The organism is Aestuariivirga sp. (assembly GCF_046093005.1).
Lineage (GTDB): Bacteria > Pseudomonadota > Alphaproteobacteria > Rhizobiales > Aestuariivirgaceae > Aestuariivirga.
In genome coordinates this window covers 1-46,028 of sequence record NZ_JBJTER010000087.1, presented here as the reverse complement: position 1 = coordinate 46,028, position 46,028 = coordinate 1, and the positions used below count along the sequence as shown (strand labels likewise).

The 46,028-nt window shown below is 65.8% G+C and carries 44 protein-coding genes and 1 tRNA gene; 20 read left to right on the top strand and 25 right to left on the bottom strand.

What is annotated here, in order from left to right; all coding sequences use genetic code 11:
• Positions 1 to 392, top strand: a 392-nt coding sequence (locus tag ACKOED_RS07365; RefSeq protein ID WP_408915939.1) for a hypothetical protein, incomplete at its 5' end; no start/stop codon positions are given.
• On the top strand, positions 385 to 1,503 hold the full coding sequence (locus ACKOED_RS07360) for a hypothetical protein (protein WP_408915938.1): 1,119 nt from the start codon (positions 385 to 387) through the stop codon (positions 1,501 to 1,503). The genes ACKOED_RS07365 and ACKOED_RS07360, both read left to right, overlap by 8 nt.
• 77 nt (positions 1,504 to 1,580) lie before the next feature.
• Here the strand turns inward: ACKOED_RS07360 and ACKOED_RS07355 are convergent.
• Positions 1,581 to 1,657, bottom strand: a tRNA-Asp gene (locus ACKOED_RS07355).
• A gap of 72 nt (positions 1,658 to 1,729) precedes the next feature.
• Positions 1,730 to 2,698: a small ribosomal subunit Rsm22 family protein gene (locus ACKOED_RS07350; RefSeq protein ID WP_408915937.1), complete on the bottom strand. Its 969-nt coding sequence runs from the start codon at positions 2,696 to 2,698 to the stop codon at positions 1,730 to 1,732.
• A gap of 94 nt (positions 2,699 to 2,792) precedes the next feature.
• Between ACKOED_RS07350 and sbmA the strand changes: the two genes are divergently transcribed.
• Together sbmA and ACKOED_RS07340 are read left to right on the top strand one after the other, a co-directional pair.
• Positions 2,793 to 4,049: a peptide antibiotic transporter SbmA gene (sbmA, locus tag ACKOED_RS07345; protein WP_408915936.1), complete on the top strand. Its 1,257-nt coding sequence runs from the start codon at positions 2,793 to 2,795 to the stop codon at positions 4,047 to 4,049.
• A 74-nt stretch (positions 4,050 to 4,123) separates the two neighbouring features.
• Entirely contained in the window at positions 4,124 to 4,912 is a 789-nt protein-coding gene (locus ACKOED_RS07340) for a MipA/OmpV family protein (RefSeq protein ID WP_408915935.1), read from the top strand.
• On the opposite strand, the gene ACKOED_RS07335 is transcribed toward ACKOED_RS07340, so the two are convergent.
• The gene (locus ACKOED_RS07335) at positions 4,882 to 5,592 is read right to left on the bottom strand and encodes a DUF502 domain-containing protein (protein ID WP_408915934.1); all 711 of its coding nucleotides are present in this window, start codon (positions 5,590 to 5,592) and stop codon (positions 4,882 to 4,884) included. The genes ACKOED_RS07340 and ACKOED_RS07335 overlap by 31 nt on opposite strands.
• A gap of 31 nt (positions 5,593 to 5,623) precedes the next feature.
• On the opposite strand from ACKOED_RS07335, the gene ACKOED_RS07330 reads away from it, so the two are divergent.
• Complete coding sequence (locus ACKOED_RS07330; protein WP_408915933.1) at positions 5,624 to 6,061, top strand: YbaN family protein; 438 nt, start codon at positions 5,624 to 5,626, stop codon at positions 6,059 to 6,061.
• On the opposite strand, the gene ACKOED_RS07325 is transcribed toward ACKOED_RS07330, so the two are convergent.
• The 4 genes from ACKOED_RS07325 to ACKOED_RS07310 all read right to left on the bottom strand — a co-directional run bounded on the left by ACKOED_RS07325 (position 6,058) and on the right by ACKOED_RS07310 (position 13,118).
• Entirely contained in the window at positions 6,058 to 6,963 is a 906-nt protein-coding gene (locus tag ACKOED_RS07325) for a tetratricopeptide repeat protein (protein ID WP_408915940.1), read from the bottom strand. The genes ACKOED_RS07330 and ACKOED_RS07325 overlap by 4 nt on opposite strands.
• Positions 6,964 to 7,178: 215 nt before the next feature.
• Positions 7,179 to 9,125, bottom strand: a complete 1,947-nt coding sequence (locus tag ACKOED_RS07320; RefSeq protein WP_408915932.1) for an FAD-dependent oxidoreductase — start codon at positions 9,123 to 9,125, stop codon at positions 7,179 to 7,181.
• Between the two features lie 189 nt (positions 9,126 to 9,314).
• Complete coding sequence (gene recA / locus ACKOED_RS07315) at positions 9,315 to 10,382, bottom strand: recombinase RecA (protein WP_408915931.1); 1,068 nt, start codon at positions 10,380 to 10,382, stop codon at positions 9,315 to 9,317.
• Between the two features lie 231 nt (positions 10,383 to 10,613).
• Entirely contained in the window at positions 10,614 to 13,118 is a 2,505-nt protein-coding gene (locus ACKOED_RS07310; protein ID WP_408915930.1) for an ATP-binding protein, read from the bottom strand.
• 141 nt (positions 13,119 to 13,259) lie between these two features.
• Between ACKOED_RS07310 and ACKOED_RS07305 the strand changes: the two genes are divergently transcribed.
• Entirely contained in the window at positions 13,260 to 13,649 is a 390-nt protein-coding gene (locus tag ACKOED_RS07305; RefSeq protein ID WP_408915929.1) for a flagellar biosynthetic protein FliO, read from the top strand.
• 56 nt (positions 13,650 to 13,705) lie between these two features.
• Here ACKOED_RS07305 and ACKOED_RS07300 read toward each other — a convergent pair whose 3' ends face one another.
• Positions 13,706 to 14,167, bottom strand: a complete 462-nt coding sequence (locus tag ACKOED_RS07300) for a DUF2852 domain-containing protein (protein ID WP_408915928.1) — start codon at positions 14,165 to 14,167, stop codon at positions 13,706 to 13,708.
• A 137-nt stretch (positions 14,168 to 14,304) separates the two neighbouring features.
• Between ACKOED_RS07300 and ACKOED_RS07295 the strand changes: the two genes are divergently transcribed.
• The 7 genes from ACKOED_RS07295 (at position 14,305) to ACKOED_RS07265 (ending at position 20,658) form a co-directional block, all read left to right on the top strand.
• Entirely contained in the window at positions 14,305 to 15,510 is a 1,206-nt protein-coding gene (locus ACKOED_RS07295; protein ID WP_408915927.1) for a pyrophosphate--fructose-6-phosphate 1-phosphotransferase, read from the top strand.
• Positions 15,507 to 15,929, top strand: coding sequence for a c-type cytochrome (locus ACKOED_RS07290; protein WP_408915926.1), 423 nt, complete (start codon positions 15,507 to 15,509; stop codon positions 15,927 to 15,929). The genes ACKOED_RS07295 and ACKOED_RS07290 overlap by 4 nt, the downstream gene beginning before the upstream one ends.
• Positions 15,926 to 16,672, top strand: a complete 747-nt coding sequence (locus ACKOED_RS07285) for an N-acetylmuramidase domain-containing protein (protein ID WP_408915925.1) — start codon at positions 15,926 to 15,928, stop codon at positions 16,670 to 16,672. The genes ACKOED_RS07290 and ACKOED_RS07285 overlap by 4 nt, the downstream gene beginning before the upstream one ends.
• A 195-nt stretch (positions 16,673 to 16,867) precedes the next feature.
• Entirely contained in the window at positions 16,868 to 17,563 is a 696-nt protein-coding gene (gene modB / locus ACKOED_RS07280) for a molybdate ABC transporter permease subunit (RefSeq protein WP_408915924.1), read from the top strand.
• Positions 17,560 to 18,654 (top strand): molybdenum ABC transporter ATP-binding protein, encoded by a 1,095-nt coding sequence (gene modC, locus ACKOED_RS07275; protein WP_408915923.1) that lies wholly within the window; start codon positions 17,560 to 17,562, stop codon positions 18,652 to 18,654. The genes modB and modC overlap by 4 nt, the downstream gene beginning before the upstream one ends.
• Before the next feature lie 228 nt (positions 18,655 to 18,882).
• The gene (locus ACKOED_RS07270; protein WP_408915922.1) at positions 18,883 to 20,145 is read left to right on the top strand and encodes an APC family permease; all 1,263 of its coding nucleotides are present in this window, start codon (positions 18,883 to 18,885) and stop codon (positions 20,143 to 20,145) included.
• A gap of 69 nt (positions 20,146 to 20,214) precedes the next feature.
• Positions 20,215 to 20,658, top strand: coding sequence for an Lrp/AsnC family transcriptional regulator (locus ACKOED_RS07265; RefSeq protein WP_408915921.1), 444 nt, complete (start codon positions 20,215 to 20,217; stop codon positions 20,656 to 20,658).
• Positions 20,659 to 20,737: 79 nt separating this feature from the next.
• Here the strand turns inward: ACKOED_RS07265 and ACKOED_RS07260 are convergent, their stop codons facing one another.
• Entirely contained in the window at positions 20,738 to 20,863 is a 126-nt protein-coding gene (locus tag ACKOED_RS07260; protein WP_408915920.1) for a hypothetical protein, read from the bottom strand.
• Positions 20,864 to 20,886: 23 nt separating this feature from the next.
• Positions 20,887 to 21,504: a 30S ribosomal protein S4 gene (gene rpsD / locus ACKOED_RS07255; protein ID WP_408915919.1), complete on the bottom strand. Its 618-nt coding sequence runs from the start codon at positions 21,502 to 21,504 to the stop codon at positions 20,887 to 20,889.
• 213 nt (positions 21,505 to 21,717) lie between these two features.
• Here rpsD and ACKOED_RS07250 point away from each other — a divergent pair, with 213 nt between their 5' ends.
• Positions 21,718 to 22,548 carry a carbohydrate ABC transporter permease gene (locus ACKOED_RS07250; protein WP_408915918.1) on the top strand — a complete coding sequence of 277 codons (831 nt, stop codon included), beginning with the start codon at positions 21,718 to 21,720 and terminating at the stop codon, positions 22,546 to 22,548.
• A 40-nt stretch (positions 22,549 to 22,588) separates the two neighbouring features.
• Here ACKOED_RS07250 and ACKOED_RS07245 read toward each other — a convergent pair whose 3' ends face one another.
• Genes ACKOED_RS07245 through ACKOED_RS07220 form a run of 6 tightly spaced genes read right to left on the bottom strand, consistent with a single transcriptional unit; the run spans position 22,589 to position 27,881 of the window.
• A complete protein-coding gene (locus ACKOED_RS07245) occupies positions 22,589 to 23,287 on the bottom strand; it encodes an ATP12 family chaperone protein (RefSeq protein ID WP_408915917.1) in 699 nt (232 codons plus the stop codon).
• Between the two features lies 1 nt (position 23,288).
• Entirely contained in the window at positions 23,289 to 24,275 is a 987-nt protein-coding gene (locus tag ACKOED_RS07240; protein ID WP_408915916.1) for an RluA family pseudouridine synthase, read from the bottom strand.
• Positions 24,272 to 24,652, bottom strand: a complete 381-nt coding sequence (crcB, locus tag ACKOED_RS07235; protein WP_408915915.1) for a fluoride efflux transporter CrcB — start codon at positions 24,650 to 24,652, stop codon at positions 24,272 to 24,274. Before crcB ends, ACKOED_RS07240 begins: the two co-directional genes overlap by 4 nt.
• Positions 24,652 to 25,659: a magnesium/cobalt transporter CorA gene (corA, locus tag ACKOED_RS07230; protein ID WP_408915914.1), complete on the bottom strand. Its 1,008-nt coding sequence runs from the start codon at positions 25,657 to 25,659 to the stop codon at positions 24,652 to 24,654. The genes crcB and corA overlap by 1 nt, the downstream gene beginning before the upstream one ends.
• Positions 25,660 to 25,669: 10 nt before the next feature.
• The gene (gene tdh, locus ACKOED_RS07225; protein ID WP_408915913.1) at positions 25,670 to 26,695 is read right to left on the bottom strand and encodes an L-threonine 3-dehydrogenase; all 1,026 of its coding nucleotides are present in this window, start codon (positions 26,693 to 26,695) and stop codon (positions 25,670 to 25,672) included.
• Position 26,696: 1 nt separating this feature from the next.
• Positions 26,697 to 27,881, bottom strand: a complete 1,185-nt coding sequence (locus tag ACKOED_RS07220) for a glycine C-acetyltransferase (RefSeq protein ID WP_408915912.1) — start codon at positions 27,879 to 27,881, stop codon at positions 26,697 to 26,699.
• An 81-nt stretch (positions 27,882 to 27,962) separates the two neighbouring features.
• On the opposite strand from ACKOED_RS07220, the gene trmFO reads away from it, so the two are divergent.
• Positions 27,963 to 29,369, top strand: a complete 1,407-nt coding sequence (gene trmFO, locus ACKOED_RS07215) for a methylenetetrahydrofolate--tRNA-(uracil(54)-C(5))-methyltransferase (FADH(2)-oxidizing) TrmFO (RefSeq protein WP_408915911.1) — start codon at positions 27,963 to 27,965, stop codon at positions 29,367 to 29,369.
• A 53-nt stretch (positions 29,370 to 29,422) separates the two neighbouring features.
• Here the strand turns inward: trmFO and ACKOED_RS07210 are convergent, their stop codons facing one another.
• Genes ACKOED_RS07210 through yajC form a run of 5 tightly spaced genes read right to left on the bottom strand, consistent with a single transcriptional unit; the run spans position 29,423 to position 33,431 of the window.
• Complete coding sequence (locus tag ACKOED_RS07210) at positions 29,423 to 30,166, bottom strand: phytoene/squalene synthase family protein (protein ID WP_408915910.1); 744 nt, start codon at positions 30,164 to 30,166, stop codon at positions 29,423 to 29,425.
• Positions 30,163 to 30,534 (bottom strand): Mth938-like domain-containing protein, encoded by a 372-nt coding sequence (locus ACKOED_RS07205; protein ID WP_408915909.1) that lies wholly within the window; start codon positions 30,532 to 30,534, stop codon positions 30,163 to 30,165. The genes ACKOED_RS07210 and ACKOED_RS07205 overlap by 4 nt, the downstream gene beginning before the upstream one ends.
• On the bottom strand, positions 30,531 to 31,472 hold the full coding sequence (gene secF, locus ACKOED_RS07200; RefSeq protein ID WP_408915908.1) for a protein translocase subunit SecF: 942 nt from the start codon (positions 31,470 to 31,472) through the stop codon (positions 30,531 to 30,533). The genes ACKOED_RS07205 and secF overlap by 4 nt, the downstream gene beginning before the upstream one ends.
• 15 nt (positions 31,473 to 31,487) lie before the next feature.
• On the bottom strand, positions 31,488 to 33,089 hold the full coding sequence (gene secD, locus ACKOED_RS07195; RefSeq protein ID WP_408915907.1) for a protein translocase subunit SecD: 1,602 nt from the start codon (positions 33,087 to 33,089) through the stop codon (positions 31,488 to 31,490).
• 6 nt (positions 33,090 to 33,095) lie between these two features.
• Positions 33,096 to 33,431 (bottom strand): preprotein translocase subunit YajC, encoded by a 336-nt coding sequence (gene yajC, locus ACKOED_RS07190; RefSeq protein WP_408915906.1) that lies wholly within the window; start codon positions 33,429 to 33,431, stop codon positions 33,096 to 33,098.
• A 110-nt stretch (positions 33,432 to 33,541) separates the two neighbouring features.
• Between yajC and ACKOED_RS07185 the strand changes: the two genes are divergently transcribed.
• Positions 33,542 to 34,405 (top strand): ATP-binding protein, encoded by an 864-nt coding sequence (locus tag ACKOED_RS07185; RefSeq protein WP_408915905.1) that lies wholly within the window; start codon positions 33,542 to 33,544, stop codon positions 34,403 to 34,405.
• On the opposite strand, the gene ACKOED_RS07180 is transcribed toward ACKOED_RS07185, so the two are convergent.
• Positions 34,402 to 36,390, bottom strand: coding sequence for a hydantoinase/oxoprolinase family protein (locus ACKOED_RS07180; RefSeq protein ID WP_408915904.1), 1,989 nt, complete (start codon positions 36,388 to 36,390; stop codon positions 34,402 to 34,404). The genes ACKOED_RS07185 and ACKOED_RS07180 overlap by 4 nt on opposite strands.
• A 13-nt stretch (positions 36,391 to 36,403) precedes the next feature.
• Entirely contained in the window at positions 36,404 to 38,692 is a 2,289-nt protein-coding gene (locus tag ACKOED_RS07175; RefSeq protein WP_408915903.1) for an NADP-dependent malic enzyme, read from the bottom strand.
• A gap of 29 nt (positions 38,693 to 38,721) precedes the next feature.
• On the opposite strand from ACKOED_RS07175, the gene ACKOED_RS07170 reads away from it, so the two are divergent.
• Positions 38,722 to 39,432 carry a hypothetical protein gene (locus ACKOED_RS07170; protein WP_408915902.1) on the top strand — a complete coding sequence of 237 codons (711 nt, stop codon included), beginning with the start codon at positions 38,722 to 38,724 and terminating at the stop codon, positions 39,430 to 39,432.
• Between the two features lie 60 nt (positions 39,433 to 39,492).
• A complete protein-coding gene (locus ACKOED_RS07165; RefSeq protein WP_408915901.1) occupies positions 39,493 to 40,149 on the top strand; it encodes a response regulator in 657 nt (218 codons plus the stop codon).
• Here the strand turns inward: ACKOED_RS07165 and ACKOED_RS07160 are convergent.
• The gene (locus tag ACKOED_RS07160; RefSeq protein WP_408915900.1) at positions 40,128 to 40,415 is read right to left on the bottom strand and encodes a chorismate mutase; all 288 of its coding nucleotides are present in this window, start codon (positions 40,413 to 40,415) and stop codon (positions 40,128 to 40,130) included. The genes ACKOED_RS07165 and ACKOED_RS07160 overlap by 22 nt on opposite strands.
• 32 nt (positions 40,416 to 40,447) lie before the next feature.
• On the bottom strand, positions 40,448 to 42,634 hold the full coding sequence (locus tag ACKOED_RS07155; protein ID WP_408915899.1) for a ComEC/Rec2 family competence protein: 2,187 nt from the start codon (positions 42,632 to 42,634) through the stop codon (positions 40,448 to 40,450).
• A 96-nt stretch (positions 42,635 to 42,730) separates the two neighbouring features.
• On the opposite strand from ACKOED_RS07155, the gene gltX reads away from it, so the two are divergent.
• Complete coding sequence (gene gltX, locus ACKOED_RS07150; protein ID WP_408915898.1) at positions 42,731 to 44,152, top strand: glutamate--tRNA ligase; 1,422 nt, start codon at positions 42,731 to 42,733, stop codon at positions 44,150 to 44,152.
• Positions 44,153 to 44,287: 135 nt separating this feature from the next.
• Positions 44,288 to 45,583: a citrate synthase gene (gene gltA / locus ACKOED_RS07145; protein ID WP_408915897.1), complete on the top strand. Its 1,296-nt coding sequence runs from the start codon at positions 44,288 to 44,290 to the stop codon at positions 45,581 to 45,583.
• Positions 45,584 to 46,028 lie beyond the last annotated feature (445 nt).

Genomic DNA, 46,028 nt, shown 5'->3' with positions numbered 1-46,028 from the left:
GTGAGACGCCAGCCCGGCGCTCACATAGAGACCCTGGAAACATCGAGGCGCTCGGACCATCAACTGGACAAGTCTCTGACCGCGCGCGCACGCAAGCAGGAAGCATTGGTCTGATGTCGATCCGCTTTCATGTCGAGCCTCGAGATGTACCGGCCAATGCCGCAGCTCGGCGTCTGGGACTGACTGAAGAGGAATTCGCAAGACGGCTTCCGCTCCTCCTTGCCCGGGGCTTTCCCCAGGCTGACCAGACCACAGGCCACTTTGATCTGGACGCGATAGACGAGTGGCGGAAACGTCGGCATCCGAGGCTTTTCTTGACTGCGTCGGAGCAAGCACGCGATGCTCGCGCTATCGTCAAGGAGCGGCTCTCAGAGCTTATTCGTAATGGCTGAAGTAAAGATCCCCTACTACCGCGTGAAGCACGGACGCGGCTATTGGCAGCCAACCCCTGCTATGCAGAAACATGGATTCGCGCCCCGTTCCCTCGGAACTGATTGCCCAAAGGCATGGGCAGAAGCACACCGACTTTACGAGGACTGGCAGCGTCATAGAAAGGGTCTACCCGCCACTCACGAGCGTCGAGGCTGGCCGCTTGGTTCTATAGGCCATGCCTTCGATAGGTATCGAAGGACTGATGCATGGCAAGCGAAGGCCGAAGCCACTAGGAAGAAAGACTGGGAATGGAGTTGGCGCTTCATCGAGCCGATCTTTGGAGACGTTGCGCCATCGACTGTGCAAGTCGAGGACATCGAGCAACTGTATAGCCATGTGAAGTCTACAAAAGGACTCCACACTGCCCATCGGATGATCAAGACGTGGCGGGCTCTCTGGAAGGTGATGGCAGCGATGCAGTATTGTGGGGCCGACCAAGACCCCTCGCGGATCCTGCGCAACACCGCGCCAAAAGGGCGGCGAGAGATATGGCAACCGGGTGAAGTGGCTCGAATGGGGAAAGCGGCCTGGCGGAGCGGCTACCGCGGCTTGGCGGCCATTATCGCGATCGCTTGGGATACTCAGTTTTCGCCGGTCGATGTCCGCACGCTCAGAGCAAGCCAGCGCCATCAGGACGCACGTGGGAGCTACTTCGTCGCCAAGCGAGGCAAGACAGGCCAAGAGGTGATTGGAACGCTCACAAGGCGTTCCGAGCGTGTCCTCGAGGTGTATCTGTTATCGATGGGCATGAGCCCTTTGGGTGAGGCGCCGATCTTCCGTAACAGGTCCGGCCAGCCATACACGGCTGATACCCTGGGGGATGACTTCCGGGATGTGCGCGAGATCGTCTTCCCCGGGGACTCGCGGGTGCTACTCGACATCCGGCGCACAGGCGCGGTCGAGGCATTGGCCGGCGAGGCCGACCCTGCGGCGATGGCCGCGAAGATGGGCAACACAATCCACCAGAACCGGCAGCTTGCCGAGACCTATCTGCCTCGGAAGGCGGCAACGGTCAGGCTGGTGGACGAGGCCAGGAGGCGCGGTCGGCAGAGGCTGCGCGACAACGAATAAGGAACGAAAAGTTGGAAACCATCGGTCGCGAAGTTGGAAATGCTAATCTGCGGTTTTCGCCAAGTCTTTGAAAAGACTGGCGCGAGTGACGGGGCTCGAACCCGCGACCTTCGGCGTGACAGGCCGACGCTCTAACCAACTGAGCTACACCCGCAATTCAGCGATGCGGGTGATAGAGTAGCCCCTCCCCCCTGTCAAGCTGGGCTTCGGCGGCCAACGCCCGTCACTATTCATGCTGCGGCGGAACGAACAGATCGCCCCAGCCGCGTTTCCTTGCCTGTCTGTAATCCGCCGTGTCTCGTCTGGCAATGTGGCGGTCCACGATGCGGCCGTCATCGCACAGCTTGAAGTCAATTCCCGGCTTCGCCTGCCTGGGCGGCGCGACGATGCGCCCCCCGCCGGTGGGTTCGCCCGCCCGCGCCATGATCAGATAGGCGAACGGCTCATCCTCGAACGGAACGGTGGCCGCCTTGGCATGCATATGCGCGCGGCTGCGCGGCAGCCGGACGCGGAAATGGCACCAGTCGCTCCCCGAAACCGGGCAGGCGCGGTCATGGGGGCACGGCGCCACCGGCACCGCGCCCCAGCCCAGCAGCGCGTCTCGCGCCGCGCGGATGCGCGCGAAGCCTTGCGGCGTTCCCGGCTCCACCAGCACCAGCATCGCCCGGCTGGCGCTCCACAGGCCGCGCACGGCCTCCGCGATGCGGGCCAGCGGCAATTCGGCCAGGGCATAGGCGGCGATGGTGAGATCGGCTGAGACGCCTTCGGGCAGGCGCCCGATGTCGCCCATCAGGCGCCGCGCCGCCGCCAGCGCCGGAGGCCCGGCCTGGCCCAGCGCCGCCGCGAGGCTCAACATGCCGGGGTCATGATCAAGAAGCGTGATCTGCCCGAGCCGGGGCCACATGGCCGTCACCGCCCAGGAAGCTGTTCCAGGCCCGGACCCGGCATCGAGCAGGCTCGCGGGGCTGAAACCCGGCCGCCGCGCCTGAAGTTCTTCCAGCGCGCGCCCCACCGCCGCGAAAGTCGCGGGAAGCCGGGCCACCAGATAGGAGGCGGAATCGACAGCTTGCGTCGCGCCGCCGGCGCGGTAGGTGGCCGACAAGGCAGCAGCGGACCGGCGCCGGCTGCCGCCCGCGCCGTTATCTGACTCAAGCCGCGCGGCGATCGCCGCCTGCAACTCCGGCGGAAGCATCATGGGAATGAAGGGAAGTTCATTTGCCTGCGCGCGCTTTCAAACGTAAAGCATGGAAATGTCACAGGATTGAAGAGTCCGTCAAGAAAGGCGCGCCATGTTCGCTTCGTTCTTTCCCTCGCCGCGGCAGTTTTTTGGATCGGCGGCGCTATGGGCGCTCGCGGTGGTGCTGTTCTGGTTTCTGGTCGCCCGCGACGGCGGCGGCATGCTGGGTCTCGCCAATCCGCCGGAAGGAACGCCGCCGATCATCGGGGTGTCGCGCTTCTTCTCCGCGCCGTTCCTGTGGTTCTATCTTTATTTTGGCGGCGCGGTGGCGATCTTTGCTGGCGTCTGGCGCTGGCTGGACCCGCACCCCTATTTCAACTGGTCGGTCCTGGGCTCGGCGCTCATCATTTTCGTGCTGTATTTCATGGTCGAGGTCAGCGTGACCATCAATGACTGGTACGGCACCTATTTCGATCTGATCCAGCGGGCCCTCGATCCCTCAACCAAGGGCCAGGTGCCGGCCGCCGATCTTTACACGGGGCTCGCCCAGATCACCTCGGTGCTGCTCACCTACATCACCGTGGCGGTGCTCAATGCCTTTTTCACGAGCCATTATGTGTTCCGCTGGCGCACCGCGATGAACAGCTTCTACACCGCGCGCTGGAATGAATTGCGCGGCATCGAAGGCGCCGCCCAGCGCGTTCAGGAAGATACCATGCGCTTTGCCCGCATGTTCGAAGATCTGGGCACCAGCCTGATCAGCGCCATCATGACGCTCATCGCGTTCCTGCCCATCCTGGCAGCCCTGTCAGGCAAGATTCCGGAAATCCCCATCCTCGGCAGCATTCCTTATTCGCTGGTCTGGGTCTCCTTGCTGTGGTCGCTGTTCGGCACCGGGCTTCTGGCGCTGGTCGGCATCCGGCTTCCGGGGCTCGAGTTCCGCAACCAGCGCGTTGAGGCCGCCTACCGCAAGGAGTTGGTCTATGGCGAGGACGACCCCACCCGCGCCGCCCCCCGCACCCTCAAGGAGCTTTTCGAAGGTGTGCGGCACAACTATTTCCGGCTCTATTTCAATTATCTCTATTTCAACGTGGTGCGCTATGGCTACCTGCAGGCTGATCTGCTGCTTCCCTTCTTCGTGCTGATACCCGCCATTGCCGCCGGCGCCATCACCTTTGGCATCTTCCAGCAGGTGCGCGCCTCCTTCGGCGAGGTACGCGATGCGATGCAGTATCTCGTGAAGTCATGGCCTTCGATCGTCGAGTTCCTGTCGATCTACAAGCGCCTGCGCGCCTTCGAGGCGACGCTGGCGGGCCAGCCGCTCCCCGATCTTGACCGGCGCTATCTCGAACGCGGCCAGACGGCCTGAACCGGTGCAGTGCAATGTCATGGTGACGCAAGCTTCCGGCTCTGTTATAAGCATCTCAATTCTGGAATGAGATCATGATGAATCGTTTGGGTTTTTCCTTTGTAGCTGCGGTTCTGGCGCTCACCGCGGGCTCTGCCGCGGCCGAGGAGCAGAAGAGCGAACGCCAGTATGTGATCGACCTGGGGGCCGGCCTGATGGCCCAGCCCCGCTATCCGGGGTCGGACGAAACGATCTTGGTGCCCTACCCGCTGATCGCCGTGGGCCGGTTTTATGTTCCCGGCATCGGCGATGCCGGCGGCAGCGACAGCACGCGCCGGCTTTCGGTCTATCCGTCGTTCAATTTCATTGGCAAGCGCGAGGCCTCCGATTCGGACGAACTCGAAGGCATGGAGGACGTCGACTGGTCTCTGGAAGTGGGCCTTGGCGTCGCCTACCGCTACAACTGGCTGCGGGGCTTCGTGGAGTTGCGCCAAGGCTTCAATGGCTATTCTGGCCAGGTGGCCGACTTCGGCCTCGACGTCATCGCGACGCCCACCGAAGACCTCACCCTCACCCTGGGCCCGCGCGCCGGCTGGGGCTCTGACGACTACATGAAAACCTATTTCGGTATCTCCGCGGCCGAAGCCGCCGAAAGCCCGATCTACGACAAGTCCTATGACGCCGGCGCCGGGTTCAACACCGCAGGCCTTGCGGCGACGGCGAATTACAAGCTGACCGACACCGTCACGCTGCGCATGCTGGGCGGATGGAACCGGCTGATCGGAGACGCCGGCGACAGTCCCATCGTCGAGGAAGGCAGCGAAAACCAGTTCTACGGCGGCGCCGGCCTCACCTACCGCTTCGAATTCGACGTGTTCGACTGAATGGCGGCGCCGGCCTCGCGCTCCGGCGGCAGCGGCCGCTCCGGAAACACCAGCCCCATCGAGATCACCAGCTTCAGCCCGTCTTCGACGCTGATGTCGAGGATTTTCACCTCCTCGCACGGCGCGAAAAACACATAGCCCGACGTCGGGTTGGGCGTCGTCGACACATAGACGGCATACATCGCCTGCCCCGGCGGCAGGCCGATCTCGCCGCTGTCCACCTCGCGCGACACGAACGCCACGGACCAGGCGCCGCGCCGCGGCCATTCAACCAGGCACACATGGCGGAACGAGGCGCCCTTCTGGGCGAACAGCGTCTCGAAAATCTGTTTCGACCCCTTGTAGATCGAGCGCACCACCGGCATGGCGAAGAGCGTCTTATCCCAGATGGCGATCATGGTGCGGCCGGCGAGATTGGCGGCCATCGCGCCGATCGCCGTGATGGCGATCAGCGCGAAGATCAGGCCGAACCCCGGCAGCCTGACGGGCAGATAGGTGTCCGGGTTGTAGGCGGCGGGCAGAAACGGCTTGATCCAGGCATCGAACAGGGTGACGAACCAATAGGTGGCCCACACGGTGATGGCGATCGGCGCGGTAATCACCAGCCCGGTGAAGAAATAGGCCCGGAGCTTCCCCCAGAAGGAAGCGTGCGCCTTGATTTCGACATCGGCGTTGTTCACGTGGGAAAAGCCCGGACAGGATGGAACGGTTTTGGACGCACCCAATAGACATGAAGCGGAGGGCCTCCGCAAGCCGGAGGCATCGGGCGTCCTATTCGCGCTCAGGCGGCCGCTGCTGCTCGGCACGGGCTGGCTGTGCGTGGGCCTGGGCGTTGTCGGCATCGTCATGCCGCTGTTTCCGACGACGCCGTTTCTGCTGGTGGCCCTGTGGGCGTTTTCGAAATCCTCGCCGGAACTGGCTGAAAGAATCCGCCAGCACCGGCTCGCTGGCCCCTATGTGCGCGACTGGGAGGAAGACGGGGTTATCCCGCCGGGCGCCAAGATCCTCGCCGTCACCATGATGGCGGCCATGCTCGGCTATCTGCACTTCGGCTCCGGCGCGCCCGGCTGGGTGGTAATCGCGGCGGGGCTGGTTGTGGCGGCGGTCGCGGTCTACATCCTGTCGAGGCCCAACTCGCGGCGAAGTTAATCCCCCGCCTGGCGGCTGGCTGTCACCGGATACTGATCGTCCCACACCTTGGCGCGGGCCTCGGCCTCGATGCGCTCGTCTTCCCCGACATTGCTTTCGAGCTGCAGCGCGCGGTCGAAGATTTCCGGATTTTCCTCGGGCCGCGCCGAATTGCGCGCCAGAATATACCACATCACGGCACGGGTGCGGTCGGCGCGCACCACCGTGCCTTCCCAATAGAGCTCGCCCAGATACGCCTCGGCCGGCGCATAGCGCTTGCGGGCCGCCGCCATCAGCCATTTCAGGCCCTGCTGCGGATTGCGTTTCATGCCCTCGCCCTTGATGTTCATGACGCCCAGCGCATATTGCGCCGCGGGGTGGCCATAGGCGGTGGCGACCTTGAGATAGGCCTGGGCGGCGGCATCCGGGTTGGGCGTGATCCCGGCATTGACCGCGCCGGTGCGCTGGTAGTCCGCCAGACGCACCATCGCGTCCACCGTGATGCGCAGGCGCTTGTCGCTCGATTCCTCCGGGTCGTAATGCTCGGCGACCCGCGTGTAATAGCTGTAGGCCATGGCATCGTCGCGCGGCACGCCAAGGCCCTGGCGGTACATGTGCCCGAGATACCAGTCAGCGACGATGTCGCCCTCGTCGGAGGCGGCGCGGAACAGCTTGGCGGCGCGGCCGTAATTGCCGTTACGGTAGGCGCGCTTGGCTTTCTTGAGATCGTCGCTCCAGAACGGAATCGAAATTTCGGGAAGCTTCAGCTCGGGAGCGGCCGGCAGATATGAATAGAAGCCGGCAAGCGGTCCGCCGGAGTCCTCCTGCGCCACGGCCGGACTGAGCAGCAGGCAAAGCGCCGCGGCGGCCAGCACCGGCATGCCCCGCACGCTGCCGCGATTGGCTTGCGCTGATCCTGTCATCACGGCGGATCAGCTCCCGTAAGCCTGCCGCGCGGACGCGCGGCGCCGGCGGATGATGGAGAAACACTTATACCTGGCCACCCAAGAACTCGTTCCAAACACGCGATGGCGAAGGGCTATTGGTCAAATTGGGCGGATAAAAGGATAGGATTTGGGCGGAATTGGACGAATGCAGAAATCCTTCCGCTGTTGCAGCGGCGCAACAATCGGGTGGTTCAAACCGCCCACCCCGCCAGCATGCCCTCGTAAACCGCTTCCTCGGCGGTGCGCGGGCTCAGCGCGTCGCCGGCCAGCCGGCCGGGGATGCCCAGCGCTTCAAGTTCCGCGGCAAGCGCGTCGTCCTGCAGATTCGGGGCGTTAAGAACCAGCGTATCGACGTCCTCCATGGCGACCGGCGCGCGCGACGGGGTGTGGATGAAATAAATGGTCTTCCCGTCGCCGCCATACAGCCTGAGCCAGGGATGCACCTCGACGCCCAGCCGGTGCAACCGGGCCACGGTCTCGAAACGAATGTAGGTCTGAATGTTGGCGGCGGCGCAGTGATGGTTGACGGCCAGCCGCACATGAGCGCCCTCGGCGGCGAGTTTCTCGGCGATGCCCGCGCCCACCCAGTCGCCCATCCAGTCATAGACCACCACCCGCGCGCCGGCCGTGGCGCGGCCCGCCAGAAGGTCCGCGGCATGAACCATCTGCTCAGGCTGGCCTTCAAAGGGCGGCAGCTGCGGCCTTGAACCGGTGGCGATGATGACCTCGTCTGGCCGTTCAGCCTCCAGCAGGGCGCGGGTCACCGTGCTGCGCCGGTGGATGACGGCGCCATGGCGCAGCGCCTCGGCGGTGAGATTGGTAACGATGCCGCCGAATTCGGCGCGGGTGGGCAACAGCTGGGCGAGGCGCGCCTGGCCGCCGGTCTGGGCCTCACGCTCGTGGAGGTGCACCTCGTGCCCGCGCTCCGCCGCAACGGCTGCGGCCTTGAGCCCGGCTGGCCCTCCCCCCGCCACCAGAATGCGGCGGCGGCGCTGCGTCCGTGGCTTGTGCTCATAGGCCAGTTCGCGGCCGGTTTCCGGGTACTGGATGCAGGAGATCGAGAGACCAAGCTGGAAATGGCCGATGCAGGCCTGGTTGCAGCCGATGCAGGCCCGGATATCATCGAGGCGCCCGGCCTGGGCCTTGTTGGGCATCTCAGGGTCAGCGATCATGGCGCGGGTCATGCCGCAGAGGTCGGCGGCGCCGGAGGCCAGCACCTGCTCGGCAATCTGCGGCTGGTTGATGCGGCCCGCCACGAGCACGGCAGCGCCGGTGGCCTGTTTCACCTTCTGGGCGAAGGGCGCCACATAGCCATGGGCATTGGCCATCGACGGCACGATATGGGTGGCGCCCGAGGCGGTGGCCGACGTTCCGGCGATCACATTGAGGTAATCGAGCTCCGGCGCCAGCGCCCGGGCAATCGCCACCGACTCGTCTTCGATGAGCCCGTCCTCATCATGCTCATCGCCGGACATCCGCATGCCGACGATAAAGTCCCCATGCACACGGGCGCGGATTGCGCCGATCGCCTCCCGGGTGAAGCGCAGCCGGTTCTCCAGCGGTCCGCCATAGTGATCCTGGCGCCGGTTGACGCGCGGGTTCATGAATTGCGCCGGCAGATAGCCATGGCTCGCCACGATCTCCACGCCATCCGCCCCGGCCTCGGCCATCCGGCGGGCCGCCTCACCGAAACCGGTCACGATTTCGCCGATCAGCTGCTCTGGCATCGCCCGCGGAATGACCTTGAACCGTTCAGAGGGCGCGTGTGACGGCGCGAAGGCCGGCTGCACCACGCCATCGGGCCGCCCGAGCAACTCCCGCCCGGGGTGGAAAAGCTGCACGAAAACCCGTGCGCCGTGCTCATGAATTACCTCAATCAAGCGCGCGAAAGGCTTGATACACTTATCGGAAGTGCCCATCAGCAACGCTTCGGTGTAGCGCGCGGTTTCATGAACGCCCACCACCTGAATGATGATGAGACCCGCCCCGCCACGCGCCCGCGCCCGCTGGTAAGCGATCAGCGCGTCGGACGGCAGGCCGCCCTCGGGCAGGTAGGTGTCATGCCCCGTCGAAAAGATACGGTTGCGGAGTTCGGTGGATTTGATGCGGAATGGCGAAAACAGATGGCGAAACAGCATGATGGGAGTTTAGCCGTTTTCGCGTCAGCAAAAAAGGGCAGAGACCCCGCCGCGCCCCTCCCGCCAAACGCAGCAACGCCCCCCGGGGGTAGCGGAGGGCGGAGCCTGCCAAGCGGTGTGGGGCGACACCGTGAGCAGCCGGTTCCCCTGGGCGAGGGGCTCCGGCATTTCGATGACGAATTGCCGGGCTCAGTCCTCGCCGCCGTCGTCCTTCTCGGCGCCATTGCTCAGGGCCGCGGCGAGAATTCCGGCGTTGGAGCGGATCGTCTGTTCGATGGCATTGGCAACGTCGGGGTTCTGGCGCAGGAAGGTCTTGGCGTTCTCGCGGCCCTGGCCGATGCGCTCGCCGTTATGGGAGAACCAAGAGCCGGATTTCTCCACCACCCCGGCCGTCACACCGAGGTCGATCAGCTCGCCGACCTTGGAAATGCCCTCGCCATACCTGATGTCGAACTCCACCTGCTTGAATGGCGGGGCCACCTTGTTCTTCACGACCTTGACACGGGTCTGGTTGCCCACCACCTCGTCGCGGTCCTTGATGGCGCCGATGCGGCGGATGTCGAGACGCACCGAGGCGTAGAACTTCAGCGCATTGCCACCGGTGGTGGTTTCGGGCGAACCAAACATCACGCCGATCTTCATGCGGATCTGGTTGATGAAGATCACCATGCAATTGGTCTTGGAAATCGAGGCGGTCAGCTTGCGCAAGGCCTGACTCATCAGGCGGGCCTGAAGCCCCGGGAGCTGATCGCCCATCTCGCCTTCAAGCTCGGCGCGCGGCGTCAGCGCCGCCACCGAATCGATCACCAGCACCTCAACAGCGCCCGAGCGCACCAGCGTGTCAGCGATTTCCAGCGCCTGCTCGCCGGTGTCGGGCTGCGAAATCAGCAGATCATCGACCTTGACGCCGAGTTTGCGCGCATAGACCGGGTCAAGCGCATGCTCCGCGTCGATGAAGGCGCAGATGCCGCCGCGCTTCTGGGCTTCGGCGATGGTCTGCAAAGCCAGCGTGGTCTTGCCGGAGGATTCCGGCCCATAAATTTCAACGATGCGGCCCTTGGGCAGGCCGCCAATGCCAAGCGCGACGTCGAGCCCAAGCGAGCCTGTCGAGATCGCCTCAATCTCCAGCGCCGTCGAGGCGCCGAGCTTCATGATCGACCCCTTGCCGAACGCCCGCTCGATCTGGCTCAGGGCCGCGTCCAGCGCCTTACTCTTGTCCATGGATGCCTCAATGACCCGAAGATTTGCCTGTGCCATCGCTTTACTCCCTCATGTTCAATGGGTCTATCGGGGCCACTCCGGCCACCAACTCCTGCGTTGTTCGAACTATGTTCTATTTCTGTTCGAAAGGCAAGGAGAATTTTTATTCACATTAAAACAGATATTTACAAGTATAACATCGAAACGGACGCGGAACAAACCGGAACTTCTCCTTCCACGCCAGCGGCCCCACGCCGGAGGCCGCTGCCGCCGAATCGGGTTCCAGTCTCAGCTTTCCATGGCCTCCTTCACCTTTTCCACCAGCTGTTTCAGCGAGAAGGGCTTCGGCATGAAGCTGAAGCCGGTCTGGCCCTCGAGGTCCTGCTCGAACTGCTCGCCGGGATAGCCGGACACGAACACGAATTTGGTGGCGATGCCGCGCTTCCTCAGTTCACGGAGCAATGTTGGCCCGTCCATCTCCGGCATCACCACGTCGGAGATGATCAGGTCGAAGCCCTTGGCGTCGGCGTCGATTTTCTCGATCGCCGCCTCGCCGGAATTGGCCTCAACAACGGTATAACCTCGCGAGGCCAGCGCGCGCAGCGCGAAGGCCCTGACCGCGTCCTCGTCCTCGACCAGCAGGATGCGTTCCTTGCCGGTATAGTCGCGCTTCGGCGGCTCGGCCGGCTTCTCCTCCACCGGCGCCTCGCCCGCCCGCTGCGGATAGTAGCGCGGCAGATAGATGCGGAACACCGTGCCCTTGCCCACCTCGCTGTCGCAGAAGATGAACCCGCCGGTCTGCTTGACGATGCCGTAAACGGTGGAGAGCCCAAGCCCCGTCCCCTTGCCGACGTCCTTTGTTGAGAAGAACGGCTCCCAGATCTTGTCGCGGATCTCCTTCGGAATGCCGGTGCCGGTATCCTCGACCTCGCAGACCACATATTCGCCGGGCGGCATCAGCGATGGCATGACCGCGCGCGAGGCGTCCACGCCGAGATTGTAGGTTCTCACCGTCAGCGTGCCGCCGTTCGGCATCGCGTCGCGGGCGTTGACCGCGAGATTGATGATCACCTGCTCGAACTGGTGGATGTCCACCATCACCAAACCGAGGTCGCGCTCATGCGCGATCTTGAGGCCGACCTTTTCGCCCAGCACCCGGCCCAGCAGGTTGCCGAGGTCGGAAAGCGCCTCGGTCAGGGCATGCACCTTGGGCTGCAGGGTCTGCTTGCGCGAGAAGGCCAGAAGCTGGCGCACCAGATTGGCGGCGCGGTTGGCGTTCTGCTTGATGTTCATCACATCGGCAAAGGCCGGGTCGGTGGGCCGCATCTTAGCCAGCAGCAGATCAGCGAAGCCGATGATCGGGGTCAGCACGTTGTTGAAGTCATGCGCGATGCCGGAGGCGAGCTGGCCCACCGCCATCAGCTTCTGGCTTTGCGCCAGCTGCACCGCAAGCGATTTGTTTTCCGTCTTGTCCACCGCGAACACCACCGCCGCGTGATCGTCCTCCGAAAGCCGCGTGAAGGTGAACAGCACGCTGCGCGGATTGCCGCCTTCGAGGGTGGCCTCGAACTGGCGCTGGCTTGCTTCCCCGGCGAGGGCGGCGGCCAGCGCCTGGGTCAGCGCTTCGCGCTCCGGGGCCGCCACCGCCGCGGCGATCATGGCGCCGCGCCGGAGCTTCGGCGAAAGGTCGATGAAGGCCGTATTGGCGGTGCGGATCGTCCCGTCCTTGTCAATTTCGGCGATGCCGATCGGCGCGTTGTTGACGAAGCGCGCCAGGCGCGGCGCGGACGTCTCGGCTCCGGCAAGCTGGCGCGGCACCACGATGGTGCGGGCCGGCGAGGCCCGCCCCTCGGCGTCGAAATCGACGTGGTGGATGATCTGCGCCGGAAACAGCTTCCCGGTGCCGGGGTTGCGGAGATCGATGCCGAAGCTCTCGGTTGCCGCGCCCCGTGGCTTCGGCGCGACGCCGGAGACAAGCCGCGCCGCGGCCGGCCCCAGCAGCCTGTCAAGGGTGAGGCGGGCCCCCTCGAGATCGCTCAAGTCCATGCCCAGCCATTGCGCCAGCGTGGCGTTGACGTAATCGACGCGGCCATCGGCGAGCGTGGAGAAAAACCCCACCGGCGCGTTGTCGAGATAGGTGATGATGAATTGCAGGCGCGCGAATGACTGTTCCTGGCGCGCCCGCTCGCCGCTGATATCCTCCAGCTCCCAAAGCCGCAGCGTGCGGTGGCCTACCTGCATCGGCGCCGCCGACAGCCTGATCCACACCGGCCGGACGGGATCGGCGCAGGGGGCGGCCGAGCCTTCGGCCACGCGCAGTTCGCGGGTTTCGCGGCGGCCCGCCGCCACCGCCTGGGCGAGTTGGTAGATGGGGCCTGCGAACTCGGCATAGGGCGTGAACAGCACATCCATGGGAACGAGGCGGCCCGCGCCCGCCCGCTTGACCAGCGCGTGATAGGCGGCGTTGGCATAAAGCGCGCGGCCATCGGCGGCGGTGACCACCAGCGGATGGCCCACGGCGGAGGCCAGACCATCGAGGAACTGTCGCTCGCTCTTGCCGCTGCCCGGCCGCAGCACGCCCGCCAGCAGCGCGTAAAGCGCCAGCAGCCCCAGCCCGGCCAGCGCCGCGCCCGCCCAGAGAAGCCAGCGCGGGTCTTCCGGCGGCGCCTGGCGCAGCCCGTAGACCACCGTCACCGCCACCAGCGCGGCGAGCGCCAGCACGAGTAAGGCGCGTCCGCGCCCGCCCGCCGGTTCCGCGAGCCCGCTGTCCGCCGGCGGATTGGTTTCGTCCATCAAAGATCACCCCGAATCATGTGCAGTATAGGCCAAACGCCTGGCGGCGGAATCGCGGGTGATGATCGCATCAACAGCGCTTTACAAAGCATGGACGGGCCGTCACACTTGACGGCGGGGATTTTTTGGAAGGACGGGGCCATGGAGTTCGTGACCCAGAACGCGCAATTGATGGGCACCGTCGCGGTGGCGCTGGGGGTGCTGCTGGCCCTGGCCATCGCCATCCGCGTTCTCACACCCAGGCTGCTGGGGCGGCATGGCCAGCGGCTGAGCGTCGTCGAATACCGCGAACTCGACCGTTCCCGCCGCCTGGTGCTGATCCGCCGCGACCAGACCGAACATCTGCTGCTGATCGGCGGCCACTCTGATGTGGTGGTCGAAACCGGGCTGGCCGCGCCGTCCGCGGCCCCCGCCCCCGGCGCCAGCCGCGCCGCGCCGCGCCCGCCGGCGTTCGGCGACCGCAAGGCGCCGGCCTTGCGCACGCCCGGCGAACAGCCGGCCGCGGCCAGCCGCGAAGAACCGGCCGGCTGAGGCGCAAAAAGAAAAGCCCGGCATTGCAGCCGGGCTTTGGTGGTGCGGGAGACTTCCTAGACGTTGGTCGTGCCAGCCGCCCGGCGCTCGGCCATGAAGCGGTCGAACTCGTCCTGGTCCTTGGCGCGGCGCAGGCGCTCCACGAAGGCGCGGAACTCACGCTGCTCATCCTCGAGGCGGCGGCGCTCTTCCTCGAGCCGTTCAAGCTGGGTGCGGCGATATTCGTCGAAGGCCGCATTGCCCGAGCCCGACATGCCGGCGCCGGACCATTGCCTGTTCAAACCGCCCCAGGCCGGCATGCTGAAACCGTCCCACGGCTTGGCGCCCGTGGCGGAGCCTTTCCACAGCTGGCCGAATTTCCACTTGGCGAACAGCGCCACCAGGCCCAGCGGCCAGAACACCACAAACCCGGCAACCATCGCGCCGATTTCCCACGGCGACCAGCGGCCCATGCCGCCCCACTTGTTGCAGGCGGTCTGGCCGCCATTCGAACCAATACCGGCAGAGGAATTGATCATCGTCACTCCTTTCATGACTTCAGGATCAGAGACATGGTAATCCTGCCTCCGGCTTTCAACGAAATTCGCAAGCGGGTGTCCCGCGCGGGTTTCGCGGAGAAGCGCAACCGGATGATTTTCCGAGGAGTTTGGCAATCATGACGCGGCATCACAAAATCGCGATGTTGACCGCCGGCGGGCTGGCGCCCTGCCTGTCGTCGGCGGTGGGCGGGCTGATCGAGCGCTATTCCGAGCTCGCCCCCGAAGCGCCGATCATCGGCTATCTGGCGGGTTACAAAGGCCTGCTGCAGGGGAATTCGATTTCAGTCACGCCGGAAGTGCGCCGCCGCGCCCATGTGCTGCACGCCCATGGCGGAACCCCGCTCGGCAACAGCCGGGTGAAGCTCACCAATGTGGCGGACTGCGTGAAGCGCGGGCTGGTGAAAGAGGGCGAGGATCCGCTGAAGGTTGCTGCCGGCCAGCTGGTGAAGGACGGCATCACCATCCTGCATACGATCGGCGGCGATGACACCAACACCACCGCCGCCGATCTTGCGCAGTACCTGAGCGCCAACGGCTACAATCTCACCGTGGTGGGCCTGCCCAAGACCATCGACAATGACGTCGCGCCGATCCGCCAGACGCTCGGCGCCTGGACGGCGGCCGAACAGGGTGCCCTGTTCTTCGAGAATGTGGTGAACGAGCAGTCGACCTCCTCGCGCCAGCTGGTCATTCATGAAGTGATGGGCCGCCACTGCGGCTGGCTCACCGCCGCCACGGCGCGCGCCTGGCGCGAACGGCTCGACGCGCTGGAATTCCTGCCGGAGTTCAACCTGTCGCGCCGCCACAAGGACATTGACGCGGTTTATGTTCCGGAAATGACCATCGACATCGCCGCCGAGGCGCAGCGTCTCAGGAAGGTGATGGACGAGATGGACTCGGTCTCGATCTTCGTCAGCGAAGGCGCCTGTGTCACGGAGATCGTCGCCGAACTCGAAGCCAAGGGCGAAGCGGTGGACCGCGACGCCTTCGGCCATGTGCGGCTCGACCAGGTGAAGGTGGGCGACTGGTTCGGCAAGCAGTTCGCCAGGAAGATCGGCGCCGACAAGACGCTGGTGCAGAAGTCGGGCTATTTCGGACGCTCGGCCGCCGCCAACCGGGCTGACCTCGACCTGATCCGGGCCATGGTGCATGTGGCGGTGGATGCGGCGCTTGCGGGAACCTCGGGCGTCGTGGGCCATGACGAGGAGCGCGGCGATGAACTGCGCGCCATCGAATTCCCGCGCATCAGGGGCGGCAAGCATTTCGATCCGGCGACGCCCTGGTTCGCCGACATGCTGAGGGACATCGGGCAGCTGTCATGAGCGGATGGAGACTTGCCGCCCTGCTCCTCGCCGTGATCGCCGCCTCGCCGGCCAGCGCCGATGAGGCGCTCGAACAGGGCAAGGCCGATTTCGCGAAGCTCTGCGCGCCCTGCCACGGGGTGGACGCCAAAGGCCATGGGCCGGAGGCCGCGAAGCTGCCGAAGAAGCCGGTGGACCTCACCCGCATTACCGAACGCTATGGGCGGTTCCCGGAAGACCGCGTCTTCGCCACCATCGCCGGCCTCGACATGCCCGAAGGCCACGGGACCCGCGAGATGCCGGTCTGGGGCGATGTGTTCGTGAGCGAAGGCGTGGGCCAGAGCACATCGGTTGCCGATGCGTTGCGCGCCTCGGATGATGCCTCGCGGCGGATCGCCGGCCTGATGCACTATCTCGAAACGCTGCAGGGAGCGCCGTGACGCGCATAAGGGAGGATGCCCGGCTGATCCGCCAGCCGCTGCGGCCGCGGCGGCGGCTGGGCGCAACGTCTGCCGCCGCCGAAAACTGGAACCGCATCGGCGGGCTCCTGACGCGGGCTGGCCGGATACTGGAGATCCCGCGCCATGCGATGCTGGCGGTGTGGATGGTGGAATGCGGCGCCCTGCCCTTCCAGCGCGGGCGGCCGGTGTTGCGCTTCGAGGCGCATGTATTCTTCGCCCGCTGGGGCAGCCGGCATGAGGCGCTGTTCGACGCGCATTTCCGGTTCGGCGGCCGCCATGGCGCCGAGGGCGCCAAGTGGCAGAACCACATGCTGCGCGAAACCCCGGGCGGCGACTGGCGGCGTTTCCATGGCGATCAGCATACGGAATATCTGGCGCTGGCGCTGGCCACCGGACTGGCCGGGCCAGAGACCGCGTGCCAGTGCGCGAGCTTCGGCGGACCGCAGATCATGGGCTTCAACCATGAACTCGCCGGCCATGAGTCCGCCCATGCGATGTTTCGCGCCTTCGCCCGGTCCGAGCGCTGGCAAGTGCTGGCGTTTCTCGATTTCTGCGCCGCCAGGACGCTTTTCCCTGCCTTGAGGGCTGGCGACTGGCTGGCTTTTGCTTCCGTCTATAATGGACCCGGCAATGCCGAGGCCTATGCGGCCAGGATCGCCGCCGCCTGCCGGGATGCCGGCGAGCTGCTGAACGGCGGTCTTGAAGCTGCCGCCAATTCGTAATAGTCGTTCGGATATGACGATGAAGGGTCCTGTCCTTGAGGCCGGCAGTTTTCCTCCGCCACAACGCCGGCGTCACACCGGCGAAGGCCGGGGTCCGGCTGCACCGGATGAAAGCCGGATGCCAGCTTGTGCCGGCATGACGGCAGCCGATTTGGTGGCGCGGACCATCAACGGCCGCAACAGCCGCGCCGCGCCATGACCTGGCTCAGCCTCACGCCCGAGGAATGGATGGCGGTGCGCCTCAGCCTCAAGGTGGCCACCGTCGCGATGATCGCCAGCCTGCCGGTGGCGCTGGCCGTGGCCTGGCTGCTGGCGAGGCGCGAATTCTGGGGCAAGTCGCTGCTCAACGGCCTGGTGCACATGCCGCTGGTGATGCCGCCGGTCGTCACCGGCTATCTGCTGCTGCTGGCCTTCGGCGCCCGCGGGCCGATCGGGTCCTTCCTCGCTGAATTCGGCATCGTCTTCGCCTTCCGCTGGACCGGCGCGGCGCTGGCCTGCGCGGTGATGGCTTTTCCGCTGATGGTGCGCGCCATCCGCCTGTCGATTGAATCCGTCGACCGTAAGCTGGAAGCCGCCGCCGGCACGCTGGGCGCCAGCCCGGCCTGGGTTGTGCTCACCGTCACCTTGCCGCTCATTCTTCCCGGCATCATCGCCGGCATGATCCTGTGCTTCGCCAAGGCGATGGGCGAGTTCGGCGCCACCATCACCTTCGTCTCCAACATTCCGGGCGAAACCCAGACCCTGCCCTCGGCCATCTATTCGCTCACCCAGGTGCCGGGTGGCGATGCCGGGGCGCTGCGTCTCACCGCCATCTCGGTGGCGATTTCATTGGCGGCGCTCATAGTGTCCGAATTCCTCGCGCGGCGCGCCGGGCAGCGGATCGCCACATGAGCCTCGCCGTCGATGTCAGCCTGGCGTTGGGCGCGTTTCATTTGGAAGCCGCCTTCGAAAGCGCCGGCCCCGTGACCGCGGTGTTCGGCGCCTCTGGCTCGGGCAAGACGAGCCTCGTCAATGTGATCGCCGGCTTGCTGCGCCCGGACCGCGGCGTGGTGGAAATCGGCGGAAAGACGCTGACCGATACAGCAAAGGGCATCCTGCTGCCGCCGCACCGCCGCCGCATCGGCTATGTGTTCCAGGAGTCCCGTCTGTTCCCGCATCTCACGGTGAGCCAGAACCTTTCCTATGGCGAATGGTTCACGCCCGCCCGCGAACGCTATGCGGCACGCGGTCAGGTGATCGATCTCCTCGGCATCGGCCACCTTCTGGACCGCCGTCCCGCCGGGCTCTCCGGGGGCGAGAAACAACGGGTGGCGATCGGCCGCGCGCTGCTCGCTTCCCCCCGCTTGCTTCTGATGGATGAGCCATTGGCCGGGCTTGACGCCGCGCGCAAGGCCGAGATCATGCCCTATCTCGAGCGGCTGAGAGACGAAACACGAATTCCAATCGTCTATGTAAGCCATTCGGTGGCGGAGGTGATGCGGCTGGCGAGCGACATCGCGGTGCTGGCGCAGGGCCGGCTGGCGGCCTTTGGGCCCGCCGCGGCCATCGCCCAGCGGCTCGATCTCATACCGCCCGGAGAAGACGACGAAACCGGCGCCATCATCGACATGACGGTGGCCGGCCATGACAGGCGGTCCGGCCTCACCCGGCTGCGGGCGGCGGCGGGCGATGTCTTCGTCACCGGTTTCGCCGGGCCGGAGGGAGCGCCGGTCCGCGTCCGCATCAGGGCCCGCGATGTCATGCTGGCCATGGAGGAGCCGCAGAAGATCAGTGCGCTGAACATTCTCCGGGGCGCCGTGACGGCGATTGTCCCAGCCGGGGCCCATGCGGTGACCGTGACGCTCGACTGCGGCGGCCAGGCGCTGCTCGCCCGCATCACCCGGCATTCGGCGGAAGCGCTGGAACTGAAACCGGGCAGCGCCGTCCATGGCGTGGTGAAGGCCGTATCGGTGAGCGGGCCGTCAGCTTCCCAATTCCGGTGACAGTGCGCTTTATTGCCCCGGACCAGATGCGGGTCCGATGATCTGCGTGACCGAATTGAGCGCACTGTCACCGAAATCACGCTTCGAAGATCGAACTGGAACGCCCGGAGCCGCTTTGGTCTCTTCTCCCTTCCGTTCCGGCTGGTTAGCACTGGTCCCGCAGACGCGGGATTTGCAATCTGCTTTCCCGCCCTGCATCCCAAAGGCGTGGCTTCCGAGGATGCGAACATGAACAGCCTCTCAAAAGAGATCGGCGTCTTCTCCGGCACAATCATCGCCATCTCGATGGTCATCGGCTCGGGCCTCCTGGGGCTGCCGGGCGTGGTGATCGATGAGGCCGGGCCAGTGACCGCCCTCTATGGCTGGTTTGGGATCGTCGTCTTCATGTTGCCGATGCTGATGGTCTTTACAAAACTTGGCCTTCGATATCCAAGAGTGGGAGGTCTGTCCCATTATGCCGAGGTTGCCTTTGGCCCCTGGGCAAAGGTCGCGGTGGTGACGGTGCTGATCGGCACGTTTTTTCTTGGCATCCCCGCGCTCGCGTTGATTGGCGCCGCCTATGCCAGCGCCTTCCTGGGCGACGCCCAGGGAACCTACACAGGCTTTGTGGCGGTTGGGTTTCTGCTGCTTTCGGCAGGCATCAATCTCACGGGAGTGAGGGTCACAAGCTTCGTCAACACGATTTCAATCGCGTTCGTACTCGCCGTCGTGGCGCTGATCGGGTTCGGCAACTGGGACTTTGCGGCAAAGGGGGCCTCCGTCCTGATTTCCGGTCAGTTTTCCGATCTCTCGTGGAGCGCGCTGTGGCCCGCGCTGTCGCTCATCTTCTGGGCTTTTCTGGGCTGGGAAAACCTGTCTTTTGGCCTCGAGGAGTTCCGGCATCCGAACCGCACGATACCCCTTGTCTATTTCCTGAGTTTTCTGATCGTTCTGGCGCTTTACTGGGTTCTGGCCCTCACGGCCTCTGGCGCCAGCCTGTCGGGTATGGGTGTCTCGGGTGCCGCCGGATTGTCCGCCCTTTTTCCGCCGAAGCTTCGCATGGCGATGAACGGCCTGACGGCCGAGATTATCCTGGCGAACGCCAATTCATGGGTGGTTGGCTGCAGCCGTCTGGTGTTCAGCGGCGGCCGCGATGGGATTTTGCCGCCGGTCCTTGGCGAACTTGACAAGTCCCAAATCCCCCGCAACGCGCTGGTCTTCATGGGCGTGACGTTCTCAGTCATTGTGCTGTCGATGTCTTTCTATCATGTTCCGGTGAGTTTCATCGTGAAGCTGGTCAGCCAGAACTTCATTGTTCTGTTTGGCGTCTCCGTTGTCGCCTTCTACCGGTCCAGCGAGATGTTATTTGCAACATTGGCCGTGACAGCGCTCGCCGCCTGCTCTTGCCTGCTGCTGATATCGGGCTTTTCTCTTCTGATGCTCTATCCGGCGGCGCTGATCGGGTTCGGGTTCCTTCGCTACCGGCGGATGGGCCAGGCAAGAGCGGCATGAGCCGATTGCCGCCACAGGCCCGGAAAGAGTAGGCTTTCCCGCCGGAACGGAACGGCCGGAGGGCAAGCCATGAGACGGCTGGGTGATTTTGAGCGCGCGTTGCTGCACTTGCTGGCGGAGAATTCCAGGCGGTCGATCACCGAGCTGGCGCTGCGGCTCAAGACCACGCGGCCGCGGGTGAGGCGGTGTCTCGCGGAGCTCGAATCCAGCGGCGTGATCAAGCGCTATACGATCGAGGTGAGCGCTGATGCAAAAATACAGTCAAAGTCGGTGCGCGCTGTTTTTGTCGTCAAAACCAGGATGACGCGCTGCCGCGTTCTCATTGACAAGATCAAGCCGTGGCCCGAAGTCGTCGGCATCCGGACTTTTTCATCACGCGATGTCGATCTGCAAATCGAAGTCGCTGTTTCCGGCGATGCGGAACTTGAAGCGCTGCGGGACAGGATCGCCAGAGACCCGTCCGTTGAAAACATGTATACGATGCCCATTCTTTCGGAATGGAGCCGGCGTTAGGGTTGGATGCGTCACGCGCTCCCCTGGTGTCCTTAACGAAGCCGCTCGCGGGAACGCGCGTTTGCAGGCGCCGGTATCTTCAGCCTTCAGGCTTGGCCATGTCACGGGCCAGCGCCGCCAGATGCGGTCCGGCCGCCGCCCCGCCGGCCTTTCCGGCAGCGATAGACAGCGCCCTCGGGAAAATGGCCCGGACACGCCGGGCCATGTTTGATCGGGATCCGGCTTAGCTTACGCCGAGTAGTATTCGACCACCAGGTTGGGCTGCATCTGCACCGGATAGGGCACGTCCGACAGGGCCGGAACGCGCACCAGACGGGCGGTCATGCCCTTGTGGTCGACCTCGATGTAGTCCGGCGTGTCCCGCTCCGCGAGCTGGGTTGATTCCAGCACCAGGGCGAGGCCCTTGGCCTTGTCGGTGAGCTCGACGGTATCGCCGGCCTTGAGCCGGATCGACCCGATGGTGACCCGGCGGCCGTTCAGCTTGACGTGGCCGTGGCTCACGAACTGGCGGGCGGCGAAGACGGTCGGCACGAATTTGGCGCGGTAGATCACCATGTCCAGGCGGCGCTCCAGGAGGCCGATGAGGTTCTCCGAGGAGTCGCCCGTCATGCGGATGGCCTCGTCATAGACCTTGCGGAACTGGCGCTCGGACATGTTGGCGTAATAGCCCTTGAGCTTCTGCTTGGCCTTGAGCTGTGTGCCGTAGTTGGAAAGCTTGGTCTTGCGGCGCTGGCCATGCTGGCCGGGGCCATATTCCCGCTTGTTCACCGGGCTCTTGGGGCGGCCCCAGATGTTCTCGCCCATGCGGCGGTCGATCTTGTATTTCGCGTTGGCGCGTTTGGTCATTTACGGTCTCCTCGTGACGTCTGATGAGAACCCACCCTCCTTGGCGCCGGTTTCCCGGCCGACAGCCCCCTTGAGGGGCACAGGCAAGCAAAACCGGGGCGCGCACGTGATCGCCCCGGAATGCCGAAGCTCATAGGCGAAGGGGCGGCGGCTGTCAAATCCGGGCGAACCGCCCCTTGCGGGGCCGCGCCGCCTCGCCCAAACTTGCGCGGAATGACGAGGTCCCCTGCCCTCCGCCTGCTCCGCGATGCCGCCGCAATCGCCACCGTGGGGGCATTCATGTTTCCGCTGTTCTGGTGGGGGCTCGCCGCGGTGAAGCCGTCGGGCGCGCTTTATGACAAGGACCGTATCGTCTGGTTCGGCTTCTCGCCGAGCCTCGAGAATTACCGGGTGACGCTGGCGGCGGACTCCTCGCTGTTCAGCGCGCGCCAGTCGATCCTCGATACGGCCATCATCACGCTCGGGGCGGCGGGCCTCACCCTCGCCCTGGCGCTGCCCGCCGCCTATGGGCTGGCGCGCGCCGGGCGGGAGCCGGGCCGCTGGTTCGTGCTCTGGGTGCTGGCCCAGCGCATCCTGCCGCCCATCGCGGTGGCGGTGCCGCTGGTGCTGATCTATCACCAGCTTGGCCTGCGGGACACGCGGGGCGGCGTCATCCTCGCCCATGCCGCGGCCAACATGCCCTTCGCCATCCTGCTGCTGAAGTCCTTCCTCGAGGATATCCCGCGCGAGGTGGGCGAGGCCGCGATGATCGACGGCGCCAGCGCCTGGCAGAGCTTTCTGCGCATCCACGTGCCGCTGATCCGCGGTGGCATCGCCGCCTGCTTCATCCTCTGCGCCGTCTTCTCGTGGACGGAATTCGTGCTGGCGCTGTTCCTCACCTCCTCGATCCGGGTGCTGCCGGTGCAGCTGAGCCTGATGGCCAATATGGACTGGGGCCTCACCGCGGCGCTCAGCACGGCGAGCATCGTTCCGGCCTTCGTCTTCATCCTGCTGGTGCAGCGCCACCTGGTGCGCGGGCTGACCATGGGTCTGGCAAGAAGCTGATACCGCCACCGTCTGGGGACAACCAGTTGAGGCTCCACATCTAATCGTCCATGGCCAGCAACAGGAACCGGCAGCTGGCCATGAATTCCGCCCGGCGGGAGGCGCGGCGGGTCATGGCCTCGTCATCCTCGCCCCACAGCTCAGCCTGGTAGTCCTCATCGACATGGGCGATGCGCCAAGCCTCGTCCGGCGCGATGGCGCGGCGGGCCAGCATCATGGCGATCAGCGCCGAACCGGTCAGCGTCATCACGGTGTGGAAGGCGGCCAGCGCAAAATCATCGAGTGCCGCCACGGCCGCCCCGAAGGCGGTGAGCGCCGCGGCGGGCTGCGGCTGGTGCATCACGCCGGCCGTCACCGTGAACGGCGCATCGAGCGCGGTCCGCGCCCAGTCGGCGACCGGGTCCCAGGCGGCGGCCTGGCAGGCCACCAGATCGGGCGGCCGCTCGGCGCGGTAGCAGACGAGATCGCTGTTGGCATAGGCACAAGCTTCAGCCTCGATCTTCGGCCGCTCCCCGGCGATACGGTCGATCGCGGTGTTGGCGAGCCTGGTGAGCGGCATCGACGCGGGGTCGATCTCGGCTCCTTGCGCCTCCCATTCCGCCGCCACGGCTTCCGCCAGCGCCCTGGCGGGAAGGCGCAGCGGCGCCTTTATCGGCGTCTTGATGGGCTTGCCATCGAGCGCGATGGCGTTGTCGCCGGTGACCGTCACGGTCTTGTAGAAGCGGCGGCGCGCCGTCATCTCAGGCCTCCGCTTCCGGGTAGCGATCGGCATCGAAGCCGAACAGCGCAAAGCCCTGGCGCATATGCTCGGGGACCGGCGCCGAGACATCCACCGTGCCGCCGCGCGGATGCGGAAACACGATGCGCCTGGCATGCAGGTGCAGCCTCTGCGCCAGCTCTTCCGGCATACCCTCCTGGCCGCCATATTTCTCGTCGCCCAGGATTGGCGTGCCGATATGCGCCATATGGGCGCGCAGCTGGTGCTGGCGGCCGGTCACCGGCTTCAGCGACACCCAGGCGGCAACCGGCGGAGCCTTGTCGATGACGGAATAGAACGTGACGGCCCGCTGCTCGTCCTCCTCCTCGCCCGCCTGTGAGGCCCGCATGCGGTCGCCTTCGGGGCCCTTGGCCTTGATCAGCGCCACCTCGATGCGGCCCTGCGCCGGCTTCGGAACACCCCTGACCAGCGCCCAATAGGTTTTCTTCACGCCCCGTGTGGCGAACAGCTTTCCCAGCGCCGCCGCCACCGCCCGCCGCTTGGCGATGACGATCACGCCCGACGTGTCGCGGTCCAGCCGGTGGACGAGCAAGGGCCGCTCTTTCAGCTCGGCGCCAAGCCCCATCAGCAGCCCGTCCAGATGATGATGCGTCTTGCTGCCGCCCTGCACGGCAAGCCCGGAGGGCTTGTTCAGCACATAGATATCGCCGTCCTCATGCAGCACCATGGACTGGAACAGCCGCCGCTCTTGCGGGGTGAGCGGCTTCACATCGGCCTTCGGCAGATCGGCGGGCCTCGAATCGAAGGCCAGCGGCGGCACCCGGATTTCCTGTTCGGCCACCAGCCTGGTGCTGGTCCTGGCGCGGGCGCCAGCCACCCGCACCTGGCCGGTGCGGGTGAGCTTGTTGAGATAGGCGAAGGTCACCTGCGGGAAATGCAGCCGGAACCAGCGGTCAAGCCGCATGCCGTCCTCATCCGCCGTCACCACATGGCGTTTGACTTCGCTCATTGCAGCAGGGCGCGCATCAGCCACAGGCCGGAGAACACGGCGGCGAGCGACAGGAGCAGAGAGGCCGCCGCATAGGCGCCCGCCGCCACAATCGCCTTGCGCTCGACCAGCATGGCGAAATCCAGCGCGAAGGCCGAGAAGGTTGTGAAGCCGCCAAGGATGCCGGTGGTCAGAAAGGCCCGCGCCTCCGGCGGTAACGACAGCCTCAGCGCCAAGAGCCCGGTCAGCAACCCCATGATGAAGCAGCCGAGCAGATTGACGCTCAGCGTGTGCCATGGAAACTCGGTGCCGAACAAGCGCCCCGACCAGACATTGACGCCATGGCGGGCCGCCGCGCCGATGGCGCCGCCCAGCGCCACCCACAGGACAAGGGCCATCACAGCCACCCTTTGCGCTTGAAATAGAGGAAGGGCAGGATCGCCGAAATCACCATAAGCCCGATGGCGAACGGATAGCCATATTGCCACTGCAGTTCCGGCATCACGGCGAAATTCATGCCATAGATCGAGGCTACCAGCGTGGGCGGCAGGAAAACCACGGCGGCCACCGAGAAGATCTTGATGATGCCGTTCTGCTCGATGGAAATGAGCCCCAGCACGGCATCGAGCAGGAAACTGATCTTGCCCGACAGAAAAGTGGCGTGGTCGGTCAGCGAGACGATGTCGCGCTGCAGGATCTTGATGCGCGCAATGTTTTCCTTGACGTTGCGGCTGTCACGCATCTGGTCGGAGATCGCCTGCATGAAGGCGACGATGCGGCCGATGGAGACGAGGCTCTCGCGCATCTTGGAGACGAAGTCGCCTTCCTCGCCGATGTTCTCGATCAGCTCCTGCAGGTTCACGGTGCGGCGCGGCGCCTGCTTGTGAATGCCGGACAGCGCGCGCTTGGCGCCGAAGGTTTTCTTGGACGTTTCGTCGACGATCTGGCCCGCGCGCTCGAGGTGATCGGCGGCGCGGTCGATCACCGCTTCCAGCAGCGAGATCAGAATGCCCCAGCCGTTCATCGCCGTGGTCTGCGGCTTCATCGCCCGCTTGACATAGGCCGGAAAGGCCTGCGGGTGATGATAGCGGATGGTGATCAGCGTGTTGTCCTTGATGATGAAGGTGACGGGCGAGGATTCCGGCTGGTCATTTTCGCCGCGGCGGATCAGGTTCGCCGTCATGAAGGCCGCGCCATCCTCCTGGTAGAGCCGCGAGGAGGCCTCGATCTCGGCGAGTTCCTCGCGGGTCGGGATGTCGATGCCGAGGGCCGCCTCGACGATCGCTTCCTCTTCCGCCGTGGGCTCGACGAGATCGAGCCACACGCAATCCGGCGGGATGGCGGGAACGGGGCCAGCCGGAAGCTCGGTCAGGCAGTCATTGGCGGCGCCATAGGCGGTGAGCATTCGTTGCGCCTCAATCCCAGTCCAGAACCACCTTGCCGCAGCTTCCCTGGCGCATCAGCGCGAAGCCCTGGGCATAGTCGGCGGCCTTGAGCCGGTGGGTGATCACCTTGCGCACATCGAGGCCCGATTGCAGCATGGCGATCATCTTGTACCAGGTCTCGAACATCTCGCGGCCATAGATGCCCTTGATGGTGAGCGATTTGAAGATCACCCGGTTCCAGTCGACCGTGGTGGGGCCCGATGGAATGCCCAGCATGGCGATCTTGCCACCCATGATCATGTGATCAACCATCTGGTCGAAGGCCTTGGGAGCGCCCGACATCTCAAGCCCGATGTCGAAGCCCTCGGCCATCCTGAGGCGGTGCATGACGTCGCGGAGGTCGTCGCGCGCCACATTGACCGTCACCGCGTCGGTGACCTCGTTGCACAGCGCCAGCCGGTAATCATTGATGTCGGTCACCACCACGTGCCGCGCGCCCACATGCCGGCACACCGCGGCGGCCATGATGCCGATCGGCCCCGCGCCGGTGATCAGCACATCCTCGCCAACCAGGTCGAAGGAGAGCGCGGTGTGGACCGCATTGCCGAGCGGGTCCAGAATGGCGCCGATCTCATCGTCAACCTCCGGCGGCAGATGAATGGCGTTGAAGGCCGGGATGCGCAGGTAATCGGCGAAGGCGCCGGGCACATTGACGCCCACGCCCCGGGTTTCGGGATCGAGGTGAAAATGCCCGGCCCTGGCCATGCGGCTCTTCATGCCGATCAGATGGCCTTCGCCCGACACCCGGTCGCCCGGCTTCACGGTGCGCACATGGCTTCCGACCTCGGCCACCACGCCCGAAAACTCATGGCCAACCACCATCGGCACGGGGATCGTCTTTTTCGCCCAGTCGTCCCATTTCCAGATGTGAAGGTCGGTGCCGCAGATGCCGGTCTTCGCCACCTTGATCAGAATGTCGTCGGGGCCGATCACTGGCGCCGGCTCGTCGCGCATGACCAGGCCCTCGGCCGCCTCCGCCTTCACCAAAGCGCGCATCTCAGATCACTCCCATGTCCTTTCCCGCCGCGGTGAAGGCGGCAATCGCCGCGTCGATATCCTCCGGGCTGTGCGCCGCCGACATCTGGGTGCGGATGCGCGCCTGGCCCTTCGGCACCACGGGGAAGAAGAAGCCCGTCACATAGATGCCCTTGTCATAAAGCCGCGCGGCCATCTCCTGCGCAATCCTCGCCTCGCCCAGCATAACCGGGATGATCGGGTGCTCGCCCGGCAGCAGGTTGAAGCCCGCGGCAGCCATGCCGGCGCGGAAGCGCTTGGCATTGTCAAAAAGGCGGGCGCGGAGATCATCGCCCCGTTCCGCCATGTCGATGGCCTTGAGCCCGGCCGCCACGATGGGCGGCGGCAGGGCGTTGGAGAACAGATAGGGCCTCGCCCGCTGGCGCATCAGGTCCACGATCGGCTGGCTTGCGGCGATATAGCCGCCAGCCGAGCCGCTCAGGGCCTTGCCGAGCGTGCCGGTGAGAATGTCGGCACGCACGCCGGCGCGATGCGGCGTGCCGCGCCCCTGGGGCCCGATGAAGCCGGTGGCGTGGCAGTCATCCACCATCACCAGCGCATCGAACCGGTCAGCCAGCGCGCGAATGCCTGCGAGTTTTGCGAAATAGCCGTCCATCGAGAACACGCCATCGGTGACGATGATGACGCGCCGCGCGCCAGCCGCGCGCGCCGCCTTCAACTGGACTTCGAGGTCATCCATGTCGCCATTGGCATAGCGGAACCGCTTCGCCTTGGAGAGGCGGATGCCGTCGATGATCGAGGCATGGTTGAGGGCGTCAGACACGATCGCATCCTGCTCGCCGAACAGGGGCTCGAACACCGCGCCATTGGCGTCGAAACAGGCCGCGAACAGGATCGCGTCCTCGGTGCCGAGATACTCGGCAAGCCGCCGCTCCAGCGCCAGATGCAGGTCCGAGGTGCCGCAGATGAAACGCACCGAGGCCATGCCGAGGCCATGGCTCTGGAGTGCCTCCTGGGCCGCGGCGATCAGTTCTGGATGGTCAGCAAGGCCAAGGTAATTGTTGGCGCAGAAATTGAGAACCTGGCGTCCGCCCGCCACGGCGATATGGGCCGACTGGTGGCCGAGGATCGGCCGCTCCAGCTTCCACAGGCTCTGGGCGCGGATGGCGTCCAATTCAGAGGAGATACCGGCAAGCGTGCTGCTCATGGCGAAAGACTACTCCGCCCCGGCCCGCGCGGGAAGCGCCCAATTCTTTCAACCCACGGCGGCGCGTGGTACGACAGCGCCATGACACATCCCATCCACATCATCGGCGCCGGGCTGGCCGGCTCCGAAGCCGCCTGGCAGGCGGCGAGCGCCGGCATTCCCGTGGTGCTGCACGAGATGCGCCCGTCCCGGCAAACCGAGGCGCACAAGACCGGCGGCTTCGCCGAGCTCGTCTGTTCCAACTCCTTCCGCTCGGATGATTCGGGCCAGAACGCCGTGGGTCTGTTGCACTGGGAGATGCGCCAGGCGGGCTCGCTGGTCATGGCGGTGGCGGACCGCCACCAGGTGCCGGCCGGCGGCGCGCTGGCGGTGGACCGTGACGCCTTTTCGGCCGAGATCACCGAACGGCTGCGCCGGCACCCGCTGGTCAGCGTCGCGGAAGGCGAAATCGCCGGGCTTCCGCCGGAAGAGTGGCGGAACGTGATCATCGCCACCGGCCCCTTGACCTCGCCCGCCCTTGCCGGGGCAATCCGCGCCCTCACCGGCGAGGACCAGCTCGCCTTCTTCGATGCCATCGCCCCCATCGTCCACCGCGAGACGATCAATATGGAGGTGGCCTGGTTCCAGTCGCGCTACGACAAGCCGGGGCCCGGCGGCACCGGCAAGGACTATATCAACTGTCCGATGAACCGCGGCCAGTATGAGACCTTCGTCCGCATGCTGATCGACGGCGAGAAAACCGATTTCCGGGAATGGGAGAAGAATACCCCTTATTTCGACGGCTGCCTGCCCATCGAGGTGATGGCCGAGCGCGGGCCGGAAACGCTGCGCCACGGGCCGATGAAGCCGCGCGGCCTCACCGACGCCCACAGGCCGGATGAGAAGCCCTATGCGGTCGTGCAGCTCCGGCAGGACAACAAGCTTGGCACGCTGTTCAACATGGTGGGCTTCCAGACCAAGCTGAAATACGCCGATCAGGTGAAGGTGTTCCGCACCATTCCCGGGCTTGAACACGCGGAATTCGCCAGGCTCGGCGGGCTTCACCGCAACACCTTTCTCAACAGCCCGCGCGTGCTGGATGACAAGCTCCGTCTCAAAGCGGCGCCGCGGCTGCGCTTTGCCGGGCAGGTGACGGGTGTTGAGGGCTATGTCGAGAGCGCCGCCATCGGGCTTCTGGCCGGCCGCATGGCCGCCGCCGAGGCGCGCGGTGTGGCCTTCGAGCTTCCGCCACCCGCGACGGCGCATGGCGCGCTCATCAACCACATCACCGGCGGGCATATCGAGACCACCGACGCGCGCGGCTCATCCTTCCAGCCGATGAACGTGAATTTCGGTCTGTTCCCGCCAATCGAAAAGGTAAAGACCAGGGATGGCAAGCGCCTCAAACCCGCCGAGCAGGCGGTGGAGCGCAAGCGCGCCTATTGCCTGCGGGCGATGGCCGATTTCTCCGCCTGGATCGGAAGCGCCCAGGTCAAGGCCGCGGAGTGAGACGCCCTTCCCGCAGCGCTGGCGCGGCGGGAGGCGGACCAGCACATCATACCCTAACCCCACCCCCGCGCCGTCCACCACATCGTGAGTTGCCGCCGCAGGGGCGAAACAGAGAGCGGTTGATCCGGATGCTTGCTCACGCGGTTGAGGAACGTCGCGGTCAGGCTCACCGGCAGGAAGGCCGGAAGCAGCGGTTTCGGCAGCCCCGGCAGCAGCGCCAGGGCTTCGGCCAGCCGGCTCCGGGCATGGGCGATGGCCGCCGCCACATCCATGCCGGGCGGCAGGAACACATCGCGCCGCCGCGGGTTCGCAAGGATCAGGGCGAGGCCATAGGCAACGCCCGCCAGACCTGCCGCCGCGCTGGCCTTGGGCGCCGCCTGACGGTCAAGGATCATCGCCGCCATCTGAATGAGCCGCGACTGGGTTTCGCCGAGATAGGCTTCAAGCGCCGTCAGATCCGGCATCCGGTCATCATAGAGATCGAACTCATGGGCGGTGATGAGATCGGTGAGCGCCTGTTCCGGCACTCCGCCGTTCTGGATTGCGCCTGCCAGCGCCCCCGCCACCGGATGCCCGGCGCCATTTCCTCCGGCATAGAGGCTCACAACCGTATCCCGCCACCATTGCAGGCGGATCAGCCCCAGACCTGGCTCGCTCACCGTTGCCGGAATGCGGCTCACCTCGGCATTGAAAGCATAGAGTGCGAGGAGAGCGGGACGCGTGTCATCGGGCGCGAAGAGCGTGGAGAGGTAACGGTCGCGGTCCAGCGTCCGCACGATGTCCGAAACACCGCTCATGCCGGATGGCTGACGGCGATCAGCGCTGCCGCGACTTGGCGCTTTTCCTCAAGCAGCAGATTGTAGGTCGCCACCGCATGGCCGGTTGCCATCGCCTCGCTGTTGAGGCCCGAGGACCGCAACGCCGCGCGCAGCCTGGCAAGCGGCATCATCGCCAGCCCGGTGCCGATGATCAGGAGTTCGATGGCGTCCGCTTCGGCGAGCGGCAAAGCGAAATCTTCCTGGGTCAGGGCGGCGGGGTCCGGCGTCCAGGCATAGATGCCAGACGGCAGCGCCAGGATCGATCCGCGGTGCGACATGCCGGCAAAGCCGAAGCCCCCCGCGCCATAGCTGTCGATGGCGGCGCGGCCGGGGAACCGCGCGGTCACGGCCTTGCGGCGGCCTGCGCCTTGGCTTCCGCCGCCGCCTTCTGGGCATCGCGCGGGGTGCCGAGCAGCAACAGGATCGGCGTGGCGATGAAGTAAGACGAATAGGTGCCCACGATCACGCCCCAGATCATGGTGAAGGTGAAGCCCGCAATCACCTCGCCGCCCCAGATGTAAAGCGCCAGCAACGCCAGCAGCACCGACACCGAGGTCATCAGGGTTCGCGGCAGCACCGAGTTGATCGAGAAGTCCATGAGATCGGCGAAGGGCATGGATTTGTATTTGCGCAGGAACTCGCGGATGCGGTCATAGATGACCACCGTGTCGTTCAATGAATAGCCGATGATGGTGAGGATCGCCGCGATGATCGACAGGTTGAACTCAAGGCCCAGAAGACAGAACAGGCCGATGGTCAGCGTCACGTCATGCATCAGCGAGGCGATGGCCCCCAGCGCGAACTGCCATTCGAAGCGGAACCAGATATAAACCAGCACCAGGAACAGCGCGATCACCACCGCCAGGATGCCCTGCTGCGCGAGCTCGCCCGAAACCTTCGGGCCGACCACCTCGACGCTGCGGTAGTCCACGCCTGTGCCCAGGGCCTCCTTGATCGTGTTGACGGCCGCCTGCTGCGCCTCGTCGCCGCCTTCCTGGGTGCCGATCCTGATCAGCACGTCATTGGGCGAGCCGAATTCCTGCAGCTCCGCCGCCCCGAGGCCAAGCCCGTTGATGGTGGTGCGCAGATTGTCGAGATTGGCGGGCTCGGCGGTGCGGATGGTGATCACCGTGCCGCCCTTGAAATCAACACCCATGTTGAGACCGACGAGCGCGAACAGCAGGATCGACGCGGCGCACAGAATGCCGGAAACGAGGTAGCCATAGCGGCTGTACCGCATGAACGGGATCTTGGTGTCGTCCGGGATGAGGCGAATGCCTTTCATGGAACTGCTCCCGCCCTAGAGCGGGACCTCCTTCGGCCGCTTCCACTTCACCCACATGGCCACGATGAGCTGGGTAAGGGCAAAAGCCGTGAACATGGTGGTGATGATGCCGATAAACAGCGTGACGGCGAAGCCGCGGATGGGCCCGGAGCCGACGCCAAACAGCGCCAGCGCCGCGACGAGCGTCGTCAGGTTGGCGTCCCAGATGGTGCCGAGCGCCGCCTTGAATCCGGTCTCGATGGCGCTCAGCGCCGAGCGGCCGTTGCGCCACTCCTCGCGGATACGCTCATAGATCAGCACGTTGGAATCAACCGCCATGCCCATCGTCAGCACGATGCCGGCAATGCCGGGCAGCGTGAGGGTGAAGCCGAAGAACGACATCAGCGCGATCAGCGCCAGAAGGTTGGCGAGCAGCGCGATGTTGGCGAAGATGCCAAACAGCCCATAGCCCACCACCATGAAGATCAGCACCAGCACGAGCCCGATGGCCGAGGCGATGAGGCCAGCGCGGATCGAGTCCGAGCCGAGGCTTGGGCCCACGGTGCGCTCCTCCACGATCGTGAGCTTGGTGGGCAGCGCGCCTGAGCGCAGGACCACGGCGAGGTCATTGGTCTCCTGGACGGTGAACCTGCCGGAGATCTGGCCCGAGCCGCCAAGGATCGGCTCATTGATGACCGGCGAGCTCACCACCAGGTCGTCGAGAATGATGGCAAAGGGCTTGCCGACATTGTCACGCGTCAGCTTGGCGAAGCGGTCGGCGCCCTTGGTGTTGAAGCGGAACGAGACCACCGGATTGTTGTTCTGGTCGAAGGCGCCGCGGGCATCGACGAGATCGGCGCCGTCAACCGTCGCCCGCGTCGAGGTCTGCACCCACATGTCCCTGGTGGGCTCGTCCTTGAGGGGAACAGCCGCGCAGTCCTGCGGCGGGTTCTGGCCCTGGCCCGTGGGCTGTGCTTCGCACACCAGCTGAAAGGTGAGCTTGGCGGTGCGGCCGATGACGCTCTTCACCTGGTCAGGATTTTGTATACCGGGCAGCTGCACCACGATGCGGTCTTTGCCCTGCTGCTGGATCACCGGCTCGGAGGTGCCCAGCGCATTGACGCGGTTTTCGACGATCCGGAGGCTCTGCGACACCGCCAGCGCGATCTTGGCGTCCAGCCCCTTGGGCGCGATCGTGAAGGTGAATTGCTGGCCGTCCCGCGCGAGGTCGAACAGATTCACCTGCCCGCCGGCGCCGAACAACCCGCTGTCCAGCGGGTTCAGAAGTTTCTTGAGCTCGGTCTCGGCCTTATCGGCATCCTCGGGCTTGCTTACCCTCACCCGCACGGCGTCACCGCTTCGCGTCAGCCCGCTGTAGCCCACCTTGGCATCGCGCATCGTGCTGCGCACGTCGCTCGCCAGCTGGCGGGTCAGCCTGTCGATGAGATCGGCACGGTCGACCTCAAGCAGCACGTTGGAGCCGCCCTGCAGGTCGAGGCCCAGGGTGACCGGACGCAGGTTCCACGCGCGCAGCGTCTCCTGCCAGGCCGGCGAGACGATATTGGGCAGCGCCAGAATCGCCGCCACCAGAATGGCGGCGAGGATCGCGATGGCTCTCCAGCGCGGGAAATTCAGCATCGCGGCTTACTTGGTCTCGGTCTTGGCGGGCTCGCCCTTGGCGCGGACATCGGCGATGCCGGTGCGCAGCACGCGCACCTTGACGTTCTCGCCCACCTCGACCTGCAGCTCGTTGTCGTCAATCACCTTGATGACCTTGCCGATCAGACCGCCGCTGGTCACGATGGTGTCGCCCTTTCCGACTTTCTTGAGCATCTCCTGATGCTCCTTCATCTTGCGCTGCTGAGGGCGGATCAGCAGGAAATAGAACACCGCCATGATCAGTACGAGCGGCAGGATCATGCCGATGAAATCGCCGGCACCGGGTGCGGCCGCCTGGGCATAGGCCGGAGTAATGAACACGCTGGTCTCCCCTCTCGAATTGTGGGCGGAATATAGCGATGAAACCCTCCATTGCAACCGCTGGATTGGAGCAGCTTTACCCCACACGGCAACTGGGCTAAGAGCCGGGAATGGCACAGGAAATCGAACAGAGCTTGGTTGCCCGCATCGCCGCCGCGCTGGAACGGCTGGCGCCGCGCGCGGCAAAGCCCCCTGATCTTGGCGCAGCCGAGGCCTTCGTCTGGCACGCCAGCCCGCCGGAGCTCGAACCCGTGCCGAAGGTGAACCGGGTGGAGATTTCGCTGCTCAAGGGCATCGACCTCACCCGCGACATCCTCATCGACAATACCGAGCGTTTCGCCAGGGGCCTTCCGGCCAATAATGCGCTGCTCTGGGGGGCGCGGGGCATGGGCAAGTCATCCCTCGTCAAGGCCGCGCATCATGAGATCAACGCCCGCACCGGCGGCCGGCTCAAGCTCGTGGAAATCCACCGCGAGGATATCGAAAGCCTGCCGCTGCTCATGAGCCTGATCCGCTCCCATCAGGGCTTCAATTTCATCGTGTTCTGCGACGATCTGTCCTTCGACGCCGGCGACACCTCCTACAAGTCGCTCAAGGCGGCGCTCGATGGCGGCATCGAGGGCAGGCCCGCCAACATGGTGTTCTACGCCACCTCCAACCGCCGCCACCTATTGCCCCGTGACATGATCGAGAATGAGCGCTCGAGCGCCATCAACCCCTCTGAGGCGGTGCAGGAGAAGGTGTCGCTCTCGGACCGTTTCGGCCTGTGGCTCGGCTTCCACAACTGCTCACAGGATGAGTTCCTCGAGATGGTGGAGGGCTATGCCCGCCATCACGGGCTCACCATCAGCCCCGAGGAGCTGCGCGCCGGGGCCATCGCATGGCAGGCGGCGCGCGGCGCGCGCTCGGGCCGTGTCGCCTGGCAATACATTCAGGACGTGGCCGGCCGCCTGGGCCAGAGGCTCGAAGGTTAGCGGCCGGTCTCCGGCCGCCCGATCGCCTCGGCACGGACGGTTGCCTCAAGAAGGCCATTCTCGTCCACCGCATCCGGCAATCGGCTCTGCGCGATGCTCACGTCGATTTGCGGCTCATGCGCCCCCGCATCGCGGGCCGCGGCCAGTGCTGCCGCGCGGGCCTGCGCCTCGGCATCGGCCAGCGCCGCCTTGCCGGAGGTGAACACGCTGCTGCCCGCCGGCCCCATCACCCGGAACAGCCCGCTGCCATCGCCTTCGACCATCACGGTCACCACCTTGGCCACCACGCCCGTCGCGGCGCCAACCGCGTTGGCGACATCGAAGAAGGGCGGAAACACCATCTCGCAGGCGAGCCGCCGCGCCACCTCGCCATAATAGACCCGCACCGGGCCGCCCACCGCCACCACGGGCACGGCGGGCGACAGCGCCACCCTGGCGAGGCCCACCGCGCCGCGGCCCGCGCACACGGCATCGACCAGCTCATGCGCGCCGAAACTCCTGCCGAAGGCGGTTTCGAGGATGACCTGCGCGGTGAGCCGCACGGTTTCGGACCACACCTCCCGGCAGAAGGCCTCGACGCGGGCCGCATCGCCCGCCTTCATGTCACGGAACCGCACCATCAGCCGGGCGGCCAGTTCAGCGGCCGGGCCCGGCCAGTTGTCCTGCAGCCCCAGCACATGCGCGGCGTCCGATGGCGTGAAGCCGCCGGTCTGCACAAGGCCCTTGCGCTTCAGCGAAGCAATCGCCCGCTGGGCCGCCGCCGAGACCGCCACCTTGCGGACCGGCTTCGGCCGCTCATCGACCAGCGCCAGCACCTCGGCCTCGCGCGGCGTGATCTCGGCGGGCACTGACCCGGACGCGCCGAACGGTTTCAGCACGAAGCGGCCATGCAGCGAACCGCCTTCATTGTCAGCGAGGTCCGCCTCCAGCATGGCGATGATTTCCGGATAACGCGACGCCAGCAGCGAAACCGGCGCCACCCGCTGCGGCCCCACGCTGATCGCGCCGTTGAGCCCGATCGCAATTTCGCTGTCGCCGCCCAGCCCCACGGTGCGCACATCGATCGCCTTCACCATGGTGCGCCAGCCGCCGACCTCCGCCCCCTGCTCCGCCACCCGGGGGCGGCCCGCCGCGAGGACGCCGAGGTCCGTGGTCGTGCCGCCCATGTCGGACATGATGAAATCCTTCAGGCCACACAGCCAGGACGCGCCGACCAGGCTCGCCGCCGGGCCGGACAGCACGGTCTCAATGGGCCGCAGCGCAACCTGGTCGGCGAGCGCCAGCGTGCCGTCGCCCTTCACGATCATCAGCGGACAGTCAATGCCGAGCTCCGCCATGGAGCGCCGCACCGCGGCGATCAGCGTCGAGATGCGCGAGATCAGCCGCGCATTCAGCACGGCGGTGAGCGCCCGGCGCGGAGCGTCAAGCGCCGAGGTGAGTTCGGTCGAAAGCGTTGCCGGCTTTCCCGTAGCAGAGGCGATCATGTCGCGGGCGCGGCGCTCATGCGCGGGGTTCCTCACCGCGAAGGCCGAAGCGATGGCGAAAGCATCGACCGGCATGGCGGCCACCGCCGCCCCAAGCGCTTCGGTATCGAGCGGGCGGACTTCATCGCCATTGTGATCATGGCCGCCGCCGATCATAGCAATCGGCATGCCGGGAAACGCCCTGGCGATGCCGGTGCGCTCGGCCATCGCCTGGTCGAAACCGATCAGGATCACGCCCACCGCGCTGCCATGGCCCTCGACCACCGCATTGGTGGCGAGCGTGGTGGAAACCGACACGAGTCCGATGTGTCCGGGCTCTAACCCCTCGGGAAGCTTCGCCACCGCGGCGCGGATGGCGCCGGTGACGCCGATCGCCAGGTCGCCCTTGGTGGTGATCGATTTGGCCGAGGCCACCACGCGGTGTCCCCTGGCCTCGATCACCGCGGCATCCGTGTAGGTGCCGCCGGTATCGACACCGATGAGGTGGGTCCGTTCCGTCATGTCCGTCAGATCATCAGGCTTGCGATGCGGTGGCTGCCTCGGCAACGGCAATCGCCGTCATGTTGACGACGCCGCGCGAGGTAACCGAGCCTGTCAGGATATGGGCCGGCAGCGCCGCGCCGAGCAGAATGGGGCCCACCGGCAGCGCGTCCCCGAACACCTTGATCATCTGGTAGGCGGCATTGGCGGAGGAAAGATCGGGCATGATCAGCAGATTGGCCTCGCCCTTGAGCGTCGAGGACGGCAGCTTGCGCTGGCGCACCGCCTCGATGAGCGCGGTATCGGCCTGCATCTCGCCGTCGATCTCGATCTCCGGGGCGCGCGCGCGGACCGAGGCCAGCGCATCGCGCATCTTCAGCGTATCGGGCGTGTTGAAATCGCCGAAATCGGAATGCGCCACCAGCGCCACCTTTGGCGTGATGCCGAAGCGCGCCACATGGCGGGCGCACAGCAGCACGGTGTCGGCGATGGCTTCCGCGGAAGGGTCGGCCTGCACATGGGTGTCGGCGAGAAACAGAATGCCGCGCTGGGTGATCATCAGGCTCATCGCCGCCAGCTCGCGCACGCCGGGCGCCAGCCCGACGATATCGCGGATATGCCGCAGCTTGCCGCGGAACCGGCCTTCGAGGCCGCAGATCATGGCGTCCGCCTCGCCGCGCCGCAAGGCAAGCGCGGCGATCACCGTGGTCGAGGTTCTGACCAGGCTGCGCGCCGCATCGGGTGTGACACCGCGGCGGCCGGCGATCTCCACATAGCTGGCCACATAGTCGCGGTAGCGCGGATCGTCCTCGGGGTTGACGATTTCGAAATCGCGTCCCGGCCGGACGCTCAGGCCATAGCGCTTGAGCCGGGTCTCGATCACCGCCGGGCGGCCGATCAGGATCGGCTTCGCAAGCCTCTCCTCCACCGCCACCTCGGCGGCCCGCAGCACCCGCTCGTCCTCGCCATCGGCATAGATCACCCGCCGCGGCGCCTGCTTGGCCGCCGCGAAAATGCGGCGCATGACAAAGCCGGAGCGGAACACGAAGCGCTGCAGCCGCTCCTCATAGGCCTCGAGGCTGGCGATCGGGCGGGTGGCGACGCCGCTGTCCATGGCCGCTCTGGCGACGGCCGGCGCAATCCGCAAGATCAGCCGCGGGTCGAACGGCGCCGGAATCAGCGAGTCCCTGCCGAACACCCGGGTCTCGCCGCCATAGGCGCGGGCCACCACGTCCGACGGCGCCTCGCGGGCAAGCCCGGCAATGGCGTGGACGGCGGCCTGCTTCATCGCCTCGTTGATGGTTGAAGCGCCCACATCGAGCGCGCCGCGGAAGATGTAGGGAAAGCACAGAACATTGTTGACCTGGTTCGGATAGTCCGAGCGCCCGGTGCAGATCATGGCGTCAGGCCGCGCCGCCACCGCCTCCTCCGGCATGATTTCCGGCACCGGATTGGCCAGAGCCATGATCAGCGGGTCCCTGGCCATCCGCTTCAGGAGCTGGGGCTTCAGCACGCCCGCGGCCGACAGGCCGAGGAAGATATCCGCCCCGTCGATCACCTCGTCCAGCGCACGTGCGGGCGTGTTCTGGGCAAAGGCCGCCTTCCAGGAGTCCATCAGCTTTTCACGGCCCTCATAGACGACGCCTTCGAGGTCGGTCACCCAGATGTTGCGGCGGTCCGCACCGAGGCTCACCAGCTGGTTGAGGCAGGCGAGCGCCGCCGCGCCGGCGCCAGAGGCCACGATCTTCACCCCGGCGATATCCTTGCCGGTCAGCGCCAGCGCGTTGATCACCGCCGCCGCGACGATCACTGCCGTGCCGTGCTGGTCGTCATGGAATACCGGAATGTTCATGCGCGCGCGCAAGCGCTGTTCGATGTCGAAGCATTCCGGCGCCTTGATGTCCTCGAGGTTGATGCCCCCGAAGGTTGGCTCCAGCGCCGCCACGGCGTTGACGAAGCCTTCGACGCCGGTTTCGGCAACCTCGATGTCGAAGACATCGATGTCGGCGAATTTCTTGAACAGCACGGCCTTGCCTTCCATCACCGGCTTTGCGGCCAGCGGCCCGATATTGCCAAGCCCCAGCACCGCCGTGCCATTGGTGATCACGCCGACCAGATTGGCGCGGCTGGTATAGCGCGACACCAGCGCCGGATCGGCGTGGATCGCCTCGGACACCGCGGCAACCCCCGGCGAATAGGCGAGCGCCATGTCGCGCTGGTTGGCGAGCGGCTTCGTCGCCCGGATTTCCAGTTTTCCGGGCCTCGGCTCGGAATGATAGACCAGCGCCCCTGACTTGAGATCGCTTGAAATCGGCGGCGGCATTTCGGCTTTTCCCTGTTTCCGGCGCTCTTGTGGCCACGATCCCGGGCGTTTGCAAGCCTTGCGGCTTTTCCCGGCGCGGCTACAATGGCGCCATGCTTACCCCGCTCAAGACGGAAGTCGAAAAGGTCGGCGATCTCAGTCACGAGGCGCGCCGCTTCCGCACCATACTATGGAGCTTCGAGAAGAACATCGAGCTGCTGTTCCACGGCACCGGGCTTGCCGCCGAGGTCGACCACGCGGCACTCGCCGAAGCCTTTTCGCGCTGGCGCCAGGCCTTCGACCAGACCAAGCATCTGGCTGATATCGACCGGCGCGATTTCACCATCTTCGCCGCCGGCATGATGCTGAAGGAGCTGCTCGCCGCACGCCCGATCACCGCCATCGTGCCGGACGCGCTGGGCCTTCCGGAACTGCCCGCCGTGCTCGACCATCGCCTGCGGCGCTGGCCCGAAGGCTATGCCTACACCAGCTTCTGCCTGTCGGTGGCCGCCGCCGTGCTGAACGAGATGGGCGACCAGGAACCCGCCGCCGCCGGCATCGCCGATGACCCGCGGTTCTGGGACTCGTTCCGCGAAAACGTTTCCGAAAATCCGGCCAACGCCATCGCTTTCTTTGACATGGTGGTGGGGCTCGCTCCCAACTGGTCGGCGCCCGATGTGCCGTGGATGCGCCGCACCTTCCTCGAAAGCAAGCAACGCCTTGAAGGTGCTGCTCCAAAACCGGTCGGCGGCAAGGCCTGAGGCTTGCCAAGCCAGTGCCCTTGAGTGAAGAATGCAAAGCCAGGGAGGAGTCCGGAAGCAATGGCGGCGGCCCGCATCCTGATCGTCGATGATCACCCGCTGTTCCGCGAGGCGCTGAAGCAGGCGGTGTCCGCGGGGCTGGCCGGCGCCGAGGTGGCGCTGGCGGGGTCGCTCGCGCAGGCCATCGCCCATCTCGACGAGGATGGCGACTGCGATCTGGTGCTGCTCGATCTGCGCATGCCGGGCGTGCAGGGGCTGTCCGGCCTGATCTATCTCCGCGCCCAATATCCCAATGTGCCGGTGGCCATCGTGACCGCCGCCGATGAGCCCGGGCTGGCGGGCAAGGCGCTCAACCTCGGCGCTTCCGGCTTCATTCCCAAGACATCCGGCATCGACACCATCCTGGCGGCGGTGAAATCCGTGCTGGCGGGCGACATTTGGGCGCCCGGCGGTGGCCAGCCCGCCGCCGCCGACAAGGAGGGCGAGGACATCGCCCGGCGGGTGGCGACGCTCACCGCCCAGCAGATCCGGGTGCTGATGATGCTCAAGGAAGGCCTGCTCAACAAGCAGATCGCCTATGAGCTCGATGTCTCGGAGGCCACCGTCAAGGCGCATGTCTCGGCGATCCTGCAGAAACTCCACTTCGCCAGCCGCACCCAGGCGGTGATCGCCGCCTCCCGCATCGACGGCGTGGCCTACAGCGAGCGCTCCTCATAGGCGATGAACCATTCGACCATTTCGGTCCACATGGTCTCGACCAGCGCCGGATCGACATTGTGTCCGCGCGCCAGCACCCGCACATGGTCGATCACCTGGCGGATGCGGGCATCGTCGCGGGCCGGCAGCCCGTCGCGTTTCTTCACCACGATGGCTTTCTCGACCCAGCGCTGACGCTCGGCCAGCATCTTGATCAGGCTTTCGTCGATGCGGTCGATCTCCTTGCGGATTTCGGCCATGGTGAGGTGGCGGGGATCTCTGCTCATAAGGTGGCTCATGCGCCCGGCGGCCCAGGGCGTCAATCGCGCGAATTGTCCTCCTCCGGAGCGGCAACGGCGAAGGCCCGCGCCCGGGCCGCGGGACCCAGCCGCCACGGCCGCGCGCCCTGCGCCCCGCGCGCCGTGGCGATGGCCGGGCCATCGGCGGCAAGCGTCACGGCATGGGCGCCGTCCCGCCACAGGTCGAAGCGGTCGATGCGCAAGGGAACCTCCCGGCAGGCGCCGCGCAGGGGGAAATCGGCGATCAGGATATCGGTTTCCCGGCAGTCCAGCAGCTGGCCCTCGCGGCCGCTGACATAGGCCACCCGCCGGCCCTTGAGGCTGGCCCGGCAGATTCCGTCAGCACAGGTCCAGCCGGGGCGCCTGGCGGCCGCCGCGAAACCGGCTTCCTCGCCATTGCTCCGCAGCCATGTCTCGACCGCGAAACGGCCGCGCCTGCCATGCGCCGGAACCAGCTGGCCCGCCGCGTCGCGCAGCGCCACATTGCGGCCGCCGGACTCGATCAGCAAATCGGGGCCCTGCTGCGGCAACAGGCTGGCGAAACCGGCCAGCGCCATCAGCCCCAGCCCCGCCAGCCGCACCGGCCCCGCCAGCAGGCACAGCAGCATGAGGCCCGCGGCAGCCGCCACCGCCGCCAGTGCTGGCGGCCTCGCGACCACCTCATCGGCGCCGGGCAGCGCCGCGATGGCATCGGAGATGATGATCACCAGTTCCAGCCCCTTGCCCATCACCCGCAGCGGCAGCCATTCCAGCCCCAGCGGCATCAGCAGCGCCGAGGCCAGCGCCGCCGGCATCACCACCACGCCCACCACCGGAATGGCGAGGCCGTTGGCGATCACCCCATATGGCGAGACGCGCCCGAAATGATAGGCGGCCGGCAGCGAGGAGGCGAAACCCGCAACCAGCGAGGTGAGCAGGCTCAAGGCGATGGCCGCCAGCGCCCAGGTGATGATCCGCCGGGGCCATGACACCGCCACCTCCCCGGCGGGGTGCGCCGCCCGGTACTTCGCCCAGGCCTCATAAAAGGCCACGAGACCGAGCACCGCGAGGAACGACATCTGGAAACCCGCCTCCGTCACGGCGCCCGGATCGATCAGCAGGATCAGCAGTGCGGCGAGCGCCAGGTTGCGCATCGACAGCGCCGGCCTGTCGACCATGATGGCGAAGAACACGATGGCCACCATCACGAAGGACCGCGTCGTGGCCACCCCGGAATCGGCCAGCAGCATATAGAACAGCGCCATCAGCAGCGCCGCACCCGCCGCCCATTTGCGGATCGGCCAGCGCAGCGCCAGCCCCGGCGCCATGGCCAGCGCGGCCCTGACCGCCCAGAACACGCCGCCTGCCACCAGCCACATGTGCAGCCCGGAAATCGACAGGATGTGATAGAGGCCGGAGACCATCAGGCTGCGGTTGATTTCCGGCGGAATGCTGCTGCGCTCACCGGTGATCAGCGCTTCCGCGAAGGAGGCATAGGGCTCCTCCAGCGCCGCGCGGATGCGCGCGCCCATCGCCGCCCTGATGCCGGCCAGCCAGCCGTCGAACCGCCAGAGAAGCGGGATATCGTCATTCAGCACGGCAACCGGCGAGGTCACCCGCCCGGTGCCGCCAATCCGCTCGAACCAGAGGCTGCGGCCATAATCGAAGCCGCCCGGTTCCACCGGCGATGGCAGCGGCATGAGCCGCGCCCGGAACGAGACCTCACTGCCCGCCGGCGGCGGCCCGCCCTGTTGTTCCGCAACAGAGAGGCGCAGCCGCACGGGACTCCGCGCCGCGCCGATACCCTCGATCCGAGCTGGCTCAACAATCATCACCAGGCGATGGCGTGAGCTATGGGCGGTGGAAACCACCCGCCCGGTCACGGTCACTTCGGGCGAACTCGCGGCCAGCAGCGGCGTGGCCACCGACACCGCCTGGAGCTTGGCAAGGCCAAAGCCCAGCGCCAGCATGCCGAAGAGCAAGAGAAGAGGAACCGCGCCACCCCGCCAGAGCGCCAAAATACCCAGCAGCACGGCCAATCCGGCAATCGCCGGCGGCGGCTCGAACGGCAGCCAGAAATAGATGGCAATGCCGGCCGCCAGCGCCGGCGCGTACCACAAAAAGCCGCGCCCCTGCTGGGCCGCCGCCAGCCGTGCCAGCGCGGCGGCCAGCCCGCCGGTGAAGACCTGCCCCACCGGGGTGGCGCCGTCCATCGCGGCAACCGGCATGGCACTCCCCTTACAGGCTGCGCGCGCCTGTGCTAAGCGGCAGCCTCCGGCAGGCAATCACCTTCCCTTACGTCAGTCAATATGGAGATCGGCGCCATGTCATCGCCCGTCGTCACCCGCTTTGCTCCCTCGCCCACCGGCTATCTCCACATCGGCGGGGCGCGCACGGCGCTGTTCAACTGGGCCTATGCGAGGCACAACCAGGGCCGCATGCTGCTGCGCATCGAGGACACCGACCGCGAACGCTCGACCGCCGGGGCCATCGACGCGATCATCGCGGGCCTCACCTGGCTCGGGTTGCACTGGGAGGGCGAACCGGTGTCGCAATATGGCCGGGTGCTGCGCCACCGCCAGGTGGCGGAGGAACTGCTCGCCCAGGGCAAGGCCTATCGCTGCTACTGCACGCCGGAAGACCTTGAGGCGATGCGCGCCAGGGCCGAGGCCGAGAAGCGCCCCATCCGCTATGACGGCACCTGGCGTGACCGCGATCCCGCCGCGGCCCCGGCGGGCGTCAGGCCCGCCATCCGTTTCCGCGCCCCACAGGAGGGCGAAACGGTGATCGATGACGCGGTGCAGGGCCGCGTGACCATTCCCAACAAGGATCTCGACGATCTCATCATCCTGCGGTCCGACGGCAACCCGACCTACAATCTCTCGGTGGTGGTGGATGACCATGACATGGGCGTCACCCACATCATCCGCGGCGTCGATCACCTGACCAACGCCGCCCGCCAGATTCAGATCTACCGCGCCATGGGCTGGCGGGTGCCGCACATGTCCCATATCCCGCTCATCCACGGGCCGGACGGCGCCAAGCTTTCCAAGCGCCACGGCGCCCTGGGGGTCGAGGCCTACCGCGCCCTGGGCTATCTGCCCGAGGCCATGCGCAACTATCTCGCCAGGCTTGGCTGGAGTCATGGCGATGATGAGATTTTCTCAACAGATCAATTGGTTGAATGGTTCAACCTCGAGTCGATTGGGAAGTCGGCGGCGCGCTTCGATTTCGCCAAGCTCGAGAACCTCAACGGCCACTACATCCGCCATACGCCGGATCATCGCCTGCTGGCCCAGTTCATCGATTTCCTGCCGCATGCCGAGGGGGGCCCGGCGCTCAAAGCGAAAATCGACGAGGCCATGATGGCCAAGCTGCTGCGCGCCATGCCCGGTCTCAAGGAACGCGCCAAGACCCTGGTCGACCTGATGAAAGGCGCGCAATTCCTGTTCGCCGCGCGGCCCCTGACCATGGATGACAAGGCCCGCCAGATCATGGCCGACGGCGGCAAGGAAATCTTGGCGGACGTGCTGCCGGTGCTCGCGAGCGTCCCGGACTGGCAGGCGCCGGCGATCGAGGCCGCCGTCAAGGCGCATGCCGAAGCCAGGGGTCTGAAGCTCGGCAAGGTGGCCCAACCCCTGCGCGCGGCACTGACCGGCACCAGTACCTCACCCGGCATCTTCGACGTACTCGAGGTTCTGGGTGCTTCGGAGTCGCTGGCTCGCCTCCGCGACCAGGCCGGCTGAGCCCATCGCAACGAAACCGTAGCATCTCGCGGCTAGGGTGCCATGCAAGACCAAAGGATCAGGTCAGTGTTGTTGACCTTCTTTTGGTGCGGTGCGATAGTCGCGTGAGTAGCGTTTAGGGAATGGGAGACTTCCATGGCTGACGATCCGAAACATGCGGTGCTGACAGTCAGCGGCAAGTCGATCGACATGCCGGTGAAGAGCGGCACGCTGGGGCCCGATGTGGTCGACATCACCAAGCTCTATGCCCAGACCGGGGCCTTCACCTTCGATCCGGGCTTCACCTCGACCGCCTCCTGCGAATCCAAGATCACCTTCATCGACGGCGACGAGGGCATCCTCCTCTACCGCGGCTACCCGATCGAGCAGCTGGCCGAGCACGGCGACTTTCTGGAAACCTGCTACCTGCTCTATTACGGCGAACTGCCCACCCTCGCGCAGCGCAAAGAATTCCAGAAAAACATCACCTACCACACCATGGTGCATGAGCAGATGACCCGGTTCTTCCAGGGCTTCCGCCGCGATGCGCACCCGATGGCGGTGATGGTGGCGGTGGTTGGCGCCATGTCCGCCTTCTACCACGACTCGACCGATATCAACGACCCGCGCCAGCGCGAGATCGCCTGCCACCGGATGATCGCCAAGCTGCCGACCATCGCCGCCATGGCCTACAAGTACCATGTGGGACAGCCCTTCATCTATCCGCAGAACAGCCTGGGCTATGCCGCCAATTTCCTGCGCATGTGCTTTGCCGTTCCCTGCGAGGAGTATGTCGTGAACCCGGTCCTGGCCCGCGCCATGGACCGCATCTTCATCCTCCACGCCGACCATGAGCAGAACGCCTCGACCTCCACCGTGCGGCTTGCCGGTTCTTCGGGCGCCAATCCTTTCGCCTGTATCGCGGCGGGCATCGCCTGCCTGTGGGGCCCCGCCCATGGCGGCGCCAATGAGGCGGCTCTTGAAATGCTGCAGCAGATCGGCGACCCCGCCAATGTGCCGGGCTTCATCGCCAAGGTGAAGGACAAGACCTCGCACATCCGGCTGATGGGCTTTGGACACCGCGTCTACAAGAACTACGATCCGCGCGCCAAGATCATGCAGAAGACCGCGCATGAGGTGCTGGGCGAGCTCGGCCTGTCCAACGACCCCCTGCTTGAGGTCGCCCGCCAGCTTGAGAAGGCGGCGCTGTCGGATCAGTATTTCATCGAGCGCAAGCTTTATCCCAACGTCGACTTCTATTCCGGCATCATCCTGCGCGCGCTGGGCTTCCCGACCTCGATGTTCACGGTGCTGTTCGCGCTGGCCCGCACGGTCGGCTGGATTTCGCAGTGGAAGGAAATGATCGAGGATCCGGGCCAGAAGATCGGCCGCCCGCGCCAGCTTTACACCGGCGAGCCGCAGCGAAACTACGTTCCGGTGGACGAGCGCTAGAGCGTTTTGAGTTTAGCCTGAACCATCATCTTAAGCTCGGCGTCACCCCGGCGAAGGCCGGGGTCCAGCTTTGACACCAGGAAGCTGGATGCCGGCCTGCGCCGGCATGACGGCGGAAAAATACAGGCCGGTTCAGTAAAAGCGGAAAGCAGCCCCGGCCTTCGTCCTCTCCCACGAAGCGGGAGAGGAAGGGGCCCCAACGAAGTTGGGGGAGGTGAGGCAGAAAAGCCCATCTTGCTGTGAACTTGGCCGTATGCGCTCAAGCTACCAGACGAAACTGTCCATTACGTAATCCGGCTGCCGCTTAGAGCATTTTTCTTTTAGACGTCACCATATCCTGCGGCTCTGAAGTAGTTTGAGCATTCTTGTGGTTGGAAGTCCTGAAGTATGATCCCGATTCTTTGGCAGGTCGCTTCGATGGTTCTTTCCTTGGCTTTTCTCAGCA

Excerpts from the sequence above, each read along its gene's own strand:
- ACKOED_RS07360 (WP_408915938.1), top strand. The coding sequence starts at position 385 with ATGGCTGAAGTAAAGATCCCCTACTACCGCGTGAAGCACGGACGCGGC.
- ACKOED_RS07350 (WP_408915937.1), bottom strand. The coding sequence starts at position 2,698 with ATGATGCTTCCGCCGGAGTTGCAGGCGGCGATCGCCGCGCGGCTTGAG.
- sbmA (WP_408915936.1), top strand. The coding sequence starts at position 2,793 with ATGTTCGCTTCGTTCTTTCCCTCGCCGCGGCAGTTTTTTGGATCGGCG.
- ACKOED_RS07340 (WP_408915935.1), top strand. The coding sequence starts at position 4,124 with ATGATGAATCGTTTGGGTTTTTCCTTTGTAGCTGCGGTTCTGGCGCTC.
- ACKOED_RS07325 (WP_408915940.1), bottom strand. The coding sequence starts at position 6,963 with ATGACAGGATCAGCGCAAGCCAATCGCGGCAGCGTGCGGGGCATGCCG.
- ACKOED_RS07320 (WP_408915932.1), bottom strand. The coding sequence starts at position 9,125 with ATGCTGTTTCGCCATCTGTTTTCGCCATTCCGCATCAAATCCACCGAA.
- recA (WP_408915931.1), bottom strand. The coding sequence starts at position 10,382 with ATGGCACAGGCAAATCTTCGGGTCATTGAGGCATCCATGGACAAGAGT.
- ACKOED_RS07310 (WP_408915930.1), bottom strand. The coding sequence starts at position 13,118 with ATGGACGAAACCAATCCGCCGGCGGACAGCGGGCTCGCGGAACCGGCG.
- ACKOED_RS07305 (WP_408915929.1), top strand. The coding sequence starts at position 13,260 with ATGGAGTTCGTGACCCAGAACGCGCAATTGATGGGCACCGTCGCGGTG.
- ACKOED_RS07300 (WP_408915928.1), bottom strand. The coding sequence starts at position 14,167 with ATGATCAATTCCTCTGCCGGTATTGGTTCGAATGGCGGCCAGACCGCC.
- ACKOED_RS07295 (WP_408915927.1), top strand. The coding sequence starts at position 14,305 with ATGACGCGGCATCACAAAATCGCGATGTTGACCGCCGGCGGGCTGGCG.
- ACKOED_RS07290 (WP_408915926.1), top strand. The coding sequence starts at position 15,507 with ATGAGCGGATGGAGACTTGCCGCCCTGCTCCTCGCCGTGATCGCCGCC.
- modB (WP_408915924.1), top strand. The coding sequence starts at position 16,868 with ATGACCTGGCTCAGCCTCACGCCCGAGGAATGGATGGCGGTGCGCCTC.
- modC (WP_408915923.1), top strand. The coding sequence starts at position 17,560 with ATGAGCCTCGCCGTCGATGTCAGCCTGGCGTTGGGCGCGTTTCATTTG.
- ACKOED_RS07270 (WP_408915922.1), top strand. The coding sequence starts at position 18,883 with ATGAACAGCCTCTCAAAAGAGATCGGCGTCTTCTCCGGCACAATCATC.
- ACKOED_RS07265 (WP_408915921.1), top strand. The coding sequence starts at position 20,215 with ATGAGACGGCTGGGTGATTTTGAGCGCGCGTTGCTGCACTTGCTGGCG.
- ACKOED_RS07260 (WP_408915920.1), bottom strand. The coding sequence starts at position 20,863 with ATGGCCCGGCGTGTCCGGGCCATTTTCCCGAGGGCGCTGTCTATCGCT.
- rpsD (WP_408915919.1), bottom strand. The coding sequence starts at position 21,504 with ATGACCAAACGCGCCAACGCGAAATACAAGATCGACCGCCGCATGGGC.
- ACKOED_RS07250 (WP_408915918.1), top strand. The coding sequence starts at position 21,718 with ATGACGAGGTCCCCTGCCCTCCGCCTGCTCCGCGATGCCGCCGCAATC.
- ACKOED_RS07245 (WP_408915917.1), bottom strand. The coding sequence starts at position 23,287 with ATGACGGCGCGCCGCCGCTTCTACAAGACCGTGACGGTCACCGGCGAC.
- ACKOED_RS07240 (WP_408915916.1), bottom strand. The coding sequence starts at position 24,275 with ATGAGCGAAGTCAAACGCCATGTGGTGACGGCGGATGAGGACGGCATG.
- crcB (WP_408915915.1), bottom strand. The coding sequence starts at position 24,652 with ATGGCCCTTGTCCTGTGGGTGGCGCTGGGCGGCGCCATCGGCGCGGCG.
- corA (WP_408915914.1), bottom strand. The coding sequence starts at position 25,659 with ATGCTCACCGCCTATGGCGCCGCCAATGACTGCCTGACCGAGCTTCCG.
- tdh (WP_408915913.1), bottom strand. The coding sequence starts at position 26,695 with ATGCGCGCTTTGGTGAAGGCGGAGGCGGCCGAGGGCCTGGTCATGCGC.
- ACKOED_RS07220 (WP_408915912.1), bottom strand. The coding sequence starts at position 27,881 with ATGAGCAGCACGCTTGCCGGTATCTCCTCTGAATTGGACGCCATCCGC.
- trmFO (WP_408915911.1), top strand. The coding sequence starts at position 27,963 with ATGACACATCCCATCCACATCATCGGCGCCGGGCTGGCCGGCTCCGAA.
- ACKOED_RS07210 (WP_408915910.1), bottom strand. The coding sequence starts at position 30,166 with ATGAGCGGTGTTTCGGACATCGTGCGGACGCTGGACCGCGACCGTTAC.
- secF (WP_408915908.1), bottom strand. The coding sequence starts at position 31,472 with ATGAAAGGCATTCGCCTCATCCCGGACGACACCAAGATCCCGTTCATG.
- secD (WP_408915907.1), bottom strand. The coding sequence starts at position 33,089 with ATGCTGAATTTCCCGCGCTGGAGAGCCATCGCGATCCTCGCCGCCATT.
- ACKOED_RS07185 (WP_408915905.1), top strand. The coding sequence starts at position 33,542 with ATGGCACAGGAAATCGAACAGAGCTTGGTTGCCCGCATCGCCGCCGCG.
- ACKOED_RS07180 (WP_408915904.1), bottom strand. The coding sequence starts at position 36,390 with ATGACGGAACGGACCCACCTCATCGGTGTCGATACCGGCGGCACCTAC.
- ACKOED_RS07175 (WP_408915903.1), bottom strand. The coding sequence starts at position 38,692 with ATGCCGCCGCCGATTTCAAGCGATCTCAAGTCAGGGGCGCTGGTCTAT.
- ACKOED_RS07165 (WP_408915901.1), top strand. The coding sequence starts at position 39,493 with ATGGCGGCGGCCCGCATCCTGATCGTCGATGATCACCCGCTGTTCCGC.
- ACKOED_RS07160 (WP_408915900.1), bottom strand. The coding sequence starts at position 40,415 with ATGAGCAGAGATCCCCGCCACCTCACCATGGCCGAAATCCGCAAGGAG.
- ACKOED_RS07155 (WP_408915899.1), bottom strand. The coding sequence starts at position 42,634 with ATGCCGGTTGCCGCGATGGACGGCGCCACCCCGGTGGGGCAGGTCTTC.
- gltX (WP_408915898.1), top strand. The coding sequence starts at position 42,731 with ATGTCATCGCCCGTCGTCACCCGCTTTGCTCCCTCGCCCACCGGCTAT.
- gltA (WP_408915897.1), top strand. The coding sequence starts at position 44,288 with ATGGCTGACGATCCGAAACATGCGGTGCTGACAGTCAGCGGCAAGTCG.